49 protein-coding genes and 5 pseudogenes (1 of these 54 only partly in view) are annotated in these 56181 nt (G+C 71.1%); 28 read left to right on the top strand and 26 right to left on the bottom strand.

Annotation, left to right across the window (positions count from 1 at the left end):
- The 4 genes from ACFCXS_RS37350 to ACFCXS_RS37335 form a co-directional block, all read left to right on the top strand.
- Positions 1-784, top strand: partial view of an ATP-binding protein gene (locus ACFCXS_RS37350; RefSeq protein ID WP_376647796.1) — the 3' portion only. 1760 nt of this gene lie to the left of the window's left edge; 784 of the gene's 2544 nt are visible here — the last part of the coding sequence; its start codon lies beyond the left edge, outside the window; its stop codon occupies positions 782-784.
- Positions 781-1461 (top strand): response regulator, encoded by a 681-nt coding sequence (locus ACFCXS_RS37345; protein WP_376647795.1) that lies wholly within the window; start codon positions 781-783, stop codon positions 1459-1461. The genes ACFCXS_RS37350 and ACFCXS_RS37345 overlap by 4 nt, the downstream gene beginning before the upstream one ends.
- Positions 1462-1594: 133 nt before the next feature.
- Positions 1595-1993 carry an OB-fold nucleic acid binding domain-containing protein gene (locus tag ACFCXS_RS37340; RefSeq protein WP_104781211.1) on the top strand — a complete coding sequence of 133 codons (399 nt, stop codon included), beginning with the start codon at positions 1595-1597 and terminating at the stop codon, positions 1991-1993.
- Between the two features lie 3 nt (positions 1994-1996).
- On the top strand, positions 1997-2731 hold the full coding sequence (locus tag ACFCXS_RS37335) for a DUF3159 domain-containing protein (protein ID WP_376647794.1): 735 nt from the start codon (positions 1997-1999) through the stop codon (positions 2729-2731).
- Positions 2732-2845: 114 nt separating this feature from the next.
- Here the strand turns inward: ACFCXS_RS37335 and ACFCXS_RS37330 are convergent, their stop codons facing one another.
- Complete coding sequence (locus ACFCXS_RS37330; protein WP_053670967.1) at positions 2846-3520, bottom strand: TrkA family potassium uptake protein; 675 nt, start codon at positions 3518-3520, stop codon at positions 2846-2848.
- Positions 3520-4191, bottom strand: a complete 672-nt coding sequence (locus ACFCXS_RS37325) for a TrkA family potassium uptake protein (protein WP_094053911.1) — start codon at positions 4189-4191, stop codon at positions 3520-3522. Before ACFCXS_RS37325 ends, ACFCXS_RS37330 begins: the two co-directional genes overlap by 1 nt.
- A 628-nt stretch (positions 4192-4819) precedes the next feature.
- Here ACFCXS_RS37325 and ACFCXS_RS37320 point away from each other — a divergent pair.
- Both ACFCXS_RS37320 and ACFCXS_RS37315 read left to right on the top strand, forming a co-directional pair.
- The gene (locus tag ACFCXS_RS37320; protein WP_376647793.1) at positions 4820-6871 is read left to right on the top strand and encodes an APC family permease; all 2052 of its coding nucleotides are present in this window, start codon (positions 4820-4822) and stop codon (positions 6869-6871) included.
- Between the two features lie 161 nt (positions 6872-7032).
- Positions 7033-8361 (top strand): class I SAM-dependent RNA methyltransferase, encoded by a 1329-nt coding sequence (locus ACFCXS_RS37315; RefSeq protein WP_376647792.1) that lies wholly within the window; start codon positions 7033-7035, stop codon positions 8359-8361.
- 324 nt (positions 8362-8685) lie between these two features.
- Here ACFCXS_RS37315 and ACFCXS_RS37310 read toward each other — a convergent pair.
- The 5 genes and pseudogenes from ACFCXS_RS37310 to ACFCXS_RS37290 all read right to left on the bottom strand — a co-directional run.
- Positions 8686-8846: pseudogene (locus tag ACFCXS_RS37310) on the bottom strand (IS1380 family transposase); the annotation flags it as partial.
- Positions 8847-8929: 83 nt separating this feature from the next.
- Entirely contained in the window at positions 8930-9793 is an 864-nt protein-coding gene (locus tag ACFCXS_RS37305) for an alpha/beta fold hydrolase (protein WP_376647791.1), read from the bottom strand.
- Positions 9794-9885: 92 nt separating this feature from the next.
- Complete coding sequence (locus ACFCXS_RS37300; protein WP_376647790.1) at positions 9886-10890, bottom strand: NADP-dependent oxidoreductase; 1005 nt, start codon at positions 10888-10890, stop codon at positions 9886-9888.
- Between the two features lie 134 nt (positions 10891-11024).
- Positions 11025-12080, bottom strand: coding sequence for an aldo/keto reductase (locus tag ACFCXS_RS37295; RefSeq protein WP_376647789.1), 1056 nt, complete (start codon positions 12078-12080; stop codon positions 11025-11027).
- Positions 12081-12137: 57 nt separating this feature from the next.
- Positions 12138-12830 (bottom strand): SDR family oxidoreductase, encoded by a 693-nt coding sequence (locus ACFCXS_RS37290; RefSeq protein ID WP_376647788.1) that lies wholly within the window; start codon positions 12828-12830, stop codon positions 12138-12140.
- Positions 12831-12945: 115 nt separating this feature from the next.
- Here ACFCXS_RS37290 and ACFCXS_RS37285 point away from each other — a divergent pair, with 115 nt between their 5' ends.
- On the top strand, positions 12946-13506 hold the full coding sequence (locus ACFCXS_RS37285) for a TetR/AcrR family transcriptional regulator (protein WP_376647787.1): 561 nt from the start codon (positions 12946-12948) through the stop codon (positions 13504-13506).
- Positions 13507-13989: 483 nt separating this feature from the next.
- Here ACFCXS_RS37285 and ACFCXS_RS37280 read toward each other — a convergent pair whose 3' ends face one another.
- Positions 13990-14895, bottom strand: a complete 906-nt coding sequence (locus ACFCXS_RS37280) for a LysR substrate-binding domain-containing protein (protein WP_376647786.1) — start codon at positions 14893-14895, stop codon at positions 13990-13992.
- A gap of 74 nt (positions 14896-14969) precedes the next feature.
- Here ACFCXS_RS37280 and ACFCXS_RS37275 point away from each other — a divergent pair, with 74 nt between their 5' ends.
- The 5 genes from ACFCXS_RS37275 to ACFCXS_RS37255 are packed head-to-tail and all read left to right on the top strand — an operon-like array spanning position 14970 to position 18931.
- Entirely contained in the window at positions 14970-15635 is a 666-nt protein-coding gene (locus ACFCXS_RS37275; RefSeq protein ID WP_376647785.1) for an RraA family protein, read from the top strand.
- Positions 15632-16312, top strand: a complete 681-nt coding sequence (locus ACFCXS_RS37270; protein ID WP_376647784.1) for an RraA family protein — start codon at positions 15632-15634, stop codon at positions 16310-16312. The genes ACFCXS_RS37275 and ACFCXS_RS37270 overlap by 4 nt, the downstream gene beginning before the upstream one ends.
- Positions 16309-16923 carry an RraA family protein gene (locus ACFCXS_RS37265; RefSeq protein WP_376647783.1) on the top strand — a complete coding sequence of 205 codons (615 nt, stop codon included), beginning with the start codon at positions 16309-16311 and terminating at the stop codon, positions 16921-16923. Before ACFCXS_RS37270 ends, ACFCXS_RS37265 begins: the two co-directional genes overlap by 4 nt.
- The gene (locus tag ACFCXS_RS37260) at positions 16920-18113 is read left to right on the top strand and encodes an aminotransferase class I/II-fold pyridoxal phosphate-dependent enzyme (RefSeq protein ID WP_376647782.1); all 1194 of its coding nucleotides are present in this window, start codon (positions 16920-16922) and stop codon (positions 18111-18113) included. Before ACFCXS_RS37265 ends, ACFCXS_RS37260 begins: the two co-directional genes overlap by 4 nt.
- A complete protein-coding gene (locus ACFCXS_RS37255) occupies positions 18110-18931 on the top strand; it encodes an alpha/beta fold hydrolase (RefSeq protein ID WP_376647781.1) in 822 nt (273 codons plus the stop codon). Before ACFCXS_RS37260 ends, ACFCXS_RS37255 begins: the two co-directional genes overlap by 4 nt.
- Positions 18932-19258: 327 nt before the next feature.
- Here the strand turns inward: ACFCXS_RS37255 and ACFCXS_RS37250 are convergent, their stop codons facing one another.
- The 8 genes from ACFCXS_RS37250 to ACFCXS_RS37215 form a co-directional block, all read right to left on the bottom strand.
- A complete protein-coding gene (locus ACFCXS_RS37250) occupies positions 19259-20083 on the bottom strand; it encodes an HpcH/HpaI aldolase/citrate lyase family protein (RefSeq protein WP_376647780.1) in 825 nt (274 codons plus the stop codon).
- A complete protein-coding gene (locus tag ACFCXS_RS37245) occupies positions 20080-20949 on the bottom strand; it encodes a hypothetical protein (RefSeq protein WP_376647779.1) in 870 nt (289 codons plus the stop codon). The genes ACFCXS_RS37250 and ACFCXS_RS37245 overlap by 4 nt, the downstream gene beginning before the upstream one ends.
- A gap of 42 nt (positions 20950-20991) precedes the next feature.
- Entirely contained in the window at positions 20992-22356 is a 1365-nt protein-coding gene (locus tag ACFCXS_RS37240; RefSeq protein WP_376647778.1) for an MFS transporter, read from the bottom strand.
- Positions 22357-22403: 47 nt separating this feature from the next.
- Positions 22404-23870 carry an aldehyde dehydrogenase gene (locus tag ACFCXS_RS37235; protein ID WP_376647777.1) on the bottom strand — a complete coding sequence of 489 codons (1467 nt, stop codon included), beginning with the start codon at positions 23868-23870 and terminating at the stop codon, positions 22404-22406.
- A gap of 15 nt (positions 23871-23885) precedes the next feature.
- A complete protein-coding gene (locus ACFCXS_RS37230; RefSeq protein WP_376647776.1) occupies positions 23886-24479 on the bottom strand; it encodes a thiamine pyrophosphate-dependent enzyme in 594 nt (197 codons plus the stop codon).
- Entirely contained in the window at positions 24479-25015 is a 537-nt protein-coding gene (locus tag ACFCXS_RS37225) for a phosphonopyruvate decarboxylase (protein WP_376647775.1), read from the bottom strand. The genes ACFCXS_RS37230 and ACFCXS_RS37225 overlap by 1 nt, the downstream gene beginning before the upstream one ends.
- A gap of 143 nt (positions 25016-25158) precedes the next feature.
- On the bottom strand, positions 25159-25512 hold the full coding sequence (locus ACFCXS_RS37220; RefSeq protein WP_376647774.1) for an alpha/beta fold hydrolase: 354 nt from the start codon (positions 25510-25512) through the stop codon (positions 25159-25161).
- A 37-nt stretch (positions 25513-25549) separates the two neighbouring features.
- The gene (locus ACFCXS_RS37215) at positions 25550-26503 is read right to left on the bottom strand and encodes a LysR family transcriptional regulator (protein ID WP_376647773.1); all 954 of its coding nucleotides are present in this window, start codon (positions 26501-26503) and stop codon (positions 25550-25552) included.
- Between the two features lie 131 nt (positions 26504-26634).
- Here ACFCXS_RS37215 and ACFCXS_RS37210 point away from each other — a divergent pair, with 131 nt between their 5' ends.
- The gene (locus ACFCXS_RS37210) at positions 26635-27834 is read left to right on the top strand and encodes a CaiB/BaiF CoA transferase family protein (RefSeq protein ID WP_376647772.1); all 1200 of its coding nucleotides are present in this window, start codon (positions 26635-26637) and stop codon (positions 27832-27834) included.
- Positions 27835-27878: 44 nt separating this feature from the next.
- Positions 27879-29048, top strand: a complete 1170-nt coding sequence (locus ACFCXS_RS37205) for an acyl-CoA dehydrogenase family protein (RefSeq protein ID WP_376647771.1) — start codon at positions 27879-27881, stop codon at positions 29046-29048.
- Between the two features lie 596 nt (positions 29049-29644).
- On the opposite strand, the gene ACFCXS_RS37200 is transcribed toward ACFCXS_RS37205, so the two are convergent.
- A complete protein-coding gene (locus ACFCXS_RS37200; protein ID WP_376647770.1) occupies positions 29645-30580 on the bottom strand; it encodes an MBL fold metallo-hydrolase in 936 nt (311 codons plus the stop codon).
- A 389-nt stretch (positions 30581-30969) separates the two neighbouring features.
- Here ACFCXS_RS37200 and ACFCXS_RS37195 point away from each other — a divergent pair, with 389 nt between their 5' ends.
- The 6 genes and pseudogenes from ACFCXS_RS37195 (at position 30970) to ACFCXS_RS37170 (ending at position 34606) form a co-directional block, all read left to right on the top strand.
- Entirely contained in the window at positions 30970-31176 is a 207-nt protein-coding gene (locus ACFCXS_RS37195; protein WP_376647769.1) for a hypothetical protein, read from the top strand.
- Positions 31163-32554: an amidase gene (locus tag ACFCXS_RS37190; protein ID WP_376647768.1), complete on the top strand. Its 1392-nt coding sequence runs from the start codon at positions 31163-31165 to the stop codon at positions 32552-32554. The genes ACFCXS_RS37195 and ACFCXS_RS37190 overlap by 14 nt, the downstream gene beginning before the upstream one ends.
- Before the next feature lie 143 nt (positions 32555-32697).
- Positions 32698-33324: a TetR/AcrR family transcriptional regulator gene (locus ACFCXS_RS37185; protein ID WP_376647767.1), complete on the top strand. Its 627-nt coding sequence runs from the start codon at positions 32698-32700 to the stop codon at positions 33322-33324.
- Positions 33325-33362: 38 nt separating this feature from the next.
- Positions 33363-33509, top strand: a pseudogene (locus ACFCXS_RS37180) (transcriptional regulator); the annotation flags it as partial.
- 513 nt (positions 33510-34022) lie between these two features.
- Positions 34023-34217 (top strand): ribbon-helix-helix protein, CopG family, encoded by a 195-nt coding sequence (locus ACFCXS_RS37175; RefSeq protein ID WP_376647766.1) that lies wholly within the window; start codon positions 34023-34025, stop codon positions 34215-34217.
- Complete coding sequence (locus ACFCXS_RS37170; RefSeq protein WP_376647765.1) at positions 34214-34606, top strand: type II toxin-antitoxin system death-on-curing family toxin; 393 nt, start codon at positions 34214-34216, stop codon at positions 34604-34606. The genes ACFCXS_RS37175 and ACFCXS_RS37170 overlap by 4 nt, the downstream gene beginning before the upstream one ends.
- A gap of 227 nt (positions 34607-34833) precedes the next feature.
- On the opposite strand, the gene ACFCXS_RS37165 is transcribed toward ACFCXS_RS37170, so the two are convergent.
- The 3 genes and pseudogenes from ACFCXS_RS37165 to ACFCXS_RS37155 all read right to left on the bottom strand — a co-directional run.
- Entirely contained in the window at positions 34834-35385 is a 552-nt protein-coding gene (locus tag ACFCXS_RS37165; protein ID WP_376647764.1) for an EF-hand domain-containing protein, read from the bottom strand.
- A 135-nt stretch (positions 35386-35520) separates the two neighbouring features.
- Positions 35521-37830 (bottom strand): molybdopterin-dependent oxidoreductase, encoded by a 2310-nt coding sequence (locus tag ACFCXS_RS37160; RefSeq protein WP_376647763.1) that lies wholly within the window; start codon positions 37828-37830, stop codon positions 35521-35523.
- A 251-nt stretch (positions 37831-38081) separates the two neighbouring features.
- Positions 38082-38612 (bottom strand): annotated as a pseudogene (locus ACFCXS_RS37155) (hypothetical protein); the annotation flags it as partial.
- Here ACFCXS_RS37155 and ACFCXS_RS37150 point away from each other — a divergent pair.
- Positions 38584-39162 (top strand): annotated as a pseudogene (locus ACFCXS_RS37150) (SDR family oxidoreductase); the annotation flags it as partial. The pseudogenes ACFCXS_RS37155 and ACFCXS_RS37150 sit on opposite strands and share 29 nt — an antisense overlap.
- Positions 39163-39241: 79 nt before the next feature.
- On the opposite strand, the gene ACFCXS_RS37145 reads toward ACFCXS_RS37150, so the two are convergent.
- Positions 39242-39682 carry a VOC family protein gene (locus ACFCXS_RS37145; protein ID WP_376647803.1) on the bottom strand — a complete coding sequence of 147 codons (441 nt, stop codon included), beginning with the start codon at positions 39680-39682 and terminating at the stop codon, positions 39242-39244.
- A 171-nt stretch (positions 39683-39853) separates the two neighbouring features.
- Positions 39854-40024 (bottom strand): annotated as a pseudogene (locus ACFCXS_RS37140) (KUP/HAK/KT family potassium transporter); the annotation flags it as partial.
- 111 nt (positions 40025-40135) lie between these two features.
- On the opposite strand from ACFCXS_RS37140, the gene ACFCXS_RS37135 reads away from it, so the two are divergent.
- On the top strand, positions 40136-40735 hold the full coding sequence (locus ACFCXS_RS37135) for a DUF6058 family natural product biosynthesis protein (RefSeq protein ID WP_376647762.1): 600 nt from the start codon (positions 40136-40138) through the stop codon (positions 40733-40735).
- A gap of 390 nt (positions 40736-41125) precedes the next feature.
- Here the strand turns inward: ACFCXS_RS37135 and ACFCXS_RS37130 are convergent, their stop codons facing one another.
- Entirely contained in the window at positions 41126-41398 is a 273-nt protein-coding gene (locus ACFCXS_RS37130; protein ID WP_376647761.1) for a DUF3253 domain-containing protein, read from the bottom strand.
- Positions 41399-41529: 131 nt separating this feature from the next.
- Here ACFCXS_RS37130 and ACFCXS_RS37125 point away from each other — a divergent pair, with 131 nt between their 5' ends.
- The gene (locus ACFCXS_RS37125) at positions 41530-42363 is read left to right on the top strand and encodes an SDR family NAD(P)-dependent oxidoreductase (RefSeq protein ID WP_376647760.1); all 834 of its coding nucleotides are present in this window, start codon (positions 41530-41532) and stop codon (positions 42361-42363) included.
- Between the two features lie 217 nt (positions 42364-42580).
- Here ACFCXS_RS37125 and ACFCXS_RS37120 read toward each other — a convergent pair whose 3' ends face one another.
- Positions 42581-45817, bottom strand: a complete 3237-nt coding sequence (locus tag ACFCXS_RS37120) for a BTAD domain-containing putative transcriptional regulator (protein ID WP_376647759.1) — start codon at positions 45815-45817, stop codon at positions 42581-42583.
- Between the two features lie 174 nt (positions 45818-45991).
- Between ACFCXS_RS37120 and ACFCXS_RS37115 the strand changes: the two genes are divergently transcribed.
- From ACFCXS_RS37115 to ACFCXS_RS37100, 4 genes are all read left to right on the top strand, one after another.
- Positions 45992-46666 carry an NADPH-dependent FMN reductase gene (locus ACFCXS_RS37115; RefSeq protein WP_376647758.1) on the top strand — a complete coding sequence of 225 codons (675 nt, stop codon included), beginning with the start codon at positions 45992-45994 and terminating at the stop codon, positions 46664-46666.
- Positions 46609-47385, top strand: a complete 777-nt coding sequence (locus ACFCXS_RS37110; protein WP_376647757.1) for a thioesterase II family protein — start codon at positions 46609-46611, stop codon at positions 47383-47385. Before ACFCXS_RS37115 ends, ACFCXS_RS37110 begins: the two co-directional genes overlap by 58 nt.
- 29 nt (positions 47386-47414) lie before the next feature.
- Positions 47415-49991 carry a BTAD domain-containing putative transcriptional regulator gene (locus ACFCXS_RS37105; RefSeq protein ID WP_376647756.1) on the top strand — a complete coding sequence of 859 codons (2577 nt, stop codon included), beginning with the start codon at positions 47415-47417 and terminating at the stop codon, positions 49989-49991.
- Positions 49992-50268: 277 nt separating this feature from the next.
- Entirely contained in the window at positions 50269-50853 is a 585-nt protein-coding gene (locus tag ACFCXS_RS37100) for a hypothetical protein (protein WP_376647755.1), read from the top strand.
- Here the strand turns inward: ACFCXS_RS37100 and ACFCXS_RS37095 are convergent.
- Together ACFCXS_RS37095 and ACFCXS_RS37090 are read right to left on the bottom strand one after the other, a co-directional pair.
- The gene (locus ACFCXS_RS37095; protein ID WP_376647754.1) at positions 50806-53370 is read right to left on the bottom strand and encodes a BTAD domain-containing putative transcriptional regulator; all 2565 of its coding nucleotides are present in this window, start codon (positions 53368-53370) and stop codon (positions 50806-50808) included. The two genes, ACFCXS_RS37100 and ACFCXS_RS37095, sit on opposite strands and share 48 nt — an antisense overlap.
- Before the next feature lie 190 nt (positions 53371-53560).
- Complete coding sequence (locus ACFCXS_RS37090; protein WP_376647753.1) at positions 53561-55162, bottom strand: aspartate aminotransferase family protein; 1602 nt, start codon at positions 55160-55162, stop codon at positions 53561-53563.
- A 188-nt stretch (positions 55163-55350) separates the two neighbouring features.
- Between ACFCXS_RS37090 and ACFCXS_RS37085 the strand changes: the two genes are divergently transcribed.
- Positions 55351-55896 carry a flavin reductase family protein gene (locus tag ACFCXS_RS37085; RefSeq protein ID WP_376647752.1) on the top strand — a complete coding sequence of 182 codons (546 nt, stop codon included), beginning with the start codon at positions 55351-55353 and terminating at the stop codon, positions 55894-55896.
- Positions 55897-56181 lie beyond the last annotated feature (285 nt).

Here is a 56181-nt window from a genome sequence, read left to right as displayed (position 1 = left end):
GGCCGCCGTCGTCCTGGACCGCCGCCGGCTCCAGGAGGAAGCCGACCAGGCCCGCACGCTCGCGGAGGGCAACCGCATCCGCACGGCCCTGCTGGCAGCCGTCAGCCACGACCTCCGTACCCCCCTCGCCGGGATCAAGGCAGCCGTGACCTCCCTGCGCTCCGAGGACGTCGAGTGGTCGGAGGAGGACCGGGCCGAGCTGCTGGAGGGCATCGAGGAGGGCGCCGACCGCCTCGACCACCTCGTCGGCAACCTCCTCGACATGTCCCGCCTCCAGACCGGCACCGTCACCCCGCTGATCCGCGAGATCGACCTCGACGAGGTGGTGCCGATGGCGCTCGGCGGGGTCCCCGAGGGCAGCGCGTGCCTGGACGTGCCCGAGACCCTGCCCATGGTCGCCGTGGACCCCGGGCTGCTGGAGCGGGCGGTGGCCAACCTCGTCGAGAACGCCGTCAAGTACAGTCCGCCCGGCGCGCCCGTGCTGGTCGCCGCCAGCGCGCTGGCCGACCGGGTCGAGGTGCGGGTGGTCGACCGGGGGCCCGGCGTCCCCGACGAGGCCAAGGAGCGCATCTTCGAACCCTTCCAGCGCCACGGCGACGCCCCGCGCGGCGCCGGGGTGGGTCTGGGGCTCGCGGTGGCGCGCGGCTTCGCCGAGGCCATGGGCGGCACCCTGAACGCCGAGGACACCCCGGGCGGCGGGCTCACCATGGTCCTCTCCCTCCGTGCGGCGGCATCCCGCCCGGAGCAGCACCCCACCGCAGAACCGGAAAGGCAGGCCTCATGACCCGCGTCCTGGTGGTCGACGACGAGCCGCAGATCGTGCGCGCCCTCGTGATCAACCTCAAGGCACGCGCCTACGAGGTCGACGCGGCCCACGACGGTGCCACCGCCCTCCGCCTCGCCGCCGCCCGCCACCCCGACGTGGTCGTCCTGGACCTGGGCCTGCCCGACATGGACGGCGTCGAGGTGATCAGGGGGCTGCGCGGCTGGACCCGGGTGCCGATCCTGGTGCTGTCCGCCCGGCACTCCTCCGACGAGAAGGTCGAGGCGCTGGACGCGGGGGCCGACGACTACGTCACCAAGCCGTTCGGCATGGACGAGCTGCTGGCCCGGCTGCGGGCCGCCGTGCGCCGGGCCGAGCCGGCCGGCGGGGAGGGCGACGTGGTCGTCGACACCGGCGAGTTCACCGTCGACCTGGCCGCGAAGAAGGTCGACCGCGCCGGCAAGGACGTACGGCTGACGCCCACGGAGTGGCACCTGCTGGAGGTCCTCGTGCGCAACAACGGCCGCCTGGTGGGGCAGAAGCAGCTGCTCCAGGAGGTGTGGGGGCCGTCGTACGGGACGGAGACGAACTATCTGCGCGTGTACATGGCGCAGTTGCGACGGAAGCTGGAAGCGGATCCCTCACACCCGAAGCACTTCATCACCGAGCCGGGGATGGGGTACCGGTTCGAGAAATGAGGCGGTGGGGGCTCGTGGCCGGGGGCCGGGGATCGGCCCCCGGGGGATGCGGTGTCACCGGGTCGGGGGAGGGCTGCCGGTGCGGAAAACGGGCTCCTCGCCCTTCGTCAGCAGGCCCCGGTACGCTTCAGATATGAGTGCTGTTCCTCGTTCCGAAAAGCCGGTGGGCCGGTTCCGGCGCATGCTCGACCGGCTCTCCTCGTCACAGGAGGACCTGGAGTCCGAGGAGCTGCGGGAGGACACCGAGACGGCCGGCTGTATCCGGATCGGAGACTGTCAGGACCGCCAGATAGTGACGGTAACTGGTACCTTGCGCACGGTCACCCTTCGGCCGCGCGCAGGAGTCCCCGCCCTGGAGGCCGAGCTGTTCGACGGCTCCGCCGCGCTGGACGTGGTGTGGCTCGGCAGGCGCTCCATCGTGGGGATAGAGCCCGGACGCAAGCTGATCGCGTCGGGCCGGATCTCGATGAGCCGGGGCCGCCGGGTGCTGTTCAATCCCAAGTACGAACTGAGACCCCTCGGACGGGAGTAGCCGGTGACGTCGCTCGACAAGCCGACCGAAGAGACATCTGCGGACGACGCCCGGGCGGTGACCGAGGCCGCCCTGTTCGAGGCGTTCGGCGGCGTGCGGGGCATGGTGGAGACGGTGCTTCCCGGTCTCCTCTTCGTCACCATCTTCACGATCAACAAGGACCTCCACATGTCGGCGATCGCGGCGCTGGCCGTGTCGCTGGTGCTGGTCGTGGTCCGGCTGGTGATGAAGGACACCGTCAAGCACGCCTTCAGCGGCGTCTTCGGCGTGGCCTTCGGCGTGGTCTTCGCGATGATGACCGGCAACGCCAAGGACTTCTACCTGCCCGGCATGCTCTACACGCTGGGGCTGGGCCTCGCCTACATCGTGACGACCCTGTGCGGGGTGCCGCTGATCGGGCTGATCCTCGGCCCGGTCTTCAAGGAGAACCTCTCCTGGCGCACGCGGAACCCGGGCCGCAAGAAGGCCTACGCCAAGGCCAGCTACGCGTGGGGCACGATCCTGCTCGCCAAGTGCGCGATCCTCTTCCCGCTGTACTGGTGGGCCGACACCACGCAGCTGGGCTGGATCCTGATCGCCCTGAAGATCCCGCCGTTCCTGCTCGCGGTGTACCTGACGTGGGTCTTCCTCGCGAAGGCACCCGCGCCCATCGACGTGTTCGCGGAGATGGAGGCGGAGGAGAAGGCGGCCGAGGAGCGGGAGCGGCAGGCCGCGGCCGCCCGGTCCGCCGAGCAGTGATCCATCCGCGCGCAGTGGTCCTCCCGCGCTGACGGAAGCCGACGGACGCCGGCGAGAACGGAAGGGGCGTCCCGAGTACTCGGGACGCCCCTTCCGCCGATTCGGCAGCCGCGCTCAGCCCGCCGCGTTCCGTCGTACCGACAGCAGGTCCTCCAGCTGTTCCTCGCGGGCCTGGGCGGCCACGAAGAGGAGCTCGTCGCCCGCCTCCAGGGAGTCCTCCCGGGAGGGCGTCAGCACGCGGTTGCCGCGGATGATCGTCACCAGGGACGTGTCCTGCGGCCAGTCGACGTCGCCGACCTGCGTGCCGGCCAGGGCCGACTCCTCCGGCAGGGTCAGCTCGACCAGGTTGGCGTCGCCGTGGCTGAAGCGGAGCAGACGGACCAGGTCGCCCACGCTCACCGCCTCCTCGACCAGGGCCGACATCAGACGCGGGGTGGAGACGGCCACGTCCACGCCCCAGGACTCGTTGAACAGCCACTCGTTCTTGGGGTTGTTCACGCGGGCGACGACGCGCGGGACGCCGTACTCCGTCTTGGCGAGGAGCGAGACGACCAGGTTCACCTTGTCGTCGCCGGTCGCGGCGATGACGACGTTGCAGCGCTGGAGCGCCGCCTCGTCCAGGGACGTGATCTCGCAGGCGTCGGCGAGCAGCCACTCGGCCTGCGGGACGCGTTCGACCGAGATGGCGGTCGGCGCCTTGTCGATCAGCAGGACCTCGTGGCCGTTCTCCAGCAGTTCGCCCGCGATCGAGCGGCCGACGGCGCCGGCTCCGGCAATGGCGACCCTCATCAGTGACCGCCCTCCTCTTCGGGACCCTTGGCGAACGCCGCCTCGACCTTGTCGACCTCGTCGGTGCGCATCATCACGTGCACCAGGTCGCCCTCCTGCAGCACCGTCTGAGAGGTGGGCAGGACCGCCTCGCCGAGCCGGGTCAGGAAGGCGACACGCACGCCGGTCTCCTCCTGGATCCGGCTGATCTTGTGGCCGACCCAGGCGGTGGAGGTGTGCACCTCGGCGAGCTGGACGCCGCCGGTGGGGTCGCGCCACAGCGGCTCGGCGCCGGAGGGGAGCAGACGGCGCAGCATCTGGTCGGCCGTCCAGCGGACGGTCGCGACGGTGGGGATGCCCAGGCGCTGGTAGACCTCCGCGCGGCGGGGGTCGTAGATGCGGGCGGCGACGTTCTCGATGCCGAACATCTCGCGTGCCACGCGTGCGGCGATGATGTTGGAGTTGTCCCCGCTGGAGACGGCGGCGAAGGCGCCGGCCTCCTCGATGCCCGCCTCACGCAGTGTGTCCTGGTCGAAGCCGACACCGGTGACCCGGCGGCCGCCGAACGAGGAGCCCAGCCGGCGGAAGGCCGTGGGGTCCTGGTCGACCACGGCGACCGTGTGCCCCTGTTGCTCCAGGTTCTGGGCCAATGCGGAACCCACCCTTCCGCAACCCATGATCACAATATGCATCGCGTCACACCGCGCTTCCTGCAGGCCCTCTGGGCTTCATGAATGTCGTGCTCATGTCTCTCTCTCGGCTCGCGAGGCATCATGTCGCGGCCTGCGTGCGGGCCGCCGGGCAACATCATGCCGGTGGAATCACGCCATGATGCCCTCCGGGGGCGGTGCCGCGTTCGGCCGCCCGACTCCAACGTATCCGCAAAGCCGAGGCCGTTGCCGGGGGCCCTGCCCGGCCCCCGGGCCGGGCAGGAGTCCGACATGAACCACGCGATCCGGAGCCGAGGGGCCGGCGCCGGCGGAGCCGGAGCGATCCGGGCAGCCGGGGCCACGAGCGCCTGGCCCGCCCGGGCTACACGTCCTTGCGGCGGCTGATGCTGCGCACGCTCGCCAGCGTCAGGATTCCGAGGGCGACAAGGGTGGCCGCGGCGCCGATCAGCTGGGCGGGGGTGTGCATGGGACCTCCAGGGGCGGCAACGGCCGGGAAGCGGACGGGGCTTTGTCATATAGGCATGTGAAACGGGTGACCTGCGGAATCCTCAGCCGCATGCGCCTCTGAATTCACTCGGAGAGCAGAGGGAACGCCGATGGGGGGTGGCGGGTGGGCGACCCCGCAATCGAACGCCTACGATCCTCTGTTGTGTCCAAACTGACCGACGTGCCCAAACGGATCCTGATCGGGCGCGCACTGCGCAGTGACCGGCTGGGCGAAACGCTCCTGCCGAAGCGCATCGCACTCCCCGTCTTCGCCTCCGACCCGCTCTCCTCCGTGGCGTACGCGCCCGGCGAGGTGCTGCTGGTCCTGTCGATCGCGGGAGTGACGGCGTACCACTTCAGCCCGTGGATCGCCGTCGCGGTCGTCGTGCTGATGTTCACCGTGGTCGCCTCCTACCGGCAGAACGTGCACGCCTACCCCAGCGGCGGCGGCGACTACGAGGTGGCCAACACCAACCTCGGGCCCAAGGCCGGCCTGACGGTCGCGAGCGCGCTGCTCGTGGACTACGTCCTCACCGTCGCCGTGTCGATCTCCTCCGGCATCGAGAACCTCGGCTCCGCCGTCCCCTTCGTGGTCGAGCACAAGGTGCTCTGCGCGATCGGCGTGATCGTGCTGCTGACCCTGATGAACCTGCGTGGGGTGAAGGAGTCGGGCTCGCTGTTCGCGATCCCGACCTACGTGTTCGTCGCCGGTGTCTTCACGATGATCGCCTGGGGCGCCTTCCGCGGACTGGTCATGGGCGACAGCATGCGGGCACCGACGGCTGACTACGTCATCAAGCCCGAGCACCAGGGCCTGGCCGGCTTCGCCCTGGTCTTCCTGCTGCTGCGCGCCTTCTCCTCCGGCTGCGCCGCCCTCACCGGCGTCGAGGCGATCTCCAACGGCGTCCCGGCCTTCCGCAAGCCGAAGTCGAAGAACGCCGCGACCACCCTCGCCATGATGGGCCTGCTGGCCGTCACCATGTTCTGCGGCATCATCGCGCTGGCCGCCGCGACCGACGTCCGCATGGCCGAGAACCCGGCCAAGGACCTGTTCCACAACGGTGTCCCGCTCGGCGGGGACTACGTCCAGAACCCGGTGATCTCCCAGGTCGCCGAGGCCGTCTTCGGCAAGGGCAGCTTCTTCTTCATCATCCTTGCCGCGGCCACCGCGCTGGTGCTGTTCCTCGCCGCGAACACCGCATACAACGGCTTCCCGCTGCTCGGCTCGATCCTCGCCCAGGACCGCTACCTGCCGCGCCAGCTGCACACCCGCGGCGACCGGCTCGCCTTCTCCAACGGCATCGTGCTCCTCGCAGGTGCCGCCGCGCTGCTGGTGGGGATCTACGGAGCCGACTCCACCCGCCTGATCCAGCTGTACATCGTCGGCGTGTTCGTGTCCTTCACGCTCAGCCAGACCGGCATGGTCCGGCACTGGAACCGCCACCTGGCCACCGAGAAGGACCAGGCCAAGCGCCGCCACATGGTCCGCTCCCGGGCCATCAACGCTTTCGGCGCCTTCTTCACCGGCCTCGTGCTGGTCGTCGTCCTCCTCACCAAGTTCACCCACGGGGCCTGGGTCGCCCTGCTCGGCATGGTGATCTTCTACGCGACGATGACGGCCATCCGGAAGCACTACGACCGGGTCGCAGCCGAGATCGCCGCCCCCGAGGGCCCGAGCGACGACCTCGTGCGGCCCTCCCGCGTCCACTCGGTCGTGCTGATCTCCAAGATCCACCGCCCGACGCTGCGCGCCCTGGCCTACGCCAAGCTGATGCGCTCGGACTCGCTGGAGGCCCTGAGCGTCAACGTCGACCCGACGGAGACCAAGGCCCTGCGCGAGGAGTGGGAGCGTCGCGGCATCGACGTACCGCTGAAAATCCTGGACTCGCCCTACCGCGAGATCACCCGGCCGATCATCGAGTACGTCAAGAGCCTGCGCAAGGAGTCGCCGCGCGACGCGGTGTCGGTGATCATCCCCGAGTACGTCGTCGGCCACTGGTACGAGCACCTGCTGCACAATCAGAGCGCCCTGCGGCTGAAGGGCCGGCTGCTGTTCACGCCCGGGATCATGGTGACGTCGGTGCCGTACCAGCTGCAGTCCTCCGAGGCGGCCAAACGGCGGGCCCGCAGGCAGCAGGACTGGAACGCGCCGGGCTCGGTGCGGCGCGGACCCGCACACGTGCGGTCGAAGGAGTCCTCCGAGCACAAGTCCTGAGGGATTACCCGACGGGACGGCTCGAAGGACCCCTCCGAGCACAGGCCCCGAGGGGACGGCTCGTGTGAAACGGCCGGGCGGCAGCCACGTAGACTGGTGGGCTGTTGTCCGGCCGTTTCCGTTCGGCCCTTCCCCCTCACGCGTTTTGGAGTCACCCCGCCATGCAGGCAGAACCGAGGAAGTCGCTGGTGGGGGAGGAGTACGAGGTCGAGGTCGGCCCCGTCGCCCACGGCGGTCACTGCATCGCCCGTACGTCCGAGGGCCAGGTGCTGTTCGTACGGCACGCGCTGCCCGGGGAGCGGGTCGTGGCGCGGGTGACGGAGGGCGAGGAGGGCGCGCGGTTCCTGCGCGCCGACGCCGTGACGGTGCTGGACGCCTCCAAGGACCGCATCGACGAGCCCTGCCCGTTCGCCGGTCCCGGCCGCTGCGGCGGCTGCGACTGGCAGCACGCCAAGCCCGGAGCACAGCGTCGCCTGAAGGCCGACGTCATCGCCGAACAGCTCCAGCACCTGGCCGGGCTCACCCCGGAGGAGGCCGGCTGGGACGGCACGGTACTGCCCGCCGAGGGCGACAAGGTGCCCGCGGGCCAGGTCCCCGCGTGGCGCACCCGGGTCCAGTACGCCGTCACCGCCGACGGCCGGGCGGGCCTGCGCCGGCACCGCTCGCACGAGGTGGAGCCGATCGACCACTGCATGATCGCCGCGGAGGGCGTCAGCGAGCTGGGCATCGAGAAGCGGGTCTGGACGGGCATGGACTCCGTCGAGGCGATCGCGGCGACGGGCTCACAGGACCGCCAGGTGGTCCTCACCCCGAAGCCGGGCGCGCGCCTGCCGCTCGTCGAACTGGACCGCCCCGTCTCCGTCCTGCGCGTGGACGAGCGCTCCGGCGGTGTCCACCGCGTCCACGGCCGCCCCTTCGTCCGCGAACGCGCGGACGGCCGCACGCACCGGGTCGGGGGCGGCGGCTTCTGGCAGGTCCACCCGAAGGCCGCGGACACCCTGGTGACCGCGGTCATGCAGGGCCTGCTGCCGCGCAAGGGCGACATGGCGCTCGACCTGTACTGCGGCGTCGGCCTGTTCGCCGGTGCCCTCGCCGACCGCGTCGGCGACCAGGGCGCGGTCCTCGGCATCGAGTCCGGCAAGCGGGCGGTGGAGGACGCGCGGCACAACCTCGCGGACTTCGAGCGGGTGCGGATCGAGCAGGGCAAGGTCGAGAGCGTGCTGCCGCGCACGGGGATCTCGGAGGTCGACCTGATCGTCCTGGACCCGCCGCGGGCGGGGGCGGGCCGAAAGACGGTGGAGCACCTGGCCTCGCTGGGGGCACGGCGGATCGCGTACGTGGCATGCGATCCGGCCGCGCTGGCGCGGGACTTGGGGTATTTCCGTGAGGGTGGGTACCGGGTGCGGACGCTTCGGGCGTTCGATCTGTTTCCGATGACGTCGCACGTGGAGTGCGTGGCAATTCTCGAGTCCGCAGCAAAGGGCCTCTGACCTTCTGATTTATTAATTCCACAGGTTGCGGGCGGGTCGTGCCGACATGTTTCCGCAGGTCCACCGTGTGGAGCGTGCTGCGGGTTCCCGCCACGTGTCTCACCTGCGGTTTCGCAGCGGGGGCGTGCGCCGAGAACACTCCGTAAGGGACGGGTTCGGGAAATGCCCTGACGCTCGTTCGACGCTGTTTCTGACGGCGCGTGAGGTGGTCGTCCTGGATCAGCTAGCGTGGGTCGATCGACTTGTCGGGCTTGACCTGCCGAGCAGCGCGTCGGCCTCGAGGTTCCATGGGGTGAGGTGCCGTCCAGGGGACGGGGAAGCTGGTCAGCCTGGGGCGGGCGCGTGGGCGAGCCGGTCGAGGGCTGGGGTGATGTGACCGGTCCAGGGCCAGTGCCGGGCCAGGCGGAGGATTCACCGACGGCCGGTGGTGACGAGCTGTCCGGCCGTGGTCAGCAGGCGAGCCGCAGTCGGCGAGGCTCCCAGAGCGGTGGCGATGTGTGCGGACTGATTTCCTGGTGCCGGTCTCGCTGAGCGCAGGGCAGGGGCCATGGACCTGTCCGGCGGCTGGCTACCGTTCCAGGAATGCGAGCGCCCGCGGGACGAATCTGTCGTGGTACTGGAAGATCCCTCCGTGTCCGGCGTCGGGGTAGAGGGGTTCCAGTTCGCCCTGGGGCAGCCGGGCCGCCAGGTCGACGGTGTTGACGCTCGGGATCATGCGATCGCTCTCGCCGTTGGCCACCAGGACCGGTTGGTGGATGCGCGACAGATCGGCCGGTGCCTGGCGGCCCCAGCGGTGGATGGCCTTCAGCTGGGCGCGGAACGATGAGAGCGAGATGGCTTTGTCGCGGTCGTTCGTGCGTTCCTTCAGCCGGTCCAGGAAGGCGTGGGCCGCCCGGCGGCCACCGGCGGTGTCGGTGAAGAAGAGGTACTGCTTGGGGTCGTGGCGGGTCAGGACGGCCTTGACAGTGTCCTTGATGGTGAGGCTTGTGACCTTGTCGATGCCGGGGCCTCCGGCGGGTCCCGTGCCCGCGAGGATGAACTTGCGTACAAGATCGGGTTCTTCTGCCGCGATGACCTGGGCGATGAAGCCGCCCATCGACAGGCCGAGCAGGTCAACCCTGTCGTACCCGAGGGCCCGGATGAACAGCACGGTGTCGCGAGCCATCGCCTCGATCGTGTCGGGTGTGGAACCGCCGGACGCGCCGACGCCGCGGTTGTCGAAGGCGATCACGGGGCGCCGGGCGGCGAGTCCGTCGACGACGCGGGGATCCCAGTTGTCCAGGACTGCGGACAGGTGGTTGAGGAGGATCAGGGGTACGCCGTCGTCCGGGCCGAGACGCCGGTAGGCGAAGGTCACGCCACGCACGGACACGGAGCGGTTCGGCGTGTTCTTGTACGACATCGGGGCGGGTGAACTGGGCGGTGTGCTCATGGCCGGGTCCTTAGGTGGTGTGGCGGGGGAGTGGGGTGTGCAGGGTCTTGTTGCTGTCGGAGGTGACTGGCGCCTGGGACTCGTTTTCACCCTTACGTCATCGCGACGACGACTTTGCCGGCCTTCGCCCGTCCCCTCTCGACGTATTCCATGGCCTGGAGGGTTTCTTCGAACGGGAAGACGCGGTCGACGACGGGACGGATCTTCCCGGTGTCGATGAGGGGGGTGAGTTCGCGGAGTTGGGCGCCGCTGGCCTTCATGAACAGGAAGGCGTAGGTGACGCCGAGGCGCTTGGCCTGGCGCCGGGTCTTGGCGCTGAGGGCGGTGATGGCCAGGCGCAGGAACGGGTTCGCGCCGAGCTCGCGGGCGGTGGCCGGGTCGGGCGGGCCCGCGACGGAGATGGCCTGGCCGCCGGGCTTGAGGACGCGCAGGGACTTGGCGAGGTCCTCGCCGCCGAGGGAGTCCAGGACGACGTCGTAGCCGTGGAGGATTTCGGTGAAGTCCTGTGTGCGGTAGTCGATGACTTCGGCTGCGCCGAGTTCCTTGACCAGGTCGACCTTGGCGGTGCTCGCGGTGGTGGCCACGTATGCGCCCAGTGCCTTGGCCAGCTGGACGGCGATGGAGCCGAGGCCGCCGGCTCCCGCGTGGATGAAGACCTTCTGGCCCGGCTGCACGCGGGCCCGCTCGACCAGTGCCTGCCATGCGGTGAGGGCGACCAGGGGGAGGGAGGCGGCCTCGGCCATGGTGAGGGTGGCCGGTTTGGGCGCCAGGTCGTCCTGGTGGACGGCGATGAGTTCGGCGAAGGTGCCGATGCGGTCCTTGTCAGGCCGCGCGTAGACCTCGTCGCCCACGGCGAAGCGGTCGACGGACGATCCGACCCGGACGACGGTCCCGGCGAGGTCGTTGCCCAGGACGAGCGGGAGACGGTAGGGCAGGATCGCCTTGAGGTCACCGTTGCGGATCTTCATGTCCAGCGGGTTGACGCCCGCCGCGTGGATCTTGACCAGGACGTCGCCGGCACCTACCTGGGGGTCGGGTGCTTCGGCGGCGCGCATCCCGGCCTGGTCGCCGTACTTCTCGACCATGAAAGCCTTCATCGTTGTCTCCGTTCCGTTTCCCGTCCGTGAAAGGCCGGGGTCTCGCTCGCCCCGGGCTTCTCCCGGCACGAGACAGCTGTGTTGCGCTCCTGGCTGCGGCGTGGGCGCATCCCGTCCTCAGCCGCGTTCAGCCATCAGGCCACCGGCACGACGGGGGCGGTGACGCGGTCGGCGGCGCCTCCCTGGAGGCGGTCCAGGGTGGCGGCGATCCCTTCGTGGGGCACGCCGAGCGGCACCGCGCTGACCTCGGCCAGGCGGGTGTACTGCTCGTCGGTCAGCTGGACGTCGAGGGCGCCGAGGTAGCTGTCGAGCTGGGAGAGACTGCGTGGGCCGATGATCGGGACGAGCGTGGCAACGGAGCGGGCGGCGCGCTCGCGCACCCAGGCCACCGCCACCTGGGCGGGCGTCACGCCGGTCTCCTCGGTGATCGCCAGGACGGTGTCGACGACGGCGGTCTTCTGGCCGGTGCTCTCGGTGTGGATGACCATGCCCAGGTCGCTCAGGCGCCCCTCGGCGGAGCGGCGGTACTTGCCGGTGAGCAGTCCGCCGCCGAGCGGGGACCACAGGGCTGCGCCGAGCCCGAGGCTCTCGGCCATGGGCAGGAGCTCACGGTCGGCGGTGCGCTCGACGAGGCTGTACTCGTGCTGGATGCCCACGATCGGGGCCCAGTTCTTCAGGTCCGCGAGGGTTACCGCACGCGAGACGCGCCAGGCGGGGAAGTTGGACAGCGCGGCGTGGTGGATCTTGCCGGCGCTCACCAGGTCGTCGAGCCCGCGCAGGAGTTCCTCCATCGGAGTGAGCTCGTCGGGGAAGTGCACCCACAACAGGTCGATGTAGTCGGTCCCCAGGCGCTTCAGGCTGGCCTCGACCGAGGCGACCGTGTTCTTGCGGCTGTTGCCGGTCTTGGAGATGTCCGGCTGCGGGGCGGCGCCGAGGGTGAACTTCGTGGCCAGGACGAAGTGGTCGCGGTCGGCGGAGACCAGCTTTCCGGTCAGTTCCTCCGACTCGCCGAACTGGTAGCCGTCCGCGCTGTCGAGAAAGGTGCCGCCGGCCTCGGCGAACCGGTCGAAGATCCGCCGGGCCTCCTCGGGCTCGGCGCCTGCGCCCCAGCCGGTGCCGAAATTCGCGGTGCCGAGCGCGTACTCGGAGACGCGCAGTCCGGTCCGGTGGCCGAAGGTCGTGTAGCGCATCAGACGTCCTTGCTTGAGGGGTGTGAGGGTGGTCGCGCCGGGGGGGAGGGGTGAGCGTCAGTCCGCGTTCGGCTGGGGTGCCGCGAACAGGCTCTGCTTGACGTACCGGCTGGTCTCGTCGGCGAGGATCTCGGGCAGGCCGGTCTCGATGCCGTCCAGGGCCTGGGCCGCGACGTCGGCGGCGGCGACCTTCTGATCGGCGGGCACGCCGGCGGCCATGTCGGTGTCCATGTAGCCGACGTGCAGCGCCGAGACGGTGATCCCGCGCGGTGCCAGCTCCTCACGGGTCGCGTCGCTCAGCGCCCAAGCGGCGGCCTTGGACGCGGCGTAGGAGCCGAGTCCTGCCGGGTGGAACCAGGACAGGGCGGACAGGACGTTGAGCACGGCGCCGCCGCCGTTGCCCTCGATGACGGGGGCGAAGGCGCGGGTCGCGGCGAGCGGGCCGAAGAAGTTGGTCTCCATCTCCCGGCGCACCTCAGCCACGTCGCCTCGCATCAGCGTCGCGCCGGTGGAGATGCCCGCGTTGTTGATCAGCAGTGTCGCGTCGGACGCCAGGCGCGCGGCCTCTCGTACCGACGCCTCGTCCGTGACGTCCAGCCGCAGCGGGATGACGCCCGGCACATCGACCGTCTCGGGGCGTCGGGCCGCACCGTACACCTTCGCGCCGCGCTCGACGAGCTGGGCGGCCAGGTGCCGCCCGAAGCCCCGATTGGCGCCGGTGACGACCGCGACGGCTTTCTTCAGTTCCATGTCCACTCCTGGTCGGGGCGGGCGCCCACGGCCACCCGCAGCTTTTTAGATTATGAAGACAATCTAAACACGGGTCTATGATAGATGCCAGTCGACATCCAAATGGGAGGCGGTCATGGGCCGCGTATCGCAGGCGCAGGCGGAGGAAAATCGCAGGCGGGTGGTGGACACCGCATCCCGGCTGTTCCGGGAGCAGGGCACGCAGGTCAGCGTCGCCGACCTGATGAAGGCGGCCGGTCTGACCCACGGCGCCTTCTACAAGCAGTTCGCCTCCAAGGAGGCACTCGTCGACGAGGCCACCGCGCACGCTTTCGCCGAGCTCGCCCAGCGCTACAGCGCCGGGCTCGAGCGGCACGACGGGCAGCGCGCCGCTGCCCAGCAGGCGCTGATCGACGCCTACCTCTCCGTCGAGCACCGCGACGCCCCGGCGGACGGCTGCCCGGTCGCCGCGCTCGCCACCGACATCGCGCGCGAGGGCGGGGGGCGCGAGGCCCGTCGCGTCTACGCCGAGGGGGTGGCCGACTTCGCCGATTTCCTGGCCGGTGACGACCAGGACGGCATCGTCCGCCTGTGCACCCTGTTCGGTGCGCTGGTCCTGTCACGGGCCACCAAGGGCTCCCCGCTCTCCGGGGAGATCCTCGCCGCCGCGCACGCAGCCTTGACTGAAGCAGGCTGATCACGGGTGCGGTGGCCGCGTCGTGGCAGCCGTCCGGTCCCCGGGAAGTGACGAGCCGGTCGTCATGACGCTCGTTTGACGCTCTTCGCACATGGCGAGGGAGGCAGAGAGCTGACGTAGCGCTCTGACCTGGTATGTCACAGCATATGCTCAGGCCGACATATTTCCGATGACGCATCATGTGGAGTGCGTGGCGGTGCTGGAGCCTGCGGCAAAGGGCCTCTGAACTTCGTCTTCTCTGGCGGGCCCGGCCCTTGACGGTACCTACCGACCTGTTTCCGGGTGTGCATGATGTGGAGCCTGCCAGGTGACTGGCGAGCGCCTTTGACCTGCGGTTCTGTGCATGGCCATCTTGGATGAGGGATCCGCGGCCTGATCTTCGCGGGGGTGGTGAGAAGTCATCTCGACGCTCATCTGACGCTGACCCTGACGGGGTGTCAGCGCAATTGACCCGTTGTTCACGCCCGCTGGGTCCGTCCGCAGTCAGTTGTGCGGTGGCGGTGCCTGTGCTGCGGTCAGTTGTGTCGCCAGGGCGGTGAGGCGTTCGGCCAACGCGCCGGGGTGGGATCTCGTCATTGCGGTGAGTTCGATGGTCGCCGTCGCGTGGCGGAGTGGTCTGAACCGGACGGCGGGGTGTGACGCGGACGCGGTGGCTGGTACGACGGTGACGCCGAGGCCGCACTCGACCATGGCGATCTGTGAGGTCACCGACCGTGCCCAGTGGTTGGGGACGGGGCTGAAGCCGGCTGCTCGGCACAGGGCCGCCATGGCGTCGTGGTAGTCGGGCGAGATATGGCGGTGCAGCCACACCCATGGAGCGCCCGCCAGGTCCGCCAGGTCCAGGGAGCCGGAGGCATCGGCGGCTGGATGGGAGACCGGCAGGGCGGCGACGAACCGGTCCGCGTAGAGCGGAGTTGCCGTGGTGCCGCGTACGGGGGCGGTCTGGCGCACGATCGCCCAGTCGAGTGAGCGGTCGAGGAGCCCTGCCGCGGCCTCGTGGGTGTCGATCTCCTGAGTGCGGATCTCGACGTCCGGCAGTTCCTTGTGAAGCTGCTCCAGTACGAGCGGCAGAGGCCAGGAGAAGGCCGAGGTGACGGCGCCCAGGCTCAGTCGTCCGCCGCGCCCGGTGGCGGCCTGCCGGGCGGCGGTCTCGGCTTCCTCGGCCTGCCGGATCAGGGTGCGGCAGTGGTCCAGGAACACGGCTCCGGCGGGGCTGAGCGCAGCCGACCGCTGGGTACGGTGCAGCAGTTGACAGCCGACCTGCTGTTCAAGCTGCTTGATCGCCTGGGACAGCGGTGGCTGGGACATCTGCAATCGCTGCGCCGCGCGGCCGAAGTGGAGTTCTTCGGCGACCGCGACGAAATAGCGGGCCTGCCGGATCTCGACCATGATTCGCACAGCCTCTTACTGACAGAGGAAATCAGACCTTCCGAATATAGCTGGTCGCTGTTGAAGTGGAAGCCATGAGCAACTCATCTCTCCTGGACCGCTTCGCGGCGCTCGACTCCGCCGCGGTCAGCGACGCGCTCGACCAGCTCGGGCTTCCCTCCGGAGTCGGTGGCATCCGACCGGCGTGGGGCCCCGCGGCAGTGGTGGGATTCGCCGTCACCGTGGGCCTCGAACCGCGCGCCGAAGGCCCGGCCGGAGCCCACATCGCCACCACGGCCATCGAGAACGCGGACGACCGGAGCGTGATCGTCGTCGACAACCAGGGCCGTACCGACGTGTCCTGCTGGGGCGGCATCCTGAGCCTGGGCGCTTCCCTTCGTGGTGTGCGCGGCGTCGTCGCCGACGGCGTGTGCCGCGACGTGGCGGAGGCCCGTGAGCTGGACTTCCCTGTGTTCTCGCGGGGGGCGGTCCCGGCCACGGCGCGGGGCAGGCTGCAGCAGCGCTCCACCGGCGAGCCGGTAGGCGTCGCCGGGCTCACGGTCGCGCAGGGCGACGTCGTCCTTGCCGACGAGACCGGACTCGTCGTCGTCCCGCGGGACCGGGCCGAGGAAGTGGCCGATCTCGCCACCGCGACCGTCGCCCGGGAGCGCGCCATCGCGGACGAGGTGCGCGCGGGCGCGCCCCTCTCCCAGGCCATGCACGACGCCCGCCTCGCCGGAGAGAAGGAGTCGGTCCGATGAGTGACCCCACCGCCACCTCGAACCTCGTCACCGACCTGTCCACCGCGTCGGTCTCCGACGCCCTCGACTCACTCGGGCTCCCCGGCTCACTCCACGGCATCGGCGCGCTGCGCCAGGGCCAGCGGACGGTCGGACCGGTCTTCACCGTCATCTACGAACCGGTCGACGAGGCCGGCGGCACGGTGGGCGACTTCCTGGACGACGTCCCCGCCGGCGCGGTGATCCTGATCGACAACGCCGGCCGCACCGACTGCACGGTGTGGGGCGGAATCATGAGCCAGGCCGCCCACGCGCGCGGCATCGCGGGCACCGTCATCCACGGCACCTGCCGAGACGTCGCCATCGCGACCGACGTCGACTACCCGATCTGGTCGGTCTCCCGGTTCATGCGCACCGGCAAGGACCGCGTCCGGGTGGCTGCGGTGCAGACGGCCGTCACCGTCGACGGCGTCCTCATCCGTCCCGGTGACATCCTCGTGGCCGACGACGACGGCGCCGTGGCCGTCCCGGCCGCCCGCTGGGACGAGGTCGCGGACATCGCCCGCCGTATCGACCGAGTGGAAGAGGTCATCGTCGAGGCCGTCCGCGACGGCGCCACACTCGCCGAGGCGCGTGCGCGGCACGGCTACCACTCGCTTCAGACCCCGAAGGACCAGCCCCGGAAGGACCCCTCGTGAGCACGCACGACCTCGCCCGCGGCCACTCCAGCGCGACCCTGTCCGAGGCGTCCGGACTGCCCGTGGCCCTGTCCCCCCAGATCCGGTCGCTGTGGGCCGGCGCCCGGCTGTGCGGCCCGGCGTTCACCGTGCAGGGCGCCGGCGGCGACAACCTCGCCCTGCACCACGCCGTACTGCGGGCCCCGTCCGGGTCGGTCCTGGTCGCCGACCTCGGCGGCGCTCGCTTCGGCCACTGGGGCGAGATCCTCACGGTGGCCGCCCAGAAGCGCGGGATCGCGGGCCTGCTCATCGACGGCGGCGTCCGCGACGCGGCGGAAACCGAGGCGCTCGGCTTCCCCATCTTCTCGCGCAACAACAGCATCCTCGGCACCCGCAAGGACTTCCGCGGCGTTCTCGGGCGCCCCGTCAAGGTCGGTGGCGTCACGGTCCACACCGGCGACCTCGTCGTCGGCGACGTCGACGGAGTCGTGACCCTCCCGGCGTCCGATACCGAGCGGATCCTCGACCGCGCCGACGCGCGCGTGGCCTACGAGAACGAGCTGATGAAGCAGCTTCGGGAAGGCCGCAGCACCCTTGACCTGTACAACAACTTCGAAGCTGCCGGGCGGTGACGACACCGATGACGGACAACCCGATCTTCGCCGTGGCCGCCCGGGCCGAAGCCCTCCGGGCACAGGGCGCGGACGTCATCACGCTCGCCGCCGGTGAACCCCAGGCGGCCAGTAGCGCCGCGGTGGTGGAGGCCGCCGTGGCCGCGGTCCGCGACCCCGCCACCCACCACTACGGGACGGCGCAGGGCGACCCCGCCCTGCGTGCGCTTGTCGCCACCACCGTCGCCGGTGACACCGGGCTCCCCTGGAGCGCGGACGATGTGCAGATCGCCCTCGGAGCGAAGCACGCACTCTTCCTCGCCGTCCAGGCCTTGACCGACGCCGGTGACGAGGTCCTGGTCGCCGCGCCCGGCTGGCCCGGGCACGCCGAGGTCGTCACCGCCGCCGGCGGTGTCGCCGTCCCGGTCGCCACCGACGAGGCGTTCCGGCTCTCGGCCGAGGCACTCGACAGCTGCCGTGGCCCGCGCACCCGGGCGGTGATTCTTTCCAGCCCGGGCAACCCCACCGGCGCCGTCCACCCCGAAGCCCGGCTGTGGGAGATCGCCGACTGGGCGCAGCAGCACGGCATCTGGGTCATCAGTGACGACATCTACCGGGCGTTCGACTATACGGGGGCCTACCAGTCGATCCTGCGGGTGGCTCCGCGGCTGCGTGGCGGTACGGTCGTCGTCGGCGGAGTGTCCAAGGAACACGCCATGACCGGCTGGCGCGTCGGCTGGCTCGCGGCGCCGCCGGAGGTCATCGCCTCGGCGCGACGGCACGTGTCCCGCACCATCACCCATGTCCCGACGGTCAACCAGCGGGCCGCCCTCGCCGCCCTGGGCGACACCGGCACCCCTGTCGAGGCCGCACGCGACTACCGCCGCCGGCGCGCGCTGCTGGTGGAAGCGCTGAACGGGATCGACGGCATCGACTGCCCACTGCCCGACGGCGGCATGTTCGCTTTCCCCGACGTCAGCGGACTGCTCCGCGACCGCGGCTGGACCAGCAGCGCCGACCTCGCCGCGTGGCTCCTCGACACGGTCCATCTCGCGGTCGTACCCGGCGAGGCGTTCAACGCCCCCGGACACATCCGGGTGTGCTTCGCTGTCGACGACGACACGCTGATCACCGCGATCGAGCGACTGCGGACCGCCTTCGGATCCACGGTGCATGAGACGGCCGCACAACAGCTGGAGGAGGTCCGATGAGCCCGGTGCGGAAGCTCGAACGCTTCACGCTCCCCCTGACCGTCGGCGCGACCCGCGTCGAGGTGTTGGGCCTCCACCGCGGTGGGACCGGCACGCCCCTGGTCTTCCTGCACGGCTTCGGCTCGACGAAGGAGGACTACGCGGATGTCGTCCACCAGACCGCGCTGGCCGACCGGCCCGTACTGGCCTACGACGCGCCCGGCTGCGGCGACAGCACCTGCGCGGACCTCGGCGCCGTCTCCATCCCCTTTCTCGTCTCCGTCGCCGAACGGGTCCTGGAGGCTCGGCAGATCGACCGGTTCCACGTCGTCGGGCACTCGATGGGCGGCCTGACCGCACTCATGCTCGGCGACGGCGACCCCGGCAGGGTCGCGAGCTTCACCAACATCGAGGGCAACGTCGCACCCGAGGACTGCTTCCTCAGCCGCCAGATCGTCACCCACGCCCACGACGATCCCGACGAGTTCCTGGCCCGGTTCGCCGAACGTGTCGGCGGCTCCCGCTTCCACGGTGGCGCCCTGTACGCGTCGAGCCTTCCCCACAAGGTCCGGGCCGCAGCGGTCAGAGCCATCTTCGAGTCCATGGTCGACCTCTCCGACCACGGCAAGCTGCTCGACCGGTTCCTCGGGCTTCCCGCGCCGAAGCTGTTCATGTACGGGGAGCAGAACAGCACGCTGTCCTACCTCCCCGCCCTGGCCGAAGGCGGCGTGGAGCTCGCCGAGATCGAGCACTGCGCCCATTTCCCGATGTACTCCAACCCGCCGCAGATGTGGGCCCGTATCGCGGACCTCGTCTCACGCGCGGACGCCGGCGCCTGACGGCTCGGGCCTCGGGACGACGTCGGCTGTGCGGGCGGCGACGTCCAGCCGCCACAGACCGCCACTGCGCGAACCGCGACGACCCCGTCGACTTCACCGTCGACGGGGCCGTCGCGTCGGGCCGAGCCCTGAGGGAAAAGGGTCCGGCCCGACAGCCTCCGCCTCGTGAGCAACCCGGCAGGCCGGCAGCGGGCGGTTCCCGGCCACCAGGCCACGGTCAGCCCTACGAGCGAGGCGGCGCAAGCGCACGCGAACCCCACTGACTCCACCGCCGTGGCCGGGCACGCGCGTCGCCCTGCGCCGCACCCTGCTCGGAGCACCGCCCCGTCAGGCTGCGGTGTGCGGTCCGTGTGGTCCGTGGGCCAGTGCAAGGACGTGTCGTGCGCGTTCCAGCACCGGCTTGTCGACCATCTGCCCGTCGACCGTGGTGACCGAGTCCCCGGCGCCGAGGACCGCGCGTGCCCACCGCACTTCCTCGGCCGAGGGGGCGAACCCTTCGGTCACGGGGAGGAGTTGGTACGGATGGACGCAGAGTTTGCCCGTGAAGCCCAGCCGTCGGGCGTGGGCGATGTCGGCGGAGAGCGTGTCCATGTCCCCTACGGCGGTGGTGACGCCGTCGACGGGCGGGGAGATGTCCGCCGCGGCCGAGGCGACGACCAGTCTGGAGCGTGCGTGGGCCAGGGCCGTGTGATCGTCCTGGGCGATGCCGAGTTGGGCGGCCAGGTCGACGTTGCCGAAGGCGGCACGGACGACGCCGGGTGTGGCGCACACCTCGCGCGCCCGTTCCACGCCCAGTGCGGTCTCGACGAGTGGGACGAGGTCGCACCGGCCGGCCGTCCGGGCAGCCAAGTCGGCCAGTACGGCGGAGTCCTCCGCCTTGGGCACCATGACCGGGCAGCCATGGTCGGCCGCCACCCGCAGGTCGGCCTCGGACCACGGGGTCCCAGGCGCGTTGATCCGTACGATCGCGCGGTTGCCGAGGGCGAGCCAGGCTGCGGCGTTGTCGCGGGCGCGGTCCTTCTCCTCGGCGGCGACCGCGTCCTCAAGGTCGATGATCACCACGTCGGCGCCGGAGGAGGCGGCCTTGTCGAAGCGGTCGGGACGGTGTCCCGGCACGAAGAGGAGGCTGCGAGCGGAGCGGATCGGGGTCATGCGAAGGTCACCTCCCCCTCGGCGTGTCGTTCCTCCCGATGGGTGGAGACGCGCAGTTCGGCGCGGTCGCCCCGGGGCGTGCCGCAGGCCACGAGGTGTTCGCCGGCGAACACCGGCCGACGCAGCCGGTACGACAGGGAGCGCACCTGCCGGTCGGGGGCGTGACGGCGGGCGAGTTCCAGCATCAGCAGAGCCAGCAGGGGGCCGTGGACGACGAGTCCGGGGTAGCCCTCCTCGTCCCGGCAGTACGGGGCGTCGTAGTGGATGCGGTGGGCGTTCGCGGTCAGGGCGCTGAATCGGAAGAGCAGGGCAGGGTCAGGGCGCAGGGGAAGCTGCCACGGCTCGCCCTCGCGGGGGCGGGCCAACTCGTCGACGACGGACGGGTGTTGTCCGGCGCTGCGTCCGGACCGGTAGACGATGTCCTGCTCCTCCACGAGGCAGGTCCGCCCGCGCTGGCGAAACTCGCGCCGCTCGGTGACGAACAGCATCTCCCCGGTGCTTCCCCGCTTGGCGGTCACGGAAGCTAGGGAGCTGACCCGTTCGGCGAGTTCGCCGAGGCGGAGCGGCTCGGTGATCGTGCAGCGGCCGCCGGCCCACATGCGCTGCCGTTGGGGTAGGGGCGGCAGGAAACGGCCGTTCGACGGGTGGCCGTCGGCGCCGAGTTCCTGCCCGGCGGGCCAGTTCAGGAAGTAGAGCCACTGCCACAGCGGGGGGAGCGGTTCACCGGCCTTGTGGGCGGGGTCGGGCAGGTTCAGGACGGCCGACAGGGCCGCCGCCGGGCCGGCGCCCAGCGGGTCCTCCTCCTCGACCGGCCCCGGAGTCCACGACTCCACGTAGGTGCTGAGCGGGGGTGGGGTGGGGTGCATCGTCCTTCTGTCCTTGAGGTCTTGCGTGCGGCTGGGCTGTGGTCAGGTGAGCGGTGCTGTCTTTGGCAGGGGACGGGAGCCGGAGGTCTCGGCGGCTTCCAGAAGCGACGTGCGGGACGGTTCGGGTACGAGGAGGGTGGCCAGGAAGGTCAGCGCGATGCACCCGGTGACGTACCAGAAGAAGACCATTTCGTGACCGCTGTCCTTGAGGCCCAGCGCGATGGGTTCCGTCATCCCGCCGAAGGTGGCGGTGACCAGGGCGTGCGGGAGGCCGACGCCCAGGGCCCGGACCTTGGTGGGGAACATCTCCGCCTTGATGATGGCGGCCAGGGCCGAGTAGCAGCTGACGAAGGTGAGGGCGATCGTCATCAGCAGGAAGGCGATCCACGGATTACCGGTGTGGCCGAGGACGGTCGTGATCGGGACGGTGAGCAGCATGCCGCCGACGGAGAAGACGAACATCACCGGGCGTCGTCCGACGCGGTCGGACAGATGGCCGGCCACCGGCTGGAGCACCATGTACACGAACAGGGCGGCGAAGCCGATGACGGAGACCGTCGACTTGGGGATGCCCGCCGTGTTCACCAGGTACTTCTGCAGGTATGTGGTGCAGGTGTAGAAGGCGACGGTGCCGCCGATGGCCAGCCCGAACACGGCGATCAGCTCGCGCGGGTACTCGGCGAACAGAGCCCGCACCCCCTTGCGCTCCCTGACGGCCGGATCCTGTACGGCGGCTTTCGCCTGTTCCTCCTGGAAGTGCCGCGACTCCTCCATGGCGCGGCGCAGGTACATCACGACCAGACCGGAGACAGCGCCGATCACGAAGGGGATACGCCAGCCCCAGCTCTGCAACTGCTCCTCGGTCAGCAGGTTCTGCAGCACGATCATCACGAGCAGCGCGGCGAGCTGGCCGAGCACGATGGACACGTACTGGAAGCTGGAGTAGAAGCCCCGTCGGCCGGGCGGGGCGATCTCGGCGAGGTAGGAGGCGCTGGAGCCGAACTCGCCGCCGACGGAAAGCCCTTGGGCGAGCCTGGCCAGCACCAGGAGAGCCGGTGCCCAGAGACCGATGGCGTCGTGGGAGGGGGTGAACGCGATGGTCAGCGAGCCGATGCTCATGAGTGTGACCGACAGGGTCAGTGCCCGGCGGCGGCCGTGCCGGTCGGCGTATGCGCCGAGCAGCCAGCCGCCGAGCGGACGCATCAGAAACCCGACGGCGAAGACGACTGCTGTGGACAGGAGTTGGGCCGTCGAGTTGCCCTTGGGGAAGAACACGGACGCGAAGTAGACGCTGAAGGTGGCGTAGACGAACCAGTCGTACCACTCGACGAGGTTGCCCGGACAGCCGCGTATGACGTTGGCGGTGACCCGGGTCGGTGCGGGGACGGGGGTGCTGGACTGCGACATGGGAAGCTCCGTTGCTCTTGTCGCCGGGGAGAGTCCTTGGGGGCCTTTCAGCGCAGGACGAACGGATTGCCGGTGGCCGCGCCGGTGTTGATCCAGACGCTCTTGTCCTCCAGGTACGCCGCGATGGCGCCGATGCCGTTCTCGCGGCCGATGCCGGAGTCCTTGAAGCCGCCGAAGGGCGTCAGGTAGCTGACCGCGCGGTAGGTGTTGACCCAGACGGTGCCGGAGCGGATGCGGTCGGCCATGCGGAAGGCGCGGCCGATGTCGCTGGTCCAGACGCCGGCGCCGAGGCCGAAGCGGCTGTCGTTGGCGAGGGTGACGGCCTCGGCCTCGTCGTGGAAGGGGATCACGGCGAGGACGGGACCGAAGACCTCCTCCTGGGCGATGCGCATGCTGTTGCGTACGCCGGTGAAGACGGTCGGTTCGACGAACCGGCCTCCGCCGTCCGCGGCCTTGCCGCCGAGGGCGAGCCGGGCGCCTTCGCGCTGCGCGATGTCGATGTAGTCGAGGACCTTGGCGTACTGGGCCGGAGTGGTGATGGGTCCGACCTGGGTGGCCTCGTCCATGGGGTCGCCCATCCGGGCGGTGCGTGCGAGGTCGACCAGGCGGCCCACGACCTCGTCGTGCACGCGCTGCTGCACCAAGAGCCGTGAGCCGGCGATGCAGGTCTGTCCAGTGGCGGCGAAGATGCCGGAGACGGCGCCGTTGACGGCGGCGTCCAGGTCGGCGTCGGCGAAGACGATGTTGGGCGACTTGCCGCCGAGTTCGAGGCTGACGTGCTTGAAGTCGCGTGCGGCGGCCTTGTTGATGTGGCGGCCGGTGGCGTCCGAGCCGGTGAACGTGATCTTGCGGACGAGGGGGTGTTCGACGAGGGCGGCGCCGACGTCCTGGCCGAAGCCGGTGACGACATTGACCACCCCGGGCGGCAGTCCCGCCTCGTGGAGGAGCCGGACCAGTTCGAGGGTGGAGGCGGAGGTGAACTCCGACGGTTTGACCACCACCGTGCAGCCGGCGGCCAGGGCCGGGGTGATCTTCCAGGCCAGCAGCAACAGCGGGGAGTTCCACGGTGTGATGACCGCGACGACCCCGACGGGCTCCTTCTTCGTGTAGGCGAAGTAGCCCTTCTTGTCCAACGGGGGGACGGTGCCCTCGACCTTGTCGGCGAGGCCGCCGTAGTAGTGGAACCACTGCGGCAAGTAGGTCAGTTGGCCGTACATCTCCGTGAACAGCTTGCCGTTGTCGCGGACTTCGGTCTCCGCGAGGCGGCGGGCGTTCGCGGCGAGGGTGTCGCCGAGCCGCCGGAGCAGCGAGCCGCGGGCGCTGGCGGTGAGCTCGGCCCAGGGTCCGCTGTTCAGCGCGTGGTGGGCGGCTCGGACGGCGTCGTCGACGTCTTCCGTGGTGCCCCTGGCGATCTCGGCCCATGGGGTGCCCAGGTAGGGGTTGTCGGTGGGGAACCATTCGCCTCCGCCGGGCTTCCGGCTCTCCCCGTCGATGAACATCTCGTAGCGCTGCATGGCGAGTCCCGTCGGCTAGAAGGTGCTCAGGCCGAGTGCGGCGCGGAAGGAGTTCTTGTTGGCGACGCCGTCGCGGGGCGGCAGAGCGCGCGGCGGCTCGTCGGTGGTGATCAGCACCTGTGCGTACGTCGTCGCCGCACGTGCCTTGATCCGCAGGGCGAGGTCTTCCGTCCGGCCGAGGTCGGTGATCCGCACGGCATCGCGGATGCCGAAGCCCTGGGCGACGGCCACGAGGTCGGTGCCGAGCCCGGTGTGGCTGGGCTGCATACCGGTCTCGCCGAAGTGGGCGTTGTCCAGCACCACAACCGTCAGGTTGTGCGGGAGTACGGCCCCGATGGTGGCCAAGGCGCCGATGCCCATGAGGTGTTCGCCGTCGCCGGTGATGGCGACGACCGGGTGGTCCGGCCGGGCCAGGGCGAGGCCGAGGGCGAGTGGGGCGGCGGCGCCCATCGCGCCCCAGAGGTAGAAGGTGCCGGGGCGGTCACCGGCGGCGAACACGTCGTAGCTGGGGGAGCCGAGGCCGGTGACGATCAGGGCGTCCTCGGGGAGGCGGCCGATCAGGTCGGCGACGAAGCGGCGCCGGTCGAGGCGGGGGAGAGTGACGGTCATCAGTTGCGCTCCCACTTCTTGCGGCCGATCAGCTTCTGTCCAAGGAGCACGGCGACGCGCTCACCGGCCTCGAACGCCGAGTCCAGGGCGGCCTCGACGGTCTCCGCGACGTCCTCAGGGGCGTCGGCCCGTAGGACGGTGATGCCCAGGAGTTCCAGGGCCTGCTGGGTGGTGCGGCCCATGGGGCCCTGCCACGGGTTGAACTCGGCGTACTCGCCGCGCATCGTCACCAGCGTGAGGAAGGGGAACCGGGCCATCTCCAGCAGGGAGAACATGTTGACGCAGTTGCCGACGCCGCTGCTCTGCATCAGCAGCACCGCCCGCTGACCGCCCAGCCACGCCCCGCTGACCACGGCGACGCCCTCTTCCTCGGTGGTCAGCACCACGTCATGGATGGCGGGGTCGCGTCGGGCCTCACGGATGGTGTGGGAGTGACCGGAGTCGGGGACGTAGGCGATCTGCTGGACTCCGCGCCTCTTCAGCGCGGTGAACACGTCCTCCTGCCAGGAGGGTGCCGGGGCATGTGTCTGGCTCATCCGTAGCGACTCCGCTGATCGGTCGGCTCGAGGTGCCACACATCATGGGCGCTGATGGATGAGATTGGACAATAGAAATACGTGATACCCGCATGCCTCGCTCGCATAGCGGGGAGCCGCGGGCCCGATGACTCGTGGTTCGGCTACGACCGTTCGCCCTCGCCGAGGAACGCCTCGACGAGCGGACCGGCCTCCGTGCGGCACTCCTCGAAATAGGCGTGGCGGGCGCCCGGAAACAGATGCGTCCGGGCGTCGGGGATGCGGGCAGCGAGCAGGGAGAGGTTGTCCGGCGGAGTGAGCCGGTCCTGGTCGCCGTGCAGGATCAGCGTGGGGGCGGTGATGAGGGAGAGGGCGTCCCAGGCATCGTGCCCGTTACTGGCGACCAGATGGCCGTGGCGGGCGTGCGGGGGCAGTCCGCAGCCCTGGCGCTGGTAGGACAGCGCGATGCCGTCCTGGGCGCGGGCGATGGCGGTCGACCGGGGGCCGGTGTCGTTCATGGAGGTTCCTTCGATGGTGTTCTCGGCATGCTTCGCGTCACTCGTCCTCGGCGGCAGCGTCAGTCCCCTTGATCCGGGCGGACGGCCATTTGCCCTGGGCCACCGCCGAGTTGATCCGGCGGACCAACTCTCGCGCGACGACCTCCACGGCGGGCGGGGTGCGCCCGGACCGCGGAGTGCCGAGGACGATCGACCGCCACACGTCGGGCTCGCTCAGCGGCGCGGCGCTCAGGATGCCCTGCGCGACATCCTCGGCGATGCCCACGCCGGGCAGCACCGTCCAGCCGTGCCCCGCCCGGACGAGCTGTTTCTGCACCCGCATGGAGTTGGTCTGCACGACGACGTCGAGGGCGGAGCCGGCGCGCACCGCCGCCGCGTCGATCAGCCGGCGCAGCGCATGTCCCGAGGCGGGCATGACGAGCGGATGTCCGGCCGCCTCCGCGAACGGCACCGGACGGTCGGCCCGCAGGCCGGCCGACGGCGGAGCGACCGCCCACAGGCGCTCGCGCACCAGCGGGTGGGCGTTGAGCGAGGGCGTGCTGTCCAGGTTGTAGAGCAGGGTCAGATCCAGGTCGCCGTCGTCGAGCCACTGCTGGAGGTGCCCCGAGTAGGCGGTCATCAGTCGAAGTTCGACGCCGGGATGGCTGCGGGCGACGGCGGTCACCAGCGGCTCGGAAAGCAGGTCGCTGGTGCTTTCCAACAGGCCGACGGTGACGATGCCGGAGACCTCGCCCGGGGCCGGTTGCACCTCGGCGCGGGCCCGCTCCAGCTCGTTCAGGGCCCGCCGGGCACGGTCGACCATGATTGCGCCCGCCTCGGTGGGCCGCATGCCCGTCCCGGTCCGCTCGAAGAGGTCGACGCCGAGTTCCTGTTCCAGGGTGCGGATCTGCCGGGTCACTGCGGGCTGCACCAGATGCAGCAGCTCCGCCGCACGCGTGACGCTGCCCACCTCGGCGACCGTGACGATCGCCTTGAGCTGCTTGATGTCCAAGAGGGGGTCTTCTTTCCGCAGCCATCCGGTGTGCGTATGGGGGTATCACGAATTGTTATTTCACTGGCACCGTCATGAGCATCCATGATGGTAGCCCCAGTTCGGGACCCGCATCCCCCTGGAGGTCACCCATGACCGAGCCCACCGAAGCGCTGCCGCTGGCCGGCTTCATCGTCGTCAGCCTCGAACAGGCGGTGGCCGCCCCCTTCGCCACCCGCCAGCTGGCCGACCTCGGCGCCCGGGTCATCAAAGTGGAGCGGCCGGGCGGAGGCGACTTCGCCCGCCGCTACGACACCACGGTGCACGGCGAGTCCAGTTACTTCGTGTGGCTCAACCGGTCCAAGGAGTCCGTCACGCTCGACCTGAAGTCGGACGCGGGAAGAGCCGTCCTGGAGCAACTCCTCGCAGACGCGGACGTGTTCGTGCAGAACCTTGCCCCCGGCGCGGCCGCACGCATGGGTCTGGGCGCCGAGGCGCTCGCCGAACGATTTCCCTCGCTCATCCCGTGTTCCATCTCGGGCTACGGATCCAGCGGCCCGTGGGCCGACCACAAGGCGTACGACCTGCTGGTGCAGTGCCAGACCGGCCTCGTCTCGCTCACCGGCAACGAGCACGGCTCCGCCCGTGTCGGAGTCTCGATCGCCGACATCGCCGCAGGCATGTACGCCTACTCCGGCATCCTCACCGCACTGCTCACCCGCGCCACCACCGGCATCGCCCGCGCTGTGGAGGTCTCGCTGTTCGAGGCACTGGCCGAGTGGATGAACCAACCCGCCTACTACACCCGCTTCGGCGGCACCCAGCCCCCGCGCCTCGGCACCCAGCACGCCACCATCGCCCCGTACGGCGCCTACACCGCCGCCGACGGCAAGGACGTGCTGTTCTCCGTCCAGAACGAGCGCGAATGGGCTGCTCTGTGTGACCGGTTCCTCGGTCTGCCAGGGCTCGCCGCCGATCCACGTTTCGACAGCGGCTCCTCCCGGGTCGCCCACCGCGAGGAGCTGAACGCGATCGTGGCCGAGCGGTTCGGAGAGCTGGACGGCGACGAGGTGATGAAGCTGCTGGACGTGGCGGGCATCGCCAACGCCGGGGTGAACGACGTGACGGAGTTCCTGGAGCACCCGGTCCTCAGCGGCCGGGACCGCTGGCGGGACGTACGGATTCCCGGCGGAGCCACGGTGCGGGCGTTGGTGCCGCCGGCGGACCTGGCGGGCCTCGCGCCGCGTATGGATCCCGTCCCCGCGGCCGGCGAACACACCGAGACGGTCCTGGCCGAGCTGGGGTACGGCACGGCCGACATCGACAGCCTGAGGGCCGAACGCGTCATCTGAACCGCCCTTCGCCACCCGCAAGTTCAGCAAGGAGCCCCGCCCCCATGAGCACCCTCGACATCCTGTCCGAAGACGAGCAGTTCATCGTCCGTACGGTGCGCGACTTCGTCGACAAGGAGGTGAAACCGGTCGTCCGGGAACTGGAGCACGCGAACACCTACCCCGAGGCTCTGATCGAGCAGATGAAGCGGCTCGGCGTCTTCGGCCTCGCCGTCCCCGAGGAGTACGGCGGTACTCCCGTCTCCACCCCGTGCTATGTCCTGATCACCGAGGAACTGGCGCGCGGCTGGATGAGCCTGGCCGGCGCGATGGGCGGCCACACCGTGGTCGCCAAGCTGCTGTTGCACTTCGGGACCGAGGAGCAGAAGCGCCGGTACCTGCCCAGGATGGCCACCGGCGAGATCCGCGCGACCATGGCCCTGACCGAGCCGGGCGGCGGCTCCGACCTGCAGGCAATATGCACGGTCGCCCGCAAGGACGGTGATCGCGGATACGTGGTCGACGGGGCGAAAACCTGGATCACCAACTCCCGCCGGTCCGGCCTGATCGCCCTGCTGTGCAAGACCGACCCGGACGCCACGCCGGTTCACCACGGCATCTCGATCCTGCTCGTGGAGCACGGTCCGGGGCTGACCGTCTCCCGTGACCTGCCCAAGCTCGGCTACAAGGGCGTGGAGAGCTGCGAGCTGTCCTTCGAGGACTACCGGGCCCCGGTCGATGCCGTACTCGGCGGGCGTGAGGGCAAGGGCTTCGCACAGATGATGAAGGGGCTGGAGACCGGCCGTCTCCAGGTCGCCGCCCGCGCCCTCGGCGTCGGCCGGGCGGCGTTCGAGGACTCCCTCGCCTACGCCCAGGAGCGGGAGTCGTTCGGCAAGCCGATCTGGAAGCACCAGTCGATCGGCAACTACCTGGCGGACATGGCGACTTCGCTCACGGCCGCCCGGCAGCTCACGCTGTACGCGGCCCGGGAGGCCGACGCCGGCCGCCGGGTGGACATGGAGGCGGGGATGGCGAAGCTGTTCGCCTCCGAGACCGCCATGCAGATCGCCCTCGACGCCGTGCGCATCCACGGCGGTTACGGCTACTCCACGGAGTTCGACGTCGAACGCTACTTCCGTGACGCCCCGCTGATGATCGTCGGCGAGGGCACCAACGAGATCCAGCGGAACGTCATCGCGAGCCAGCTCGTCAAGCGCGGTGGTCTGGACGCATGAGCCTGCTGTCTGAGCTGGGCGAGTACGAGGTGAGCGGGAGCTGGGGCCTGAGGAGGCCAAGGACGAGCTGCTCCGAGAACGAGCCCTGCGTCGGCGCCCGAAGGCGCTCGCCGTGTGCGAGGTGGTAGCGACCGTCCGCCGGAGGTATCGCGTACCGGCCGTGACGCTCATTTGACGCTCCGGACGTGCAACGATCCGTCGTGTGGCCTGGAGAGCCCTTCTGACCTGCTGTTTCTCTCGGCCTTGCCGACGTGACGCGTTTCCCATGACGCATCATGTGGAGTGCGTGGCGATTCTGGAGCCTGCAGGCAAGGGTGCCTGACCTGCGGTTGCGCATCCCTGGTGGGTCGCTCGACCTGTTTCCCTCCGTACAGCGGGTCGGGCAGACGTACTGCTTGTTCTGGCAGGTTGCCCTCTTTCGCGACGCGTCGGCGCGACTGTCGCTCACGAGGGACAGCCGACGGCCGGCTTACGCAAAGGGCGCAAGCCGGAGTCTCATGGCCGCTCCCGGGCCGTCCGGGCGCGGATGCCCAGGGCGTCACCCGTACGGACTGGGCGCGATTCGTGCGCGGCCGTCCCGGGTGCTCCGATCCGCTTCAGCCGCCGATGGGTGTGACCCCTGAGGGAGCCGGGACCAGTCGGTACCCGCCGTCCTCGCGTCGCACGTGTCCGGCGGTCGGCGGCGGGAAGTGGCTCCCCAGCAGGAGAGTTGACGTACCGGCCAGTGAGCCGAGCACCTGGTTCCGGGTCCTGGCCGCGAGTTCGGGAGCGACGTCCACACAGCTGCAGAGCGCCGGATGCGCCATCTGGACCGGGTGGTGAATGCTGTCGCCGGTGACCAGTGCGGTCTCACCACGGCTGCTCAGTTCCACCGCTACCTGCCCCGGAGTGTGGCCGGGGGTGGGCAGCAGACGGATGCCCGGCGCGACGTCCGTGCCCTCGTCCGCGACATCGATGAGGTCGAACAGACCTGCTTCCCGGACGGGACGGACCGAGTCCCGGAACATCTGTCGACGGGCCTCCTCCATGTCGACACCCGCCCAGTAGTCCCACTCGGTGCGTGAGGTGAGATAGCGCGCGTTCGGGAAGGTGGGCACCCAGGCGTCGCCCTCGGCACGTGTGTTCCACCCCACGTGGTCGGCGTGGAGGTGGGTGAGGATCACGACGTCGACGTTCTCCGGCGCGAAGCCCGCCGCCCGTAGCCGTGCTTCGTAGTCGCTGTTCAGGTTGTGCCAGGCGGGGTTGGCGCGCCGCTTCCCGTTTCCGATGCCGGTGTCCACCAGCACCCGCATGCCGTCCACCTCGACGGCGAAGCTGTGACTCGCCAGGCGCAGGACGCCTTGTTCGTCGACGAATTCGGGGCTCAGCCAGGCAGTCCGGCTCACGAGGTCGGTGGTTGCCCCGGGCAGCAGCCACGGACCGGTCTGGGCGGGCAGGACCACTTCGTCGATGCGTCGTACGGTGTGGTTTCCCACCGCCCAGGAAGAGGCGGGGGGAGCAGTGGACTTGGTCGTTTGCGATGAGGTGAACACGAAGACCTTCCTTACCTGTTACGGGTCGCGAGGACGGAGATGTCTGGGGCGGGTGTGTCCGGTGTGGCGGATGTGCAGTTGCTCGTTGCCGGGCGGGAGTGGGCGTCCGCAGACGGGGTCCGGCGCCGACTGCGCAGCGCACCCTGGGAGACGGCTCCGAAGCCGGACCCGGCCGGCGCCGCCCCGGTGAAGACAAGTACGGGGCCGGCGAGACAGGACGCCGGCCGCCATGCCCGTCACCGGCGCGATGCTGTTACTAAAAGCGATTGGTTTGCTTTAAGGCACCGTAGGCCCTACGGTCGACTAAAGCAAACGATTCGCTTTTACGGTGGTCGGAGGTCCTGAACCAGCCCCGGCCCGTTTACGCCGCACCGATCCGGAGGGAAGCCATGACCAGCGAACTCACCCCCCAAGAGGCAGCCCGAGGGGCGCTGCGGGCGGGGCTCGCCCTCGGGGACGGCCGCCATGAAGAAGTGGCCATGACGGCCAACCACATCCACTCCGTGATCGGCACCTTGCGCGAGCTCGATTTCGGCGAGACCCCTCCCGCGTCCTCCTACCGAGCCGGACAGGGGAACGCCGATGCAACCGTTTGAGCTGTCGCTGAGCGAGGCCTCCCGTGCGGTGCGCGCACGGGAGCTGTCCCCCGTCGAACTGACCGAATCGGTGCTCGCCCGTATCGCCGCCGTCGAGGGACGGCTGGGTGCCTACGTCACCGTCGCCGCCGACGCGGCCCTGACCGCGGCGGCCCGCGCGGAACGGGAGATCGCCGCAAGCGGACCGCGCGGGCCGCTGCACGGGATCCCCATGGCGCTCAAGGATCTGATCGACGCAGAGGGGATGCCCACCACGGCGAGCTCGCACGTCCGGGCAGGGCACGTGGCGGAACGCGACAGCCGGGTGGCCGAACGGCTCGGCGCCGCCGGGGCCGTCCTCCTGGGCAAGACGCACACACACGAGTTCGCCTACGGCCTGACCACTCCGCAGACGAACAACGCCTGGGATCACAGCCGGGTTGCGGGCGGCTCGAGCGGCGGCTCGGCGGTAGCTGTCGCCGCCGGCGGGGCGACGTTCGCCATGGGCACGGACACGGGCGGTTCCATCCGGGTCCCCGCGGCCCTGAACGCAGTGGTGGGCCTCAAGCCGACCTACGGCCTGGTCCCACGCACAGGCGTGACCTCGCTGTCCTGGTCCCTGGACCATGTGGGGCCTCTCACCCGCACTGTCCAGGACGCCGCGCTGGTGCTGTCGGCGACCGCAGGCCACGACCCGCGCGACCCGGCGAGCGTGTCCGGCCCCCTGCTGGACCGCTTCCCGGGAGGCGACCTGCGAGGACTGAAGGTCGGCGTACCGCGGAACCACTACTTCGACCGGGTCACGCCCGAAGTCGAGGAGTCCGTACGCGGCGCGATCGAGCGGCTGGCGGAGCTGGGGGCGGAGCTCGTCGACGTCGAGATCCCGATGGCGCGCTACATCCAGGCCGTTCAGTGGGGGCTGATGGTTCCCGAGGCCACCGCCTACCACGAGCAGTCGCTGCGGGCCACCCCCGACCTGTACGCGGCGGACGTTCGCATCCTGCTGGAGGCCGGCGAACTCACCTCTGCGGGCGACTACCTCCGCGCCCAGCGGGCCCGCACCATGATGCGAGACGCCTGGTCTCGCATGTTCGACGGAGTCGACGTCCTCGCCGCGCCGACGGTGCCGATGACCGCCGCCGAGGCGGGGCAGGAAGCCGTCGAGTGGGCCGATGGCACGACCGAGGCGGTGTCGGACAGCTACGTCCGCCTCTGCGCCCCCGCCAACATCACCGGCGTCCCGGCCCTCACCCTGCCGGTCGGTCACGACCACGCCGGACTGCCGATCGGATTGCAACTGATGGCGCGCGCCTTCCACGACGCGACGGTGCTCCGTGTGGGCCGGGCCTACGAGGAGTCGGTGGCCGGCGCGGGGCGGCTCGCTCCCCTCGCTGTCTGAGGGAAGACGGGCGGTTCCGTCCGGGCATGCGGTTGCGTCGCCGCGGGGGCGTCCATCGTGCTCGGGCGCCCGGGTGCGCAGCCCTGCGGTCGCCGACGCCGGCCATCGGCTAGAAGCAACAAATTCGCATTAAGGTGGATCGCATGAGTCCCAAGCCCATGGTCCGCCCCGGCGGGCGCAGCGCACGCGTACAGGAGTCCGTCCATGCGGCGGTACGTGAACTCGTGGGGGAGGTGGGCCGCGACGCGCTCACCGTCCCGATGGTGGCCACTCGGGCGGGCGTTACCCCCTCCACGATCTACCGTCGTTGGGGCGACCTGCAGGAACTCCTGTCCGACGTGGCCGTCGAACGACTGCGCCCGGAAACGGATCCGGCCGATCTCGGAAGCCTGCGGGCCGATCTCGACGCGTGGGCGGAACAGTTCCTCGACGAGATGGCCTCGCCGCCCGGGCGTGCCTACATCCGGGACGCCCTGCTCGGCGATCCCGACGGCATCAATGCCGGTCGGTGTTCGGCGTATGCCGCGGAGCAGATCGACGCCATGCTGGCCCGTGCGGTGCAGCGGGGGGAACCGGTGCCCGGGACGGAACTGCTGATCGACCGTGTCGTGGCGCCGATCATGTACCGCGTCCTCTTCCGCCCTGGCCCGCTGGACGCCGCATATGCGCGTGAGCTCGTGACGAACGCCGTGTACGCCCTGCAGATCGAGGCCGGCGCTCGCCCCACCCAGTCCGCCGCCCCGCGGCGCTCGAAGGAACCCGACAGCTGACCACTTCGCTCACCGGGCGGTCCGGGCACCGGGCCGTGGAGGCCGGCCCTCGCGCCCTCACCTTCCGGTCATTCGACGTCCGGGACGCCCCGGGCCGGCAACTCGTCATCCATCACGCCGAACCGGGCAACCCCTCCGCGCAGGCCCTGGCCCTTCTCGGCTCCCGTGACGCTCCTGGTCGCCGACTGGAGCGAACCCTCAGGACGCCAGTGGTGCCGACTGTCTCCTTGCACTCGCCGAGCAGCGTGCGCAGCATTCGTATGCTCCCGGGCGTGAGATTTTTACGGCGGAGTGGCCGAAGTGACGCCCAACGAATGACGGGGACGCTCGTGGCGGAGGCCAAAGCCCTTCACGGGGCGACGTCGAGGTCCTGGCTGGGGCGGTTCACGAGGCGGTGTGCCCGTACGGCGTGTCCACCGGTGGGAACCAGGGGGTTCGGAGAACCGAGCGCGATCACATCCGCCAGGAGCCGCGTGTGCAGCTCCGGAGTGCCTCTGACCTGGCCTTTTCTGCGGCTCGCTCAAGCCGACATCTTTCCGATGACGCATCATGTGGAGTGCGTGGCGATTGTTGAGCCTGCGGGCGAGGGTGCCTGACCTGCGGTTTTCTTGCTTTGGTGGGTTGCTCCTGGCCCCACGCTCCGCGGAGCCGAGGGCGGCCCGACGCGCCACGTGATACCGGCTTGGTATCATCTCTCCGTGGCGATGACTCTTCGACTCCCCGACGACCTTGACGCGAAGCTCACCGAGCGGGCTCGTCGGGAGGGCCGCAGCAAGCAGGAACTTGCCATCGAGGCCATCCGTGAGGCCCAGGACCGGGCCGAACTGAAGGTCGATGACGTCCTGGCCGAGCTGATGGACAGCGATGCGGGGATCCTGGACTACCTCAAGTGACGGACGTGCGCTACATCCAGATCGACGAGATCCTGGCCATCGCCCGTACGGTCAATGGCACCGAGCACAGCGTGCGTGACATGGGCCTTCTGGTGTCGGCGATCGAGCGACCCCGGACGAACGTGTTCGGAGCCGAGTTGTATCCCTCGCTGCATGAGAAGGCTGCGGCGCTGATGCACTCCGTCGCCCGCAACCGTGCGCTGGTCGACGGCAACAAGCGCACCGCCTGGCTCGCCATGCGCGTCTTCCTGCGGTTCAACGGCGTCAGTGCCAGTACCGCCCCGCCGCCCGTCTCCGTCGCCGGCCCGTTCGTCGAGGAAGTCGCGCAGGACAACATCGATGTACCGGCCATTGCCAAGCGTCTGTCGGCCTGGTTCCCCGCCTCCTGACGTTCGGGGTGGTGCGGTGGTGCTCGGTGCTGCGTTCGTCGTCTCGGTGTCGTGGTCCGCGGTAAAAGGGCCGCCGCCCGCTCGAGGACTTCAGTCGCGCCGCGGTGGTCGCGGGACTCGGGAGGAACACGGGGGATGAGCGCCCCCATGGCGGTCGGGGCTGCCTGGCCCGGGGTCTCGATGCCGACCGCCCACACAACGGTGGTGTGGGCGGCCGGGCCGGGCTGTCAGGCGGTGACCCTGCCGAAAAGGTGGTTGGCAGGAGCATCCGGGTCGTCGCCGTAGAAGAACTCGGTGAGGGCCTGGTGGAATTCGGCGCGGTCCAGCCCACCGGAGCCGTCCCTGTCCAGAGCGGCGAAGACCGTTGCGCAGTCCTCGCCGGGCACACCGGCGACCGAGTCGAACATCTGCTGGAACTCGGCCTGGTCGATCTTGCCGTCCGCGTTGAGGTCGACGAGGTCGAAGAAGCAGTTGGTGACCGGCGCGATCTGCTGCGGATAGAGGGCGGGGTCGGTCAGGACGCTCCTGAAGCCTTCGGTCATCTCCCGCAGATCGACCTTCCCGTCACCGTCCTGGTCCATGGGGGCGATCACATTCGTCCAGAACCCGTCCATTCCCTCGATGAGCCGGCGGGCGGTCGCGGAGTCCGGCGCGGTGGCTCGGGCGGCGATGTAGCGCTCGCTCATCGCGCGGACGTCCTGCTGGGTGATGAACCCGTCGCCGTCGACGTCGGCGCCCCTGAACCACTGGCCGTACTTGAGGTCTTGAAGTGCAGTCACGACTGCGCACAGTATTCATCTGATTACGCAATTGCAAAACGGGGGGGTGGAGCCTCTGGCGGCCGGGTCGGCCCGCTGCGCGCTCGACGAACGGCGAACTCGAAGGACCGGTCCGAAGAGCAGGCAGCTTGCGTGTCAGTGTTCGAGGGGTGGTGGTGCGAAGGCGAGCACATCCGGAAGGGGGCCGTCGTAAGGCTCGACGTCGACGAGCGCACTGTGGGCGCTCGGTCCCTGGGACAGTCGCGAGCACCCTCGGTCGGCCGTGAGGGTGTTCGGATTGCCGTGGCGGTCCAAGGTGCCGCTCCGGCCCGGCTGGTCCGGGTCCCACCAGGCTCCGGTGGACAGTTGGACGACGCCGGGCATGACGTCGTCCGACAGGACAGCGCCCGCCAGGCAGCTGCCGCGGTCGTTGTGGACGCGTACGATCATGCCGTTCTCGATGCCACGGGAGGCGGCGTCCCGCGGATTGATCGTCACGGGCTCACGGCCACGGATCTTCGACTTGAGGCTGTGGCCGCCGTTGTCGTACTGGCTGTGCAGGCGTGAGGCGGGCTGATTCGAGATCAAGTGCAACGGGAATCGCTCCGACAGGCCGGCACGGAGCCACTCCACCGGTTCGAACCACGCCGGATGCCCGGTGCAGTCGTCGTAGCCGAACGAGTTGATCTCCTCGGAGAAGATCTCGATCCGGCCCGACGGGGTCGTCAGGGGGAAACGCCGCGGATCTGCGCGCAGCGCCTCGAAGCTGCCGGGGAACGGGCCGCTCAGCGCCGGCAGCTCGGCCGTGGAGTTTCGCCAGAAGTCGTCGAAGCCCGGCAGGGTCCCGTCGTCGCCGAGGTCGGCCCTCGTCTGCTCGTAGAGGTGCCGGACCCATTCGGTCTCGGAGCGGGACTGCGTGAACTCCTGCTCGTATCCGAGCCGGGAGGCCAGGGTGGTGAAGATGTGGTGGTCGGTGCGTGACTCGCCGGCCGGCTCACGGACTTTCGGCATCGCGACGAGGTGGGGGTCGGAGAATCCGGCGGCGAAGTCGTCGCGCTCCAGGCTGGTGGCGACGGGCAGGACGATGTCGGCGAACTTGGCCGTGGTGTTCCACCAGGCTTCGTGAACCACCACCGTGTCAGGGGTCTGCCAGGCGCGGGTCAAGCGGTGGAGATCTTGGTGGTGGTGGAACGGGTTCCCTCCGCACCAGTAGATCAGGCGGAGCTCGGGCAAGGTCAGGCGCCGGCCGTCGTAGTCGATGGTCCTGCCCGGATGCAGCAGGGTGTCGGCGATGCGTGCGACAGGGATGAAATCCGCGACAGGGTTGGGAACCCGGGGAAACGACGCCACGGAGGGCCGGCCGGGGGCGACGCCGGTCGCGTCCATCGTCGCGTAGCCCGCGCCCCAGCCGCAGCCGGGCCGCCCCAACGAGCCCGTCATGGCAGCCAGCACGACCGACATCCAGATCGGCTGTTCGCCGTGGTCCGCCCGTTGTATCGCGTAGTTGACCATGATGAGCGATCGTTGCGCGGACAGGCGGCGAGCCAGTTCGGTGATCGCGTCCCGGCTCAGGCCCGTGATCCTCGCTGCCCAGGCAGCATCCTTGGCGACGCCGTCGGATTCGCCGGTCAGGTAGGAGGCGAAGCGGTCGAACCCGACGCAGCAACGGCGAAGGAAGTCCTCGTCGTGCCAGCCGTTGACCAGCATGGTGTGTGCGATGCCGAGCATCGCGGCGGTGTCGGTGTTGGGGATGACGGGCAGCCACTCGGCGTCGAGGAAGCCGGCGGTGTCGCTGCGGATAGGGCTGATGTTCACGAACCGCACCCCGGCCGCACGGCACTTTCGCTGAAGGTCCTGCGTCCGGTGTCTGGCCAGCCCGCCGGGGTTGATCTGGCTGTTCTTGAGGGCAAGTCCTCCGAACGCCACCACAAGCTCACAGTTGTCGGCGATCTCGTCCCACATCGGCATCCGCGACTGGTAGCTCCACGGAGCTCCGCCGATCACATGGGGGAGGATGACCTCCAAAGCCGCGGTGCTGTATGTGTTGCGCGAGTCGGTGTATCCACCGCCCAACGCCAGGAACCGGTGGAGTTGGCTCTGTGCGTTGTGGAACGCGCCCGCACTCGCCCAGCCGTAGGAGCCGCCGAACACGGCGCTGTCTCCGTGCTGTGAACGCACTCGGCGCAGTTCCTCGCTCACCAGAGTGATCGCGTCGTCCCAGCTCACCTCCACGAAGGCGTCCGTGCCCCTGGCCGTGTCGTGGGCGCGCGGCAGGCCGTTCAGCCAGCCCTTGCGCACCGCGGGGCGCAACACGCGGGCGCTGTCGTCGGCGGCTGTCACCATCCCGGGTCCGATGGGCGACGGCGCGGGGTCATCGGCCATCTGCTCGATCCGCACCAGCCGACCGGAATCGACCACCGCGACGAAACTGCCCCAGTGCGTAGCAACCGGCATGCGTCGTTCCACGATGCGATCAACTCCGTTTCTGAAGTTCCGCGGCTCTCGGGCAGCGGCCGCTCATGTCACAGGGGGTCCACGTCAGTTGACGGGCCGCAGGACACAGACTCCCCCTGCGGCCCGCTGCCCAACCCTGTAGGTGCACGAGCCTTCCAACGGCCGCACAGGTGTGCCGCCTCGTTCGATCTCGCCTCCGCGTAACGCGCTGACCTGCAGAGAAAAGGCGCGGTGAGACGCGATCAAACACGACCGGCCGCAGGTCACCGGCTGTGCGCGTCCAACGGCCAGGGGTGACGGGGGCGGGTCCGGCGTACCTCGCCGTCGGCGGTCTGCGGCTGCTTCCGCGTTTCTGCCCAGGTCGCCAGCAGGGTGAGAGCGTCGGCGCTGGGCGTACCGGGATCCGCGGTGTAGGTGGTGATGGAGACGTGCGGGTCGCCGGGCAGGGCGAAGTCGTCGTACACGAGGGTCATCGTGCCGACGGCCGGGTGGTGGACGACCTTGCGCCCGCGTGAGTGGCGGCGCACATTGTGCTTGGCCCAGCGGGTGCTGAAGTCGGTGCTGTGGGTGGAGAGTTCGCCGATGAGTCCGGTCAGCCGCTGGTCCAGCGGGTCGCGCCCGGCGGTCGCGCGGAGTATCGCGACCATCTGGTCCTTCGCCTCGTCGAGGTCGGTGTAGTAGGCGTCCGCACGGGGGTCGAGGAACACGTATCCGGCGATGTTCGGCGGCTGCTGGGCCATGGTGAACAGGTCGGTGTACAGAGCGGTCTGCGACGTCACCGACGAACAGCAGGCGGAAGCGGCAGTGCGGGCCTCGGTGACGGAGTAAGGCCGCCTGGACATGGCGTTCAACAACGCCGGCATCCAGGTGCCGCCGACCGACGCGGCCGACGAGACGGCCGAGAACTTCGACCTGGTCAACGCCCTCAACCTGCGCGGCGTCTGGGCGGCGATGAAGCACGAGCTGCGGCAGATGCGCGAGCAGGGCAGCGGCGCCGTCGTCAACTGCTCCTCCCTGGGCGGGCTCGTCGGGCTGCCCGAGCGTGCGGCCTACCACGCCTCCAAGCACGGCGTCATCGGCCTGACCCGCAGCGCCGCGGTCGATTACGCGCCCCGGGGCATCCGCATCAACGCCGTGTGCCCCGGCGTCATCGAGACCCCGATGGTCGCCGACATGGTCGAGAACCAGGCCGACGCCATGGCCGCCATCCTCAAGGAACAGCCCATCGGCCGCCTGGGCGCAGCGGAGGAGGTCGCAGCGGCCGTCCTGTGGCTGTGCAGCCCCGGCGCCGGCTTCGTCACCGCCGCTGCTCTGCCCGTCGACGGCGGCTTCACCGCCCACTGATGCGTGAGGCCGGGCCGGCACCGTACAGGAGACAACAGGTGCCGACTTACAGGCCCGGACGGCGACTCGGGTTCCTCCCTCAGCGCAGTTGCTCAGCCAGGCCGACGATAATGCCCTCCGGGCCGCGGACGTAGCAGAGCAGATAGATGTCCTCGAACCGGGCGATCTCGCCGAGGAGTTCGGCGCCGTGCGGGCGCAGGCGGGCAACGGTGTCCTCGATGTCGTCGACGGCGAACATCACGCGGTGCGTGCCCAGAACGTTGTGCGGCCGGTTGCGCGGACCGGTGCTGATCACCGCGGGGCTGTGGTACTTGGCCAGCTCGATCCGGCTGTGACCGTCCGGGGTCCGGACCATCGCGATGTCACAGCGGACGCCGTCGAGGCCGGTGCACCGGTCGGCGAAGAGGCCCTCGACCTCACCCCTGCCCTCGAGCTCCATACCGAGTTCCACGAAGAACGCGATGGCGGCGTCCATGTCCTCGACGACGATCCCGACGTTGTCCATCCGCTGAATCGCCACGGTGGCCTCTCCTTCTTCCTCGTGCGGCCGGTGGTGGCCGCTGTTGTCCCTGGGGCGGAGCCGGCGGCCAGCTCTCGATCTGCGAGCCCATGATGACCGTGCGGTCGCGGGGGAGGCCGAAGTGCTCGGCGGCATCCGCCGTGATGTAGGAGGTGGCGATGAACTGCGGCCGCGCTGCCAGGTCGTCATGATCGTGAAGGCGGTGAGGCCGATCAGCAGCGGCAGCCACGCGCCGTGCACGAGCCTGGTCATGTCGGCCGCCACGAACAGCAGGTCCACGAAGAGGAGGACGGCCGCGGCGGTGTCCAGTGCCCCAACTCGTGCAGGGAATGTAGGTCCCACGTCTGCTCCCCCTCACCTGGTCGACGGTTCGGTGAGTGCCGAACTGTCCGGACGGTAGCGTGCCGGGTCCCGCGCCGGAGGTACCCGCGCGGGTGACGCCGGAGGCGCCCGATGCCAGAGACAGACCTGAAGCAGCAGCTCGCCGAGCGGTTCCGCGAAGTCAACGGAGACCATCCGATGACCGCTGCCGATGACGCCTACGTCAGCGCGCAGTTCGTCGTCCTGGAGGACCTGTGCGCAGCCCGTGGCCTGGATGCCGATGCGGTCCGCCGGCTGATGCTGGGGCAGCGTCTGCCGCTTCCGGGATATCTGCGCTCCGACGGCGCGGAGATGGTGCCGGCCGACCTGTTCGCTCTCGTCGACGAAGCCGGCGGAGCAGAGCAGCTCGAAGCGTGGTTCACCGCTCACTGGGCCGACCCGGTCACCGGGAAGGCGGAGTGGAACGCGTATCTCAGTGGACAGTACGTGTGCCTGCACTCGGTGACCCCGGCTGCCGTGCAGCGCAAGGATCACCTGACGACCGCGATCGGTGCCGCAGCGAACGAGCCGCATGCGAGCTCAGCGCAGTGGTTGGAGAGGCTGCACGCACTGGTCGACGAACTCGACACGCTGGAACCGGCGTTCACGGCTTACGACCGTCTTCGGTTCGGCGGACCCACGTCCCGGGACACCTGCATCGACGCCATACGCGCCCGCTTCCCGAGGCCGTGATCTCCACGGCGGATCGACCGCTCTTCCGCCCGCCGCTCTCGGCGGGGCCGGCACCGAGCCGGGTCGCACCTTCCCGCCGGCCACGCCAAGCCGATCCTGCTCACCATTTCACCAAGAACCTCACCACCGACCTGCGCGCCCGCCTGGCGATGTGCCCCTCCTGGAGGCGGTGCGGCGTGCAACGGATCACCGGTGGCTGCGGTTCATGGCGTTCACGGACTGGTTCCACCATGACACCTCGGACGTGGCTTTCGCCGTGCTCGATCCCACCCGGCCCCGGGTCGGGTGCTGGCGGCGACCGATACCGATACCGATGCCGACCGCGACGTTTTCGGGTAGCGGGAAGCCGTCCCCGGCGCCTTGGTGGAGGTCGTCCCATCGGCCCCACTGTCACCCTGTGCGACGGATGCGGATGGGGCCGCGGGCCTCGGTCTCCGTGACGGGCCGGCCGGACCGGGTCACCTCGGCCTTGCCGGCCGCCACCAGGCTCCAGGCCGCTCGGCGGGCCGGTTCCATCAGAGCTCGCCAGCCTTCGTCGTCACCTTCGTAGGCCTCGCGCGCGGCGTCGGACGGACAGATCGAAGCGGTGGCCGGCCGTCGTTCCAGCAGGTTCACGATGACCTGCTCCAGCCGCTGAGTGAGCTCCCGATCCGTCTCCGCCACGCAATCCAGTGTGGCACCGTTCGCAGTCGGACGCCCGCCTCCCCGTGGAGCAGCCCGTGCTTCGGCCACGAGCTCGTGCGGGGCTTTCCGGGCTCGGAGCGTCGTGTGATGTCGAAGGGGTCGGAACAGCAGTGACGGACAAGCGAGTTGTCGTCGTGACCGGTGGGGGTTCGGGCATCGGGGAGGCCACCGCCCGGCTGTTGCGGGAAGGAGGTCACCATGTGGTCGTCTCGGGTCGGCGGAGCGAGCCGTTGATACGTCTCGAAGGAGAGATCGGGGTCCTTGCGCACCCCTCCGACGTGAAAGACCCCGAGGCCGCCGACAGTCTCGTCCAGGCGGCTCTGTCCGCGTACGGACGACTCGACGGACTCGTGCTCAACGCGGGCATCGGGCGCGGTGGGGCCGTGGGTGACCTGTCGCTGGAGGACTGGGACGAGGTGATGCGCACCAACGTCACCGGTCCGCTGCTGCTCCTGCGTGCGGCGATCCCGCACCTGCTGGAGGCGAGAGGGGCGGTGGTCGCCGTCGCTTCGGTGTCCGCCCTGCGCAACGGTACGAGCGACGCCCCGTACGCCACGTCCAAGGCGGCCCTGCTCCAGCTCTGCCGTTCCGTCGCCGTCGACTACGGGCGCCGAGGAGTTCGGGCCAACGTCGTGTGTCCGAGCTGGGTGAGGAGCGAGATGGCCGACCGCCGCATGGCGCGCTTCGCCGCGGAGGCGGATCTGCGGGGTGAGGGCGTGGACGGTGCCTACGAGGAGGTGACCGGGCTGCTTCCACTGGGGCGTCCGGGTGAGCCGCGTGAGGTCGCGGAGACGATCAGCTGGCTGCTGTCCCCGGCGGCTTCCTACGTGAACGGTGCCGTGCTCACCGTCGACGGCGGGGCCACGGCCGTGGACCCCGGGACGCTGGCGTTCGACTTCCGTGTCACGCCCCGCCACGACGAGGTGCCCGGCCCTCCCCGGTGAGGTGCCCGGCCCCGTCACTGTCGTGCCGCCTGCCCTTGCCCGCCCCGGATCGGAACCCCGCGTCGCAGGGCCGGTCCAGGGGGGCGGGCGGGGACCCGTCGGCGACTTCGGCCGGTCGGGCCCGGCCCGGCCTCCGGCGAGTGCGGCGGCGAGGAGATGGCCCGCCCCCGCCCGCCGGTCCAGGTCGCGCGGGGCGGTCCACGGCCGGACGACCGGCTCACGGTGCCTGCGGGCTGGTCTCCGCCAGGACCTCCGCCTCATGCGTGCGGCGGGTGCCCGCGGTGAACTCGCTCGTGTACCTCTCCTCGTCCATCGTGGCGCGCAGCCGGGCCGCGATGCGCTCCACGTCCCCCCGCTCCGCCGGGGGGTGCGGGGCGCCGGCCCGTTCGCGGGTCGCGGCCGCCGTGCCGAGGAGGCGGGTCGCCCGTTGCGTCTCGCCGGACAGGGAGTACGCGCCTGCCAGGCCCTCGAGGGCCAGGGCGACCGAGCGGGGGTCCTTGGTCGTCGCGGCGGCGGCGAGGCCGTCCCGGTGACACGCCAGGGCGCGGTCGGCGTCGCCGCGCTGCTCGGCGATGAAACCCAGTTCGGCCAGGACCAGCGCGAGACCGGGGCCGTCGCCGCGGCGGCGGTTCCAGGCGAGCCAGGGCCGCAGCCACTCCTCGGCCGCATCCAGCCGGCCCTGGCGGCGTGCGCTCAGCGCGAGGCCCAGCGCGGCGAACTGCTCGGCAGGCTGGTTGCCCTGCCCGATCGCGAGCCTGAGCGCGCGTGTGTGCAGGTCGTCCGCCTCGTCGTAGCGCTGGGTGAGCAGGGCGATCCGGCCGAGACCCGACAGCTTCGTGGACATCTCGGGCCAGGTCTCCAGGGCCTGGGCGATGCGCAGGCTCTCCCGGTGCAGCCGGCCGGCGAGGTCGTAGTCGCCGTTGATCTCGGCGAGCCTGCCGAGCACGTCGGTCGTCTTCAGCCGGCCCCACAGGTCGCCCAGTTCCGCGAACTGGGCGCGGGCCTCCTCGGCGTTGCCGCGCAGCGACTCCAGGTCCCCGCGGGCCAGGGCGAAGCACGCGCGCGTGGTCAGCGCGGCGGCGGTGCCCCACGCGTCACGCAGGGTGCGGAAGCGGACCAGGACCCGCTCGACCCGCTGCTCACCCTTGACCAGCGCACCCACCGTCCACTGCGCGTGCGCCAGGAACCACTGCGCCCTGGTCGACTCCGGGGTCGAATCCGGCGGGCACTCCTCCAGGGTGTCGCACTCCCGGTCGTGCTCGCCGAGCAGCAGCCGGATGCCCGTGTACCAGGACTCCGCCTCCACCCGCTCCTCGGGCGCGGCCTCGCCCGGCGTGTCCAGGGCCGTCGCCAGCGCCCTTCGGGCCTCGCCCAGCCGTCCGCGGACGTACCAGTACCAGGTCAGCGAATTGACCAGGCGCAGCGCCTCCTGCGCGGCCCCGGACCGGTCGGCCTCGGCCAGCGCGCGCTGCACGTTCGCCGCCTCCAGGTCCAGGTACTGGAACCAGCGGGACTGCTCCCGCTCGTGCAGATGCGGCCTGGCCCGCTCGGCGAGGCGGACGCAGTGGCGCAGGTGCCGGGCCGCGGTCTCGGCGTGCTCACCGGACTCGGCGAGCTTGTCACGCGCGTAGACCGCGACCGACTCCAGCAGCCGGTAGCGCGGGCCCTGCGGCCCCTCGGTGCGGACGGCCAGGGAGCGTTCCACGAGCAGGCTCAGCGTGTCGAGGACGTCTGCGGGGGACACGCCGCCGCCGGAGCACACGTCCTCGGCGGCCCCCAGCCCGCACCCCTCGCCGAACACCGACAGCCTGCGCAGCACGGTCCGTTCCCGGTCGTCGAGCAGACCCCAGCTCCAGTCGAGGGTGGCCTGCAGCGTCCGGTGGCGCGAGGGGGCGTCCCGGTAACCGCTGTTGAGCACCTTGAAGCGGTCGTCGAGCCGGTCGTGCAACTCCCCGATGCCCAGCGACCGCACGCGAGTGGCGGCCAGTTCCAGGGCGAGCGGGATGCCGTCCAGGCGCCGGCACACATCCGCGACGAGCGGAGCGGTGGTGGCGTCCAGCACGAAGTCCGGGTCCGTCGCCCTGGTCCTGTCCACGAACAGCCGCACGGCCCCCGCGCTCGTCAGGGCGTCGGGATCCGGGTCGTTCTCCGGGGGCAGCGACAGCGGCGCCACCGGATACACCGTCTCGTCACGGGTGCGCAGGGGCTCCTGGCTGGTCGTCAGGATGTGCAGGTGCGGGGCCCGGCTCAGCAGCAGGCCGGTCAGATGGGCGACGGCGTCCACGACGTGTTCGCAGTTGTCCAGCACGAGCAGCAGCCGCCGCCCGGCCAGCGCGTTCGCCAGCCGGTCGACCGGGCCCCTGGCGTCGTCGTCGGAGGTGTTCTCCCGGATGCCCAGCGTCGCCATCACCTGTTCGGCCAGCGCCTCCGCTCCGGCGAACCGCTCCAGGCCCCCGGCGTCCGCGAGCTCCACCAGCCAGGTGCCCTCGCCGAACGCGCCCTCCAGACTCTCCGCCGTGGCCTGGGCGAGACGCGTCTTGCCGACCCCTCCCGGGCCGGTGAGCGTCACCAGGCGGCGCTGTAAGAGCAGGGCCCGGATCGCCGGGACGTCCTGCTCGCGGCCCACCAGGGGCGAGGCCGAACCCGCCGGCGCAGGGCCCGACTGCACGACCGCGGTGGACGGCGCGAGCCGTTCCGGCCGGGCCAGAACCGGGTCGTGGCGCAGGATGGCCTGCTGAAGCGCCTCCAGGGACGGCCCCGGTGTCAGCCCCAGCTCCTCGTCGAGCCGGCGCCGCAGGTCGTTGAAGCAGTCGAGCGCTTCGGAGGAGCGCCCCGCCTGGTACAGCGCCCACATCAGCGCGCCCCGCAGGCCCTCGCGCAGCGGATGGTGCTCCACCAGCTCCCTCAGCTCGCCCACCAGCAGGCTGTGCTCACCCAACTCCAGCCTTACCCCGGCGTGTTCCTCCACCGCCGTCAGGCGCTCCTCCTCCAGGCTCGCCGCCGTGAGCCGCACGGACGGCTGGTCCGCGAACTCGGCGAACGCGGGACCCCGCCACAGCGCCAGCGCCTCGGTGTACAGCGCCGCCCGGGTCACCGGGTCCGCGCCCGACCTGGCCCGGGCGACCAGTTCACGGAACCGTCCGGCATCCAGCGCACCGGCCGGGATGTCCAGGACGTATCCGGGCGGCCGGTGCGCGATCAGTTCACGGCCCCCCGTCTCCGCGTCCTCCAGCGCGCGCCGCAACTGCGAGACTTTGGCCTGGAGCGACGCCGTCGGCCGGGCCGTGAACGTCGAGCCGCCCCACAGGTCCTCGATCAGCCGCGCCGCCGGGACGACCTGCCCGTGGTGGGCGAGCAGATCGGCGAGGAGCATGCGCACCTTGACTTCGGGTACCCGCACGAGACGACTCTCGTCCGTGCGCACCTCCAGCGGCCCCAGCACCCCGAATTCCATGATCTCAGCGTAACCGGCCCACGACCTGCGCGACGTGCGACGAAAAGGGCTCGGCCACCTCCCCGAAGTGCTCCCCCGCAGCGATTCCGAAGTCGTCCGAAGCGAATCCGAAGGGGCATATGCCAGGGTTCCCCGAGGAATGCGGTTGGGCGCTGGTGCGGAAGGCGGGGGCAGGTGGCCGAGAATGAACGACTGCGGCTGGCGATCATCATCGGCAGCATCAGGAAAGGCCGGTTCGGGCACGTCGCGGCGGAATGGCTGGCCTCGCGGGCCCGGTTGCGCCCCGACTTCGACGTGGACGTCATAGACCTCGCCACGGCCTGGCTGCCCGACGTGATGTCCGCCGACCCGACCGCGCCCCGGCCGCAGGCCGTCAAGGACCTGGCGCCCTGGCTGCGGGCGGCCGACGCGTTCGTGGTGGTCACCCCCGAGCACAACCAGACCTTCCCGGCGTCCCTGAAGAACGCCATCGACTGGTACGACACGGAATGGCACGCCAAGCCCGTCGGGTTCCTCTCCTACGGCGGACCCTCCAGCGGGTTGTGCGCGGTGGCCGCCCTGCGCCAGGTCTTCGGCGACGTCCACGCCGTCCCGGTGCACGAGACCGTGAGCTTCCACAACTACTGGGAGCGTCTCGGGCCCGACGGCACCCTGACCGCCTCCGACGACTGGGACGTGTCGGCCCGGCTGATGTTCGACCGCCTCAGCTGGTGGGCCGGTGTGCTGCACCGGGCCCGGGCGGAGCGCGGCTACCACGTACCGCAGTTGAACAGACAGGAGCGCAACGCGCCATGGACGGCCAGTGGTTCCGACGTTTCGGCGATGCCGAGCCCGACGCTCTCAGGCTGATCTGCTTCCCGCACGCCGGAGGTGCGGCCAGCGCGTACGTGCCGCTGTCCCGGCTGCTGCGGCCGCACGTCGAGGTGCGGGCCGTGCAGTATCCCGGCCGCCAGGACCGCCGGATGGAGACACCGGTGGCGGACATCGGGGAACTGGCCGCGGCCGTGGCCCAGAAACTCCAGGACGAGGAAACGGCGGCGCCCTACGCGTTCTTCGGCCACAGCATGGGCGCGCTGATCGCCTACGAGAGCGCCCGGATCCTCGAGGAACGCGGGGCCCGGCCACCCCGCCGGCTCTTCCTGTCGGCCCGGGGAGCACCGGGGCCGCGGCGCAGTCCGCACGACGCGCTCCCCGACGACGAGGCGATCCTGGCCGCCGTACGCCGGCTCGGGGGAACCGGCGTGGCCCTGCTCGACGACCCCGAGCTGGTGGCAATGGTGCTGCCGGCCCTGCGGGCCGACTACGCGGCCCTCGCCGCGTACTCCTGGACACCCCGGGAGCCGCTGCACATGCCGGTCACGGTGCTGTGCGGCGACGCCGACCCCGTCGTCCCCGTCGAGGAGGCGGCCGGCTGGCGGGCGTTCACCCGTGCCGAGACCGAGGTGCGGGTCTTTCCCGGCGGTCACTTCTATGTGGACCAGCAGCTCGACGACGTGGCCGAGGTGGTATTGCGCGGCGTCCGCTCGGCGAGCGCCGCTCGGGCGGGCAACGACGCCTGCCATGACTGATCACGGGTGTTCGACGTACGGGGGTAGGCGTGGAATTCAAGGTTCTCGGACCGCTCGACGTGGTGAGCGGCGGGCGCAGTCTGCCGCTGGGCGGCGTCAAGCAGAGAGCGGTCCTCGGACTGCTCCTCCTCCACGCCAACCAGGTGGTCGCCACCAGCCAGCTCCTCGACGCCCTGTGGCCCGAGGACACGAGGCCGGTCACGGCGCGCAAGATGGTGCAGAACGCCGTATGGGGGCTGCGGGCCCTGCTGGAGAGCGGTGACGGCGACGGGCACGAGCCGCCCCGGCTGCTCACCCGGGCACCCGGGTACGTCCTGCGCCTCGATCCCGAACGGCTCGACGCGACCCGCTTCGAGCGCGCCGTCGCCGCGGGCCGGGCACGCCTGGACGCGGGCGAGGCGGCCGAGGCGGCCGACCTGCTGGGTGACGCCCTGGCGGAATGGCGCGGAGCGGCCCTGTCGGATCTGGCCGAGCAGGGCGTGGAGTGGGGTGAGCTGACGGCGCTGCGGCAACTGCGCCTGGACGCCATGGAGGACCGCTTCGAGGCGGAGCTCGCGTGCGGCCGGCACCATGCCGTGCTGGGTGAACTCACCTCGCTGGCCGAGGCCGAACCCCTGCGGGAGCGGCTGTGCGGGCAGCTGATGCTCGCCCTGTACCGGTGCGGCCGGCAGGCGGAGGCGCTGAGCGTGTTCAGCAGGGTGCGGCTGGCCCTGGTGGAGGAGTACGGCCTGGAACCGTCCGCCGCCCTGCAGACCCTGCAGCACCGCATCCTGCGCCACGACCAGGCGCTGGCCTGCCCCACGGAGGCCGGCCCGGGGCCGGCCGCCCCCGAGACGGGCACCGCGCGACGGCACCCGGCAGACGACACGGGTGCCGCGCCGGCGCCCGCCCGGGTCACCGCGGACACCGGGGCCCCCGGGACGGCCGGGCCAGGCGCCGTGGTTCCCGGCCTTGACGGGCCGGAGGCCGGGGTGACCGAACCCGTGCGCGCGGCCGCCCTCCTGGCCGTCGGCGCCGCCGAGGGTGGAGAACACCCCGGCGCGGCGCCCGCGCAGGGTGCCGCCGATGGGGGAGACGGTTCCGGCACGACGTCCGCGTACGGTGCCGCCGACGGGGGAGACCGCTCCGGTGTGGCATCCGCGTACGGTGCCGCCGACGGGGGAGACCGCCCCGGTGTGAGGTCCGCGTACGGCGCCGCGCACAGTGTCGAACGGCCGGGCGCGGCTGCGGGCTTCGGCTTCGCCGAAGGAGGCGCGGTCGCCGAGCGGCGGGACGTGTGCGTGCTCGTGGTGTGCACCGAGTCCGCCGGGGACGCGGCGGCCATGGGGAGCGAGCAGCTGGACACCTCCCTGCACGACGCGGTCACCGTGCTCACCGAGAGCGTCGAGGACCGCTCCGGGACGATCGTCGGTTCCATGGGCGGGCTGTGCGCCGCGCTGTTCGGGCTGCGGTCCGAACGCCCCGAGGCGTCGCTGAACGCGGTGCGCGCGGCCTTCACCGCCCGGGAACGACTGGCCTTACAGGCGGGCATGGTGATGCGTGCCGTGGTGATCTCCGGCAAGGCGATCGTGCGGCACGACCCGCACGACCCGAGCGCCGCCGTCTCGGTGGTGGGCACCCTGCTCGACAGGGCGCACGGGCTGCTCTCCGGCGTCCCTCAGGGCGAGTTGTACGTGAGCGACGACGTGGCCGGCGACACCGGCGGGTGGGTGAGCTACGACGAGACACCCCGCCCCGCAGACGGCACCCCCGGCATCCGCAGGGCCCGCGCCCTGCACGAGGACGAGCCCGCCGGGCCCGGCACCGGCATCCGGCCACGGCCCGAACTCGCCCTGCTGGAGAACCTGCTGGAGTACTCGCGCCACCACGGTGTGCCCTCCATGCTGACCGTGCTCGGCGATCACGGGGCCGGCAAGACCCGTCTGCTCGCCCAGTTCGAGGACCGCGTCGCGGGCGCCGTCGACGGTGTGCGGGTCGTACGGCCGCGCCTCGCGAGGGGTGGCCAGGACGCCGCCGCGGTCGCTGCCGCGCTGATGGAGGCGTGGGGGCCACGTCATGTGGCGCGTCTCGAGCCGCAGGACCAGCGGATCAGAACCGCGGTCGGCGCCGGCGCCGACTCCGACGTGGACGCGGCCCGGCTGCTGCGCGTGCCGGGCCAGGCACCGGCAGCCCATGCCGTCCCGGCCGGGCGCGGGGCGGACCTGCTCGCCGCCTGGGGCGAGGTGATCGAGCACGAGGCACGTCACCGCCCCGTGGTGCTCTGCCTGGACGACCTGCACCTCGCCGACGACACGGTGCTGGACTGGGCGGAGAGGCTGGGCGGCGCGGGCACGGGGGCCCTGCTGGTCGTCGCGTGCGGCCGTTCCGAACTGCTGCACCGCCGGCCCATCTGGGGCAGTGCCTGCGCGCACGCCAGCAGGCTGACACTGTCCCGCCTGCGCGAGCCGTCCGCCGCCGCTCCGCAGCCGCGGCGCACGCTGCCCTTCCCGGACTGCCGCCCGCGACGGCAGGAGGAGCGGGCGAGACCGGCGGGCCGGATCCACGCGGGCTTCCGGGGCAAGCCGGCCGATCCGCTCGAGGTACGCCCCGGCCGCCGAGCCGTCTGAGAACCGGGACCGGCCGGAGTGGCGCCGTCCGGGTGGTGGGGTGTGGGTTCCCGTCGGGGCGCGCGCTCTCGGGCACCGGGGTGCGGCGCCCGGGCCCTCGGCGCGCGGGCCTTGCCGCTTCCGGGCCCTCGGCGCGCGGACCTCGGCGTCCCCGGTGTCGCCGACCTCACCGTCCCCGGCGGTCAGGTGCATCGCCGGGCTCGCCGTTCTGCTGGGATGACCGGGGCGAGGAGTCGCGAATGGGTGGCGTGTGGACGGGACTTGGTGTGCTGTCCACATGGACATCGCAGCTCCCCAGACCCGCCGCCCGGCGCACGCGTCACCCCGGCCCGGACGGGCATCCGGCCCCGGCGAGATGGACACCCCGCTGGCCGTCTTCGTCGGGGCCCGGTTCGCCGCGGCCCTGCACGAAGGACTGAGCCGGGCCGGCCGGCCCCGGGACGCCGAACCCGGGCGACCGCAGGACTCCGAGCCCCTCGCCCGCCCGCCCGGGCACACCGTGGCGCGGCGGGACGCCCTGCTCGCCGAGCACGCGGAGGAGATACTCGCCCGCTTCGGCGCGGCACTGAGGGCCGTGCCGGGCGTCACCGCGCCGCACCGGGCCCGGATGACCGCCTGGGCGCGGCGGGTCCTCGGTGAGGCCGGGGCCGCCGTGCCGGCGCGCGCCGGCACGACGGCCTCCTGGGCGGCTCTGGCGGGGTCCCTGCTGATCGAATCGGCCGCGGAGGTCCTGCCCGACGGGTCCGCGGACGGCACGCGGGCGCTGGGCGCCCTCGCCCGTGCCATACGTCTCACCGGCACGGGCGGGACACGCTCAGGCGACCTCGGACTCCCGGACCGGCGGAAACAACGACTCCAGTAGCCGGTCCAGGGCGTCCCCCGTCTCCGTGCTGAGGCTGAGGGTCACCGTGCGCGGGTACGCGGTGGCCCAGCCCGGACGCCGGTCCGGCAGCCGCGAGTCCGCGCCGACGACGGTGAGCAGCGGCACGCCCGCGTGGGTCTGCGTCAGTCGCTCCACCATGTCCAGCAGCGTGTCGTCGGCGTGCTGGAGGTCGTCCCAGATCAGCACCAGGGGCTGCTCCCGCGCCGCTCCCGCCAGGAACGTCCCCCAGGCCCGGAGCATCTCGCCCGGCATCTCCCGCTCGTGCGCCGACCGCCGCGGCGACAGCAGCCGCAGCAGCGGCGCGTACAGGTCCGCCGTGACGGCCGGGTCGCCGCCGAGACGGTCGAGCGTGGCCCGCAGCAGCGCCGCGGTGCGGGGCTCGGAACTTCCGGGTCCGATGCCGCAGTAGGCGGCCAGGATCTCCGCAGGCACCGACAGGGCGGAGCCGGCGTGCGGCGCGGGAACGGTGCCGGCCAGTACCCGTACCGGGCCGCCGTGACTCTCCTCGACCCGGCGCTGGAACTCCATCAGCAGCCGCGTCCGGGCCCGGCCGGACCCCTCGATGAGCGTGATCAGATGTGCCGTCGAACGCTGCAGGGTGTGCAGCACGGTGTGGTGCATCAGCTCCAGTTCGCTGGCGTGGACGGCGGCGCCCGCCGGGCCCCACGCCAGGTCCGTGACGTCGTCGTTCAGGGCGTGCAGCTCCCACGGGGCCATGGCGGACGCGCAGGCACGCCGGAACGTCGCCGCCCGGTCGACTTGACGGTGGGTCTCCTCGCAGACGTGGATCTCCCCGGCCTGGACATGAGCCAGCATCGTCCGGCAGGTGTCGACGAGAGAGCCGCCGCTCCAGGGCGGCGGTGGGTCGTCGGAGGGCCGGCGCGGCAGCAGGGCCTCCCCGGACGCCACGGCCGCGTGCACGGTGAGGCCGCGCACGGCGGCCTGCGGCGGTGCGAGAGTGCCGGTGGGGACGCTCAGGCTGTCGCGTACGGCGGCCGCTGTGCGGACGGCGCGCTCGGCACCGTCGGCCGGGTCCGTCCCCTCGGCGAACACGGAGAGCACCGTCGAACCCAGTACGGCCATCACCCGGCCGCCGTGCAGGCCGGTCTTCTCCCGGGCGAGGTGGGTCAGCGCGTCGAGCACCCGGTCCCGGTCCTCGGCCAGCAGCCGGCCCAGCTCCGCACCGAGTCCGAAGCGGAACATCACCACGCTGGCGGTACGGGACTCGCGCCGCCCGGGGGAGGAGACCTCGGCGGCCGCAGCGGCCCGGTCCCCGGTTGCGGCCGGTTCGGCGCGCACGGCCGGTTCGAGGCGTACGGGCGATTCGAGGCGCACGGGTGGTTCGTCGCGCGCGGGCGGTTCGGAGCACGCGACCCGCTTCGCGGGCGCGGTCGGCCGGTTGCGCGGGGCCTGGTGCGCAGGCGCGGTCGCCCGGTCGTGCGGGGCCCGGCCGGCGAGTGCCGACGGTCCGGTGCGCGGGGCCCGGCTCGCGGGCGCCGTCGGTTCGGCAGGTGTGCGCGGCTCGGTGTGCTCGTCCCGCGTGGACGCCGGCGCCGCTGCCTGTGGTGCGGGGGCCGCCGATGCGGGGACGACCGGCGCGGGAGCCGCCGATCCAGGGACCACCTGTGCGGGGGACGCGGCCGGTTCGGGCGGGACCGCCGTGGGCCGGGCGACGGGGGCGAGGTTCACCGGCTGCTCCCTGCCACCCACCGCGCGGGGCACCTCCAGCATCGCGTCCTGGGTGAGGATCGCCTGCTGCAGCCGGTGCAGTTCACGCCCCGGCTCCAGCCCGAGTCCCTCCACGAGGGCGGTGCGCACCCGGCCGAAGACCGCCAGTGCCTCGGCCTGCCGCCCGCACCGGTACAGGGCCACCATGAGCTGTCCCGAAGCCCGTTCCCGCAGCGGCTCGGCTGCCACCAGGCTCTCCAGCTCCGGCAGGACCAACTGGTGCCGGCCGCAGGCGAGCGCGGCCTCGAAGTGGTCCTCCATGACATCGAGCCGGCGGTTCTGCAGCGCCGACAGCTCCGGCCAGCAGATACCTTCCTCCACCAGATCGGACAGGACGGGCCCGCGCCACAGGGCCAGCGCCTCGCCCAGCGAGCGGCGGGCACGCTCCACCTCGCCCGTCGCCAGGGCCGCCCGGCCCGTCACCACCCGCTGCTCGTAGTCGAGCAGGTCGACGCGCTGCTGGGGCACCCGCAGCAGATAGCCGGGCGCGCGGGTCAGCAACTCGGGACTCTGCTCGCCGCGCGGCGGAAGCGACAGGACGCCGCGCAGCTTCCACACGGCGTTCTGCAGGATCTTGCGCGCGGTCATGGGCGCCTCGTCGTCGGCCCACAGGGCCGACAGCATCTGGCTGGTGGACACCACCTTGTTCGCCTGCAGCAGGAGATACGCCAGCACCGCTCGCTGCCGGTGCCCGCCGAGGTCCACCAGGCTGCCCGGCGGTCCCCCCACAGGCTCGACTTCCAGCGGCCCCAGTAGGCGGAACTGCATGAACTCCCCCGTCTCACTTGCTCCGGCGTGCTGTGTCACCAGGGACCGGTGTCTCGCCTGACGGCTTCTCGACGCGGTCCGCTTCCCGTACTGCTTCCGCCCGGATGGGCCGGCCCGGTCGCGGCCGGCACCCGGCCGGAGTGTGCCCCGGGAGTCCGCCGGTGGGGGGAGACGGCGGACCCGGGGTGGATCAGCGGCCCGCGGCGGTGAGTTCGTCGCCGGCCTGCTTGCGCAACAGTGTGCACACGTCGTGCAGCCCCGCGTACAGCTGTTCCAGTTCGGCGTCTGTGACAAAAATCGAGGGTTCGAAACGCAACGTGCCGACCGCGCTGGCCGTCGGGAACGTCCGCACCCGGTGCCGGCGCAGCAAATGGCCCGCCAGGAAGTAGCCGAACAGGCCGCTCTGCGCGATTCCCCGCAGTTCCGGCGAGGAGGCGTCCGACTGGTCGTGGAATTCCAGGCCCTGCATCAGCCCGTGCCCGCGTACGTCCGCCACCACGTCCGGGAATTCCGCCCGCAGCGCGTCGAGCTTCGCGTGCAGCGCCGCACCGCGCTCCTCGGCCTGCCGGTAGGCCGCGCCGCCGTCCCTCTCCAGCAGTTCGAGGACCTTCAGGGCGATGTGGCAGGAGAAGCTGTCCTTGGCGAAGGTCGAGCTGTGCACGATCTCGAAATCCCGGCGGTAGCGCTTTTCGCGCACCAGCATCACGGACGCCTTCGCGATGCCGCCCCCGAGGGTTTTGGCCAGGGTGTAGTAATCACCGCGCAGGCCGATCCGGGAGCTGGCGAGCAGGGCGCCGGTGCGGCCCATTCCGCTCTGGATCTCGTCGACGACGACGGGGCAGTCGATCCGGGCGCAGAACTCCTGGATCTCCCGGGCGAACTCGCGGGACAGCACGCGAATTCCGCCCTCCCCCTGGACGGGCTCGACGAGGAAGGCGCAGAACACGGGGAACTCGTGCTCCGTCACCGTGACCCTGCCGTTGTGCGTGCTCAGGCCGAGCAGGGTCCGGCGTTCACGCGCGTGGACCGCGTTCAGGTCCTCGGGGCTGTCGTGCGGGACGAACCGCGCCTGCGCGCCGAGGGACTTGAAGGGCAGGCGGTAGCCCTCGTTGTGGGTCAGCTGCACACTGCCGGCGAGCTTGCCGTGGAAGCCGCCCTCCAGGGCGAGGAACAGCGGCGGGGCAGCGGCGGTCTCGTCGTTGCGGCGCCTGATCGCCGCCTCCAGCAGGCGGACGGTGTCGTTGTCGTCGGCGGCGAGGGCGACTCCGAGACGAGCGGCCGCCTCCCCGTGGACGGTGGCGGACCCGTCGGCCACCGCGGCCCGCGCCCGGTCGAGTTCGGCGTCGACGGAGCCGAGCAGTTCGGACACGCGCATGCCCCGGTCCAGTTCGGCGTGCTTCACGGCGGCTTCCACCGCTTCCGCGCCACTGTTTCCGAAGATGGCGTAATAAGGCTCACCGTCGGCGAGTTCACGCGCGATGATGCGGTTCAGCTCGGCGGCCAGCCGGTTGGCGTACGGGTGGCGCGAGAACTGGGCGTGCACCGGTGTATGTTCGGCGAGCAGTTCGCGGGCGCATGCGGTGATCTCGGGGTGGTGGTGGCCGAGGAGCACCGAGCCGTAACCGCCGGCGAAGTCCACGACCGGGAATTCGGTGCCGTCGTCGTCCCGTACGTACAGGGTGTTCCCCTCGGCGCGCACGTATTCCACCGCCAGTCCCGCGGTGTCGAGTACCTGGCGCAGATAGGGCTCGGCGAGTTCGCGTTCCGCGGCCGCGGTGGAGGTCTCAGTCATGTCCTCAGGGTCCGACGGGCGGGTAAATATCCGGTCATTGAAAGGTCATCGGTGACGGTCGGTCACAGAAGGCCCACCGGTTACCCGCGCATGAAGGCACCGCGAGACGCCACGACTACGTTGATTGCGCCGGCTGCCCCTTCCGTGCGGACGGCACAGACGTGTCCCGTGACCCATCGGAGAGTGGCATGAATTCCGCGTCCGCCGAACTCGATCACGCTGCCGTGCGCTCTGGGCCCCCACCGGTACGCCCGGACCGGTTGCGCGGGGTGATGTCCCGTTTCGCCACCGGCGTCACGGTCCTCACCGTGGGCGGGGAGCACCTGCACGCCATGACGGCGAACGCCTTCAGCTCGGTCTCCCTCGACCCCCCGTCGGTGCTGTGCAGCGTCGGCCACAGCGCGGTCATGCACGGCGCGCTCACCGGGGCCGGGCGCTTCGCCGTGAACATACTCGGCGCCCACCAGGAGCCGCTCGCCCGGCACTTCGCCGACAAGAGCCGCACGCTGGGGGCCGCCCAGTTCGAGCACGTCGACTGGCGCACCGGCGAGCACACGGGCGCGCCGCTGCTCGAAGACTCCGTGGCGTGGCTGGAGTGCGAGCTGACCGAGTCGCACGCGTTCGGCGACCACACCATCTTCATCGGCACCGTGCTGGCGGCGGGCGAGGGCGGGACCGGGGACGAGCTGCTCTTCGTCAACGGCCGCTTCGGCAAGCCGGCCACCGTCTCCTGACGGTTCCGGCCGGGCCTCCGCGCGTCCGGCCTCCGAGGGCCGGGCCTCCGCGCGTCCGGCCTCCGAGGGTCGGGCCTCCGCGCGTCCGGCCTCCGAGGGTCGGGCCTCCGCGCGTCCGGCCTCCGCAGGTCCGGACGTCACGAGGCCGGACGTCACGAGGCCGGACGTCACGAGGCAGGGCTTCGCGCGTCCGGCTTCCGCAGGTCCGGCGGGCACAGCAGGGACGCGGGGGGGGGGGGGCCCCCCCCCCCGGGGGGGCGCCGCCCCCCGCGGGGGGGGGCCCGC

It is taken from the genome of Streptomyces sp. NPDC056373, assembly GCF_042262425.1.
Classification (GTDB): Bacteria; Actinomycetota; Actinomycetes; order Streptomycetales; family Streptomycetaceae; genus Streptomyces.
Note: the sequence above shows the minus strand (reverse complement) of the source record. Positions and strands in the feature narration are given on the sequence as shown.

Excerpts from the sequence above, each read along its gene's own strand:
- ACFCXS_RS37325 (WP_094053911.1), bottom strand. The coding sequence starts at position 4,191 with ATGCATATTGTGATCATGGGTTGCGGAAGGGTGGGTTCCGCATTGGCC.
- ACFCXS_RS37240 (WP_376647778.1), bottom strand. The coding sequence starts at position 22,356 with ATGTCGCAGTCCAGCACCCCCGTCCCCGCACCGACCCGGGTCACCGCC.
- ACFCXS_RS37275 (WP_376647785.1), top strand. The coding sequence starts at position 14,970 with ATGAGCAACTCATCTCTCCTGGACCGCTTCGCGGCGCTCGACTCCGCC.
- ACFCXS_RS37110 (WP_376647757.1), top strand. The coding sequence starts at position 46,609 with ATGGACGGCCAGTGGTTCCGACGTTTCGGCGATGCCGAGCCCGACGCT.
- ACFCXS_RS37245 (WP_376647779.1), bottom strand. The coding sequence starts at position 20,949 with ATGCACCCCACCCCACCCCCGCTCAGCACCTACGTGGAGTCGTGGACT.
- ACFCXS_RS37210 (WP_376647772.1), top strand. The coding sequence starts at position 26,635 with ATGACCGAGCCCACCGAAGCGCTGCCGCTGGCCGGCTTCATCGTCGTC.
- ACFCXS_RS37290 (WP_376647788.1), bottom strand. The coding sequence starts at position 12,830 with ATGGAACTGAAGAAAGCCGTCGCGGTCGTCACCGGCGCCAATCGGGGC.
- ACFCXS_RS37095 (WP_376647754.1), bottom strand. The coding sequence starts at position 53,370 with ATGCAGTTCCGCCTACTGGGGCCGCTGGAAGTCGAGCCTGTGGGGGGA.
- ACFCXS_RS37220 (WP_376647774.1), bottom strand. The coding sequence starts at position 25,512 with ATGAACGACACCGGCCCCCGGTCGACCGCCATCGCCCGCGCCCAGGAC.
- ACFCXS_RS37295 (WP_376647789.1), bottom strand. The coding sequence starts at position 12,080 with ATGCGCTACACGACCTTCGGCCACCGGACCGGACTGCGCGTCTCCGAG.
- ACFCXS_RS37305 (WP_376647791.1), bottom strand. The coding sequence starts at position 9,793 with ATGAGCACACCGCCCAGTTCACCCGCCCCGATGTCGTACAAGAACACG.
- ACFCXS_RS37250 (WP_376647780.1), bottom strand. The coding sequence starts at position 20,083 with ATGACCCCGATCCGCTCCGCTCGCAGCCTCCTCTTCGTGCCGGGACAC.
- ACFCXS_RS37300 (WP_376647790.1), bottom strand. The coding sequence starts at position 10,890 with ATGAAGGCTTTCATGGTCGAGAAGTACGGCGACCAGGCCGGGATGCGC.
- ACFCXS_RS37195 (WP_376647769.1), top strand. The coding sequence starts at position 30,970 with ATGACCAGCGAACTCACCCCCCAAGAGGCAGCCCGAGGGGCGCTGCGG.
- ACFCXS_RS37225 (WP_376647775.1), bottom strand. The coding sequence starts at position 25,015 with ATGAGCCAGACACATGCCCCGGCACCCTCCTGGCAGGAGGACGTGTTC.
- ACFCXS_RS37135 (WP_376647762.1), top strand. The coding sequence starts at position 40,136 with ATGCCAGAGACAGACCTGAAGCAGCAGCTCGCCGAGCGGTTCCGCGAA.
- ACFCXS_RS37085 (WP_376647752.1), top strand. The coding sequence starts at position 55,351 with ATGAATTCCGCGTCCGCCGAACTCGATCACGCTGCCGTGCGCTCTGGG.
- ACFCXS_RS37230 (WP_376647776.1), bottom strand. The coding sequence starts at position 24,479 with ATGACCGTCACTCTCCCCCGCCTCGACCGGCGCCGCTTCGTCGCCGAC.
- ACFCXS_RS37205 (WP_376647771.1), top strand. The coding sequence starts at position 27,879 with ATGAGCACCCTCGACATCCTGTCCGAAGACGAGCAGTTCATCGTCCGT.
- ACFCXS_RS37330 (WP_053670967.1), bottom strand. The coding sequence starts at position 3,520 with ATGAGGGTCGCCATTGCCGGAGCCGGCGCCGTCGGCCGCTCGATCGCG.
- ACFCXS_RS37090 (WP_376647753.1), bottom strand. The coding sequence starts at position 55,162 with ATGACTGAGACCTCCACCGCGGCCGCGGAACGCGAACTCGCCGAGCCC.
- ACFCXS_RS37315 (WP_376647792.1), top strand. The coding sequence starts at position 7,033 with ATGCAGGCAGAACCGAGGAAGTCGCTGGTGGGGGAGGAGTACGAGGTC.
- ACFCXS_RS37270 (WP_376647784.1), top strand. The coding sequence starts at position 15,632 with ATGAGTGACCCCACCGCCACCTCGAACCTCGTCACCGACCTGTCCACC.
- ACFCXS_RS37340 (WP_104781211.1), top strand. The coding sequence starts at position 1,595 with ATGAGTGCTGTTCCTCGTTCCGAAAAGCCGGTGGGCCGGTTCCGGCGC.
- ACFCXS_RS37255 (WP_376647781.1), top strand. The coding sequence starts at position 18,110 with ATGAGCCCGGTGCGGAAGCTCGAACGCTTCACGCTCCCCCTGACCGTC.
- ACFCXS_RS37285 (WP_376647787.1), top strand. The coding sequence starts at position 12,946 with ATGGGCCGCGTATCGCAGGCGCAGGCGGAGGAAAATCGCAGGCGGGTG.
- ACFCXS_RS37185 (WP_376647767.1), top strand. The coding sequence starts at position 32,698 with ATGAGTCCCAAGCCCATGGTCCGCCCCGGCGGGCGCAGCGCACGCGTA.
- ACFCXS_RS37280 (WP_376647786.1), bottom strand. The coding sequence starts at position 14,895 with ATGGTCGAGATCCGGCAGGCCCGCTATTTCGTCGCGGTCGCCGAAGAA.
- ACFCXS_RS37120 (WP_376647759.1), bottom strand. The coding sequence starts at position 45,817 with ATGGAATTCGGGGTGCTGGGGCCGCTGGAGGTGCGCACGGACGAGAGT.
- ACFCXS_RS37100 (WP_376647755.1), top strand. The coding sequence starts at position 50,269 with ATGGACATCGCAGCTCCCCAGACCCGCCGCCCGGCGCACGCGTCACCC.
- ACFCXS_RS37190 (WP_376647768.1), top strand. The coding sequence starts at position 31,163 with ATGCAACCGTTTGAGCTGTCGCTGAGCGAGGCCTCCCGTGCGGTGCGC.
- ACFCXS_RS37345 (WP_376647795.1), top strand. The coding sequence starts at position 781 with ATGACCCGCGTCCTGGTGGTCGACGACGAGCCGCAGATCGTGCGCGCC.
- ACFCXS_RS37235 (WP_376647777.1), bottom strand. The coding sequence starts at position 23,870 with ATGCAGCGCTACGAGATGTTCATCGACGGGGAGAGCCGGAAGCCCGGC.